The organism is Streptomyces sp. NPDC051211 (genome assembly GCF_040689505.1).
GTDB lineage: Bacteria > Actinomycetota > Actinomycetes > Streptomycetales > Streptomycetaceae > Streptomyces.
Genome location: NZ_JBFBAV010000033.1, coordinates 1 through 56,347, shown reverse-complemented (window position 1 = coordinate 56,347; position 56,347 = coordinate 1). Strand labels below are relative to the sequence as shown.

The following is a 56,347-nucleotide window of genomic DNA, read 5'->3' as shown; positions in this document are numbered from 1 at the left end:
AACCGGGCCAGAAGAGAAATTCAGCGAGGAGCGAACTGCGTGACCGCCGACACGTCCGTGCCTTCCAGCGCGCTGCTGACCGGAGCAGACCGGGACGGCTCCAACTACACCGCGCGGCACCTGCTCGTCCTCGAAGGTCTTGAGGCCGTCCGCAAGCGCCCCGGCATGTATATCGGCTCCACCGACAGCCGTGGTCTCATGCACTGCCTCTGGGAGATCATCGACAATTCCGTCGACGAGGCCCTGGGCGGGTACTGCGACCACATCGAGGTCATCCTGCACGACGACGGCTCGGTCGAGGTCCGTGACAACGGCCGCGGCATTCCGGTCGACGTGGAGCCCAAGACCGGCCTGTCCGGCATCGAGGTCGTCATGACCAAGCTGCACGCCGGCGGCAAGTTCGGCGGCGGGTCGTACGCGGCCTCCGGCGGCCTGCACGGCGTCGGCGCCTCCGTGGTGAACGCGCTCTCCGCCCGACTCGACGTCGAGGTCGACCGGAACAGCGCCACCCACTCGATCAGCTTCCGCCGCGGCGTCCCCGGCATCTTCACCGAGCAGGGCCCCGACAGCCCCTTCGATCCGGCCAACGGACTGCACAAGGGCAAGCGGGTCCCCAAGGGCCGCACCGGCACCCGGGTGCGGTACTGGGCGGACCGGCAGATCTTCCTCAAGGACGCCCGGCTCTCGCTGGAGAACCTCTACCAGCGCGCCCGGCAGACCGCCTTCCTCGTCCCCGGCCTGAGCATCCTGGTCCGTGACGAGCGCGGCATCGACGGGGCCGGCAAGACCGAGGAGCTCTTCCGCTTCGACGGGGGCATCAGCGAGTTCTGCGAGTACCTGGCTCAGGACAAGGCCGTCTGCGACGTGCTGCGGCTGACCGGCCAGGGCACCTTCAAGGAGACCGTCCCGGTCCTCGACGAGCGCGGCCACATGACCCCCACCGAGGTCACCCGCGAGCTCGGCGTGGACATCGCCCTGCGCTGGGGCACCGGGTACGACGCCCAGCTGAAGTCCTTCGTGAACATCATCGCCACCCCCAAGGGCGGCACCCACGTGTCCGGATTCGAGCGCTCGGTCACCAAGACGGTGAACGAGGTGCTCCGCTCCGCGAAGCTGCTCCGGGTCGCCGAGGACGACGTGGTCAAGGACGACGCGATGGAGGGCCTGACGGCGGTGGTGACCGTCCGGCTGGCCGAACCGCAGTTCGAAGGTCAGACCAAGGAGGTGCTCGGCACCTCGGCGGCCACCAGGATCGTCGCGGCCGTGGTCGCCAAGGAGCTCAAGGCCTTCCTGACCTCCACCAAGCGGGACGACAAGCAGCAGGCCCGCGCCGTCATGGAGAAGATCGTCGCGGCCGCCCGCACCCGGATCGCGGCCCGCCAGCACAAGGAGGCCCAGCGCCGGAAGACCGCGCTGGAGTCCTCCTCCCTGCCCGCCAAGCTCGCCGACTGCCGCAGCGACGACGTGGAGCGGAGCGAGCTCTTCATCGTCGAGGGCGACTCCGCCCTCGGCACCGCCAAGCTCGCCCGGAACTCGGAATTCCAGGCGCTGCTGCCGATTCGCGGCAAGATCCTCAACGTCCAGAAGTCCTCCGTTTCGGACATGCTCAAGAACGCCGAATGCGGAGCGATCATCCAGGTCATAGGAGCCGGCTCGGGCCGGACCTTCGACATCGACGCGGCGCGGTACGGGAAGATCGTCCTGCTGGTCGACGCCGACGTCGACGGCGCCCACATCCGCTGCCTGCTGCTGACCCTCTTCCAGCGCTACATGCGTCCGATGGTCGAGGCCGGCCGGGTGTTCGCCGCCGTACCGCCGCTGCACCGGATCGAGCTGGTCCAGCCCAAGAAGGGCCAGGACAAGTACGTGTACACGTACTCGGACAACGAGCTGCGGCAGACCCTGCTCGAGTACCAGCGCAAGGGCATCCGCTACAAGGACTCGATCCAGCGCTACAAGGGTCTCGGCGAGATGGACGCGGACCAGCTGGCGGAGACCACCATGGACCCCCGCTTCCGGACCCTGCGCCGGATCAACATCGGCGATCTGGACTCCGCGGAGCAGGTGTTCGACCTGCTCATGGGCAACGAGGTGGCGCCCCGCAAGGAGTTCATCACCGGTTCCGCGGCCACCCTGGACCGCTCGCGCATCGACGCCTGACCGGCGGCACCCGGTGACGTCTGCCGGTGTGCTTCACCCCATCACCTGATGGGGTGAAGCACACCGGTACACCAGTCCGGAAACCGTCCCTCCGCACATCCTTGGGGACACGCGGCCACTGCGGCTGCGGACAAGGAGAGTTCGGTGGACAAGCACGATGGTCGCGAAGCCGGAACGATCCGGCTCGACGACCCCTGGTACGACGCGCTCGCCGCCGGCTGGGGCGAAGGCGGGGGCAGCGCGGCCGAAAGCGAACGGTCCGAGGCCGACCCGGCCTGCCCGGGCCGGGCTCCCGACGCGGCCGCGATCTATCTGGAAGTGCAGCGCAGCGCCGCCTTCCAGGAAGTGCGCCGCCGCTACCGCCGCTTCGTCGTCCCCGCGACCCTGGCCTTCCTGCTCTGGTACCTCGCCTACGTGGTCACCGCCACCGTAGCCCCCGGCCTGATGGCCCGCCCCGTGCTGGGGGCCGTCAACGTGGCGCTGCTGGCCGGTATCGCCCAGTTCCTCAGCACCTTCCTGCTGACCTGGGCCTACGCCCGGCACGCCCGGCTGCGCCGGGACCGGGCGGCGCTGGAGCTGCGCTGGACGGTCTTCGACCAGGAACGCACCCGGGGGGCCGGCCGGTGACCACCGAACACCAGACGCTCGCCCTCGTCCTGTTCAGCGCCTTCATCGCGGTCACCCTCGGCATCACCACCTGGGTCAGCCGCAACCGGCACGGTTCGGCCGAGGAGTTCTACGCCGGCGGAAGGCTGTTCTCCCCACTGGAGAACGGTTTCGCCATCGCGGGCGACTACATGTCCGCCGCCTCCTTCCTCGGCATCTCCGGCCTGATCGCCCTCTTCGGCTACGACGGCATGCTCTACTCGGTCGGATTCCTCGTCGCCTGGCTGGTGGTGCTCTTCCTGGTCGCCGAACTGGTCCGCAACTGCGGCCGGTTCACCCTCGCCGACGTGGTCGCGGCGCGGATGAGCGAGCGCCCGGTGCGGATCGCCGCCGGAACCTCCTCGGTCACCGTCTCCGTGCTCTACCTGGTCGCCCAGATGGTCGGCGCGGGCAGTCTGGTCGGCCTGCTGCTGGGCAGCAGCAGTACCGCAGCCCGGACCTGGACCGTGATCGGAGTCGGGGCGCTGATGGTGATCTACGTGTCCTTCGGCGGGATGCGGGCCACCACCTGGATCCAGATCGTCAAGGCCGTCCTGCTGATGGGCGGCGCGATCACGCTCACCGCACTGGTCCTGATCCGCTTCCACGGCGACTTCAACCAGCTGCTGACCAGCGCCGCCGAACGCAGCGGCCACGGCTCCGACTTCCTCGGCCCCGGCCTCCGCTACGGCGGCGACTGGACTTCGCGCTTCGACTTCATCAGCCTCGGTCTCGCGCTGGTGCTCGGCACCGCCGGCCTGCCGCACATCCTGTCCCGCTTCTACACCGTGCCGACGGCGCGGGCGGCCCGCCGCTCGGTGGTGTGGGCCATCGCGCTCATCGGCGGCTTCTACCTGATGACCATCGTGCTGGGCTTCGGGGCGGCCGCGCTGGTGGGGCCGGAGGCCGTACGAGCCTCCAACGCCTCGGGGAACACCGCGGTCCCACTGCTCGCGGCCTTCCTCGGCGGCGGTGCGGGCAGCACCGGGGGTGCGGTGCTGTTCGCGATCGTGGCCGCAATCGCGTTCGCCACGATCCTGGCGGTGGTCGCCGGGATCACCCTGGCCTCCTCGGCCTCGGTGGCCCACGACCTGTACGCCTCCTTCCGGCGCAAGCACGCCAGGCAGCGCAGTGAGGTGGCGGTGGCCCGGGTGGCGGCCGTGGGCATCGGTGCGGTGGCGATCGCGCTGGGGTTGCTCGCCCAGGACCTCAATGTGGCCTTCCTGGTGGGTCTGGCCTTCGCGGTGGCCGCCTCGGCCAACCTTCCGGTGCTGCTGTACTCGCTGTTCTGGCGCGGGTTCACCACCCGGGGCGCCGTCTGGTCGGTGTACGGCGGACTGGTTCCGGCCGTCCTGCTGGTGGTGTTTTCGCCGGTGGTCTCCGGCAGCCCGGACGCGCTGTTCCCCGGCGTGGACTTCCACCTCTTCCCGTTGCAGAACCCGGGGATCGTGTCGATCCCGCTCGGGTTCCTGGCCGGTTGGCTGGGCACCGTCACCTCGGGGGAGCTGCCGGACGCAGCGAAGCACGCCGAGACGGAGGTCCGCTCGCTGACGGGGGCCGGGGCGGTCTGACCCTGCGGCGGCGCGGGCGCCCGAGGACGGCGCGGGCGTGCGGTTTCAGGGGGCCGGTGGCTCCGGCTCGGCGCCGGCCGCCGGGACCCAGGTGTAGCGGTGTTCCGGACGGCCCGTCTCCCCGTAGCGCAGGCTGAGCCGGACCCGGCCGCCGCGCTCCAGGAGCTTCAGGTACCGCTGGGCGGTCTGCCGGCTGATGCCGCCGCGGTCGGCGATCTGCTGGGTGGAGAGCGGGCCGTCGGCCGCGCGCAGCACCTGCCGGACCAGGTCGGCGGTGGTGGGGGAGTGGCCCTTGGGCAGTTCCACCGGGGCGGTTGCGCTGGCAAGAGCGCCGAAGATCCGGTCCACTTCGGCCTGTTCGGCCTCGCCCCCCAGGTCGAGGGTGCGGCGGAGGGCGCCGTACGCCTCCAGCTTGGCGCGCAGGCCCGTGAAGGTGAACGGCTTCACCAGGTACTGAAGGGCGCCGAGCCGCATGGCCGACTGGACGGTGGCCAGGTCCCGGGCAGCCGTCACCATGATCACGTCGGTGTGCCTGCCGAGTTGACGGAGCCGGCGGACCAGGTCGAGGCCGTTCTCGTCGGGGAGGTAGTGGTCGAGCAGGACCAGGTCCACCGGGTGGGTGCGGAGGAACTCCATTGCCTCGGCGGCGGAATGGGCCTGGGCGACGACGGTGAAGCCGGGAACCTTCGCCACGTACGCCGCGTTGATCCTGGCAACACGCATGTCGTCGTCGACGACCAATACGTGGATCACCCCGCCGGACGGCTGGTGCACCGGTCCCTGCATCGGCTCGTTCACCGCAGGGCCTCCGGAAGTACGACGGAGAACTCCGCCCCTCCGTCCGCTGCTTCGCCGGCTCGGGCGCTGCCTCCCTGCCGCTCCGCCAGGCGGCGGACCAGCGCGAGCCCCAGCCCGCGCTCGCGATGAGCCCTGGGCTGCTTGGTGGACCAGCCCTCGGTGAAGATCTCCTCGCGGCGGGTGGCGGGGACTCCGGGGCCGCTGTCGCGCACCCGCAGCACGGCGGTGTGCCCCTCGGCGTGCAGTTCCACCTCGACGCGGGCGTCGGCCGAGCCCGCGGAGGCGTCGAGCGCGTTGTCCACGAGGTTGCCGAGGATCGTGACCAGGCCGCCGGGGTCCACCAGTCGGTCGGGCAGGAGGGTGGAGGGGGCCAGCCGGAGCGATACGCCGCGCTCGGCGGCCACCGTGGCCTTGCCGACGAGCAGGGCGGCGAGGAGCGGGTCGTGCACCTTCTCGGTGATCTGTTCCGCGGTGGTGCGGTGCACGCCCACGACCTCGGTGACGAAATCCACCGCCTCCTCGTGCAGGCCGAGCTCCATCAGGCCGAGGAGGGTGTGCAGCCGGTTGGCGTGTTCGTGGTCCTGGGCCCGGAGGGCGTCGATGAGGCCCCGGGTGGAGTCGAGCTCGCGGCCCAGGCGCTCCAGCTCGGTGCGGTCGCGCAGGGTGGCGACGGCGCCGCCGTCCTCGGTGGGCATCCGGTTCGCGACCAGGACCCGTGGGCCCTGGACGGTGAGCAGGTCGCGGCCGGAGACCCGGCCGGTGAGGACGTCGGTGGTGCGTCCGGCGCCCAGGACCTCGTCCAGCGGGCGGCCGGTGAGGGTGGCAGCGTCGCCGGTGGCGACGCCGAGCAGCCGGGCGGCCTCGTCGTTGACGAGCCGGATGCGGCCGTGGCGGTCGAGGGCGACGACGCCCTCGCGGATGGAGTGCAGCATCGCCTCGCGCTCGGCGAGCAGGCCCGCGATATCGGAGAAGGCCAGGTCGCGGGTCTGGCGCTGGATCCTGCGCGAAATCAGAAAGGCGGCGAGTGCGCCGACGGCGAGGGCCCCGCCGGCGTAGGCGAGCAGGCCGGGGATGGCGCCGAGCAGCCGGTCGCGGACGCTGTCGTACTCGATGCCGACGGAGACGGCGCCGACGAGCTCGCCGTCGGCGGCGAGCAGTGGGACCTTGCCGCGGGCGGAGCGGCCCAGGGTGCCCTCGTCGATCTCCATCACCTCGTGTCCGGCCAGTACGTCCCGGGGGTCGGTGGAGACCGGCAGGCCGATGCGCTCGGGGCTGGGGTGGGAGCGGCGGAGGCCGTTCCGGTCGAGGACGACCACGTATTCGGCCCCGGTGGCGCGGCGGACGCGCTCGGCGGCGGCCTGCACTGGGCTGTCCTCGGTGGCGGGGGTGGTCAGCAGGGCGGCTGGGATGGCCGGGTCGGCGGCCGTGCTCTGGGCGATGGCGAGGGCCCGCCGCATCGCCTGGTCGTCGAGCTGGGAGCCGAGCGGGGCCAGGAACAGCCCGGTGGCCAGCACTGCGACCCCGGCGGCGATGGCCAGCTGGGTCAGCAGGATCTGGGAGACCGCCCGCCGGGGGAGTCGGAAGGCGCGCCGGGTGCTCATGACCAGCAACCGTAGAACGACCTCGGCCCTGAGGGAATCCGCGGCGGAATCTGAGCTTCCGGCATTCAGTGTTCCCTGGCCCTGTTGCCTGCCGGCCTCGGCCGCCCCCGGCCGGACCCGGCCGGGGCCGCCCCCGGCCGTCACGGCATCGGCTGCGGCGGGCGGGGGCCCGTGTACTGCCCGCTGGGGCGCATGCGCAGCGGCCGCTCCCCGTACTCCTCCAAGGCGTGCGCGATCCAGCCCGCCGTACGGGCCACCGCGAACACCGTCTCGCCGGCCTCCGCCGGCATCCCGCAGGACACCGTCAGCACGGCCAGCGCCAGGTCGACATTGGCGTGCAGCCCGCGGCCCTGGCGGGCCGTCACCGCGACCACGTCCCGTGCCGCGGCCAGCGCCGGAGCGGCCGCCTCCAGCTCTGCCAGCCGGGCGAACAGCGCCGTGGCGCGCGGGTCCTCACCCGCGTACAGCCGGTGCCCCAGGCCCGGCACCCGGCGGCCCGCGCGCAGATGATCCGCTACCACCGGCGCTGCCCCGCCCTGCTCCAGCACCTCCTGCAGCATGCGGTGGGCCAGCCGCCCGGCCGCGCCGTGCAGCGGCCCTTCGAGCGCGCCGAGCCCGGCCGAGACGGCTGCGTACGGGTGGGCGCGGGCCGAGGCGGCGACCCGTACGGCGAGGGTGGAGGCGGCCAGGTCGTGGTCGACCAGCAGGCCGAGTGCGAGGTCGAGTACGGCGACCGCGGCGGGGTCGGCGGGGCGGGCCGTCAGTCGCGGCCACAACTGCCCGGCCAGCGGGCCCGCGCCGCCGCCGGTGTCCCCGCCGCCGGTGTCGGGGCCGCCGCCGGTGTCCCCGCCGCCGGTGTCCGGCCCGTCGCCGGTGGCCGGGCCGTCGACCGACCCGCCGTCGCCCTCCGGTCTGCCGCCGGTGCCCGGCCCGTGCACCGGCGGCAGCGCGCCCACCAGCGTCGGGATCAGGGACCGCGCCGAGCCCAGTACGGCCTCCTCCGACAGGTCGTAGCGCAGGGGATCCGCCACCGCCGCGGCGGCCGCAGCCACCCGCAGCCGGTCCACCGGGCCGCTGTGCTCCGGCAGTGCGGCCACCGCCCGCCGGGCGGCGGCCAGCAGCTCCGGCGGCGCGGTGAAACGCGCCCCGTGCGGCAGCCGCCCGGTCCAGAGCCACTCGGCGACCTCCTCGTACGCGTACCGTCCGGCCAGCTCGACGGCATCCACGCCGCGGAACCAGTACCGGTCGGGCTCGATGAGCGTCAGCGCGGTGCGTACGGAGAGCTCCCCGGACGGGGCGGCCGCCTCCCGGCGGTTGCGCCGGGCCAGGGCGGCGACCTCGGCGGCATCGAAGGTGCTGCCCCGGCCCACCGGGTCGCGGCGGCTGCTCAGCTGTCCGCGGCTGACGTACGCGTACACCGTCGAGGGCTTGACGCCGAGCAGTTCGGCGGCCTCGCGGGTGGTGAGCCGGTCGTTCATGCACCCACCCTACATATATTGATTCAATCAATATTGACAGTGACTGAGTCATGGATGGATGGTCGGTGCATGAACACAACCGTCGAAGTGCCCCGCGGACTCGCGGGTGTCGTGGTCACCGAGACCGAGCTCGGCGACGTCCGAGGCCGCGAGGGCTTCTACCACTACCGCCAGTACTCCGCCGTCGACCTTGCGGCCCACCGCTCCTTCGAGGACGTCTGGCACCTGATGTTCCGCGGCACCCTGCCCGGCCCCGCCGAACGGGACGCGTTCGCCGCCGAACTGGCCCCGCTGCGCCGGCTGCCCGCGGACGTCGCCGACGCGCTGCCCGCCCTGGCCAGGGCCACCTCCCTCTCCGGCCCCCTCGCCGGCCTGCGCACCGCGCTCTCCCTGCTCGGCGCCTCGGCCGGCTTCCGCCCCGTCTACGACCTCGACCCCGCGCGCCGGGCCGCCGATGCGCTGGCGGCCTGCGCGGCCGTGCCGACCCTGCTCACCGCGCTGTACCGGCTCGGGCAGGGGCTCGACCCCGTGGCGCCGCGCGACGACCTGCCCTACGCCGCCAACTACCTCTACATGCTCAGCGGCGAGGAGCCCGACCCGGTCCGGGCCCGGGCCGTCGAGCGCTACCTGATCTCGACCGTCGACCACGGCTTCAACGCCTCCACCTTCACCGCCCGCGTCATCGCCTCCACCGGCGCCGATGTGGCCGCCTGCCTGACCGGTGCGGTCGGCGCGCTCTCCGGGCCGCTGCACGGCGGCGCGCCCAGCCGGGCGCTGGACACCCTCGACGCGATCGGCTCCGCCGACCGGATCGACCCGTGGATCCGGCAGCGGGTGCTGGCCGGAGAGCGGATCATGGGCTTCGGCCACCCGGTGTACCGGACCGAGGACCCCCGCTCCCGCATGCTCCGCGAGATCGCGCAGCAGCTCGGCGGGCCGCTGGTGGACTTCGCCGTGCAGGTCGAGGCGCAGGTCGAGGCGATCCTGGCCGAGCTCAAGCCGGGCCGCGAGCTACACACCAACGTCGAGTTCTACGCGGGCGTGGTCATGGAGCGGTGCGGGCTGCCCCGCGAGATGTTCACCCCGACCTTCTGCGCGGCGCGCGTGGTCGGCTGGAGCGCGAACGTCCTGGAGCAGGCAGCGGACACCAAGATCATCCGTCCTGCCGCCCGGTATGTCGGCCCCATCCCGCCCCAGCCCGTCCCGCCGGCGGCCTGACCGCTCCGGCAATCCGGCCGCCCCGGCGGCCTGACCGCTCCGGGGCCCTGACTGCGCCGGCGGCCTGACCGCTCCGGCTACCCGGCCGCCCCGGCGGTCTGGCTACGATCGGCCGGGTGAACAGCAGGCAGCCCATCCCCGTCGTCGTCCTCGCCGGATTCCTCGGATCCGGCAAGACCACCCTCCTCAACCACCTGCTCAAGAGCAGCCGGGGGACCCGGATCGGGGTGGTGGTCAACGACTTCGGCTCGATCGAGATCGACGCCATGAAGGTCGCGGGCCAGGTCGGGGACTCGATGGTGTCGCTCGGCAGCGGCTGCCTGTGCTGCGCGGTCGACGGCAGCGAGCTCGACGTCTACCTGGAGAAGCTCTCGCGTCCGGCACACCGGATCGACGTCATCGTCATCGAGGCGAGCGGACTGGCCGAGCCGCAGGAACTCATCAGGATGCTGATGGCCAGCGAGAACCCCGCCATCCGCTACGGCGGCATGGTCGAGGTCGTCGACGCGGCGGAGTTCGACGCGACGCGGCAGAAGCATCCGGAGACCGACCGCCACCTCGGCGTCGCCGACCTGGTCGTACTGAACAAGGCCGACCGGGTCGACGCCGCCGGGCTGGCCCGCATCCAGGGCGTGATCGCGGAGCTCGCACCGGGCATCCCGCTCGTCACGGCCGACCACGGCCGGATCGACCCCGAGCTGCTCTTCGACCGCAGGCCCTGGACACAGACCCGGGGCCAGCTGTCCTTCGAAGACCTCCTCGCCGAGGAGCAGGACGACCACACGGACCGTGCAGACGACGCGGACCACACCGGCCACGCCCACACCGGCCACGCCCACACCGCGTACGAGAGCACCGAGTTCGTCTCCGACCAGGCCCTCAGCCCGCGCCACCTCATCGACTTCCTCGACCGCCGCCCGGCCGGCCTCTACCGCATCAAAGGCTGGGTGTACTTCGGCGTCCCCGGCCACGAGGAGAAGTACGAACTTCACGCCGTCGGCCGCTTCCTCCGCTTCGCCCCCCAGCCCTGGGCCCGCACCGAACCCCGCCTCACCCAGCTGGTCCTGATCGGCTCCGGCACCGACGGCGCAGCCCTCACCACCGCCCTGCAGGCCTGCCGCGAACCCGCCCCGCAGCACACCGACCCCTCCGCCATGTGGGGCGTCCTGCGCTACTTGGCACGCGACCCGGAACCGGCCCCGCCGGCCGGCTAAGCGGCCTCGGGGACGCGCCCCACTTCCCCGAGGCCGCTTAGTCCGTGTCCGTCAGCGCCAGCACGGCGATCCGGGTGCGCCCCGGATCGAGGACCGCGAAACCGATGTCCGTGAAGTCGCCGCAGAACCAGTCGCCGTGGGCGGGCGGCGGGACGAAGCGCAGCCAGTGGTATGCGGCCGCGGCCCGTACGGCCTCGGTGTGCGGGACGCCGGGGTCGAGGTCCATCAGGGCGTACAGCCCCTGCCAGGCCCGCAGCCTCGCGTACGCGCCCATGTACCCCTGACCCCAGACCCCGCCCGTGAACGCACTGGTGAAGAGGTCGCCGAGGACGTCGTCGGCCGTGGTGAAGGCGGTGAGGACGGTCTCGGCGGTGAGACCGGCCAGGCAGTCGGCCGGCAGTTCGGCCAGCAGCGCCCCGTTGAAGTCGTCCGGGTCCAGCGGCCGGGGCAGCGTGTAGAAGGCGGCGTCCCACGCCCCGTGTTCGGCGTACGGCGCGCCCGCCGCCTCGATGCGGACCGGGTTGGGGACCGGCACGGCGGTTCGGCCGGCCCGCGCCCCCGCCCCGGTCGCCGGGACCTCCGGATAGGCGGCCCGGAGTTGGCCGGGGCTGAGCCGGCCGAGGATGGAGCCCGGGCTCACCACTCCCCGCTGCATCCCGTGCTCGAACCGCAGTGAGCCGAGCGGGAGACCGCCCAGGGGATGGCCGAGTTCGCGCAGCCGTTCCGCGTACGCGAAGTACGGCGCGTCCTGCTCCGGGTCGGTGAACCCCCAGCGCAGCGCCATCTCCTGGAGCAGGCAGGCCCGGAACTCGGTCCCCGGCTCGTCCGGGGCGGCGGGTGGCCGGTCGTAGTGCGGCTTGATGTGGAACCTCGTCGTCCGCTGGGCGGCGTGCCAGGCCAGCTGCCGGATCAGTATGCGGCGGCCGTCCGGTTCCTCCGGATCCTCCGGGGCGTCCGGCACCGTCAGGCGCTCGGCCAGCCGGAAGGTCCATGCGGTGGCCGGCGTGCTTTCCCGCCCGACCAGGTGGCGGGCCACCCGCAGCAGGTCGCCGTCGCTCAGCGCCGGATCGTCGGCCAGCCCGTACAGGCGGTCCGGTTCGGTGGTGGCCCAGATCCTGAGCTGTGAGTCGTCGAGGGGTGCCGGCATGGACGACACCGTACGCAGGGGCCCCCGTCCGCCCGGACGGGGACCCCTGCGCCGGTACGTCCTACAGCGGGCCCCCCGACACCACCGACACCGGGTGCGGCAGGGCCGTGCCCGAGCCGTCACGGCGGGGGTCCGGGGACGGGAGGTCCGCCGGGGTGCCGTTGGCGGTGGCGGCGCGGGCCGGGGCGTGGCCCGCCCAGGCCAGGGTCAGGACGTCCTCGCCCTTGAGGAAGCGCTGGCAGCGGACACCGCCGGTGGCCCGGCCCTTGCGCGGGTACTGGTCGAACGGGGTGAGCTTGGCGGTGGCCACCGAGTCGTCCAGGGTGCCGTGCGAGCCGGCCACGCTGAACACGTACGCCTCGGCGGCCGGGTCCACCGCCGAGAAGTGGATCACCTTGGCGTTCTCGGCGAGCTTGATGCCCGCCATACCGCCGGCCGGCCGGCCCTGCGGCCGGACCTGTCCGGCGGGGAAGCGCAGCAGCTGGGCGTCGTCGGTGATGAAGACCAGGTCCTCCTCGCCCGTGCGCAGCTCCACCGCGCCGACGATCCGGTCGCCGTCCTTGAGGGTGATGACCTCCAGCTCGTCCTTGTTCGCCGGATAGTCCGGCACCACCCGCTTCACCACGCCCTGCTCGGTGCCCAGCGCCAGGCCCTGCGAGTTGTCCTCGTCCAGCGAGGTCAGGCAGACCACCTTCTCGTCCGGCTCCAGCGCCGACAGGAACTCCGTGACCGGGGCGCCGCCCGCCAGGTTCGGCGCGGCCGCCGTGTCCGGGAGCTGCGGGAGGTCGATGACCGACAACCGCAGCAGCCGGCCGGCCGAGGTGACCGCGCCGACCTCGCCGCGGGCGGTCGACAGGACCTGCGAGACGATCAGGTCGTGCCGGGCCCGACGGCCGTCGGCCTCGGCCAGCGGCTCGGCCGTGACCGTACGGGCCAGCAGGCCGGTGGAGGACATCAGCACCCGGCACGGGTCGTCCGCCACCTCCAGCGGGACCGCCGCCACCGGCGCGCCCGCCGACTCCAGCAGCACCGTGCGCCGCGCGGTGCCGAACTTCTTCGCCACCGCCGCCAGTTCCGTGGAGACCAGCTTGCGCAGCTCGTTGTCGGACTCCAGGATGCCGGTCAGCTCGTCGATCTCGCCGGTGAGGCGGTCGCGCTCCGACTCCAGCTCCAGCCGGTCGAACTTGGTGAGCCGGCGCAGCGGGGTGTCCAGGATGTACTGGGTCTGGACCTCGCTCAGCGAGAAGCGCTCCATCAGGCGCTCCTTCGCCTGCGCCGAGTTCTCGCTCTCCCGGATCAGCGCGATGACCTCGTCGATGTCGAGCAGCGCCACCAGCAGGCCCTCGACCAGGTGCAGCCGGTCCCGCCGCTTGCCCCGGCGGAACTCGCTGCGCCGCCGCACGACCTCGAAGCGGTGGTCGAGGTAGACCTCCAGCAGCTCCTTCAGGCCCAGCGTCAGCGGCTGCCCGTCCACCAGCGCCACGTTGTTGATGCCGAAGGACTCCTCCATCGGCGTCAGCTTGTAGAGCTGCTCCAGCACGGCCTCCGGGTGGAAGCCGTTCTTGATCTCGATGACCAGCTGCAGGCCGTGCGTACGGTCGGTGAGGTCCTTGACGTCCGCGATGCCCTGCAGCTTCTTCGAGCCGACCAGGTCCTTGATCTTCGCGATGACCTTCTCGGGGCCCACCGTGAAGGGCAGTTCCGTGACGACCAGGCCCTTGCGGCGGGCGGTCACGTTCTCCACGGCCACCGTGGCGCGGATCCGGAACGTGCCCCGGCCGTTCTCGTAGGCGTCCTTGATGCCGGAGAGTCCGACGATCCGGCCGCCCGTGGGCAGGTCCGGACCCGGTACGAAGCGCATCAGCGCCTCCAGGTCGGCCTGCGGATGGCGGATCAGGTGCCGGGCCGCGGCGATGACCTCGCCCAGGTTGTGCGGGGGCATGTTGGTGGCCATGCCCACCGCGATTCCGGAAGCCCCGTTGACCAGAAGGTTCGGGTACGCCGCCGGCAGCGCGACCGGCTCCCGCTCCTGGCCGTCGTAGTTGGCGGTGAAGTCGACGGTGTCCTCGTCGATCGATTCCGTCATCAGTGACGTGGCGTCGGCCATCTTGCACTCGGTGTAACGCATGGCGGCCGGCGGGTCGTCATTGCCGAGGGAACCGAAGTTGCCGTGGCCGTCGACCAGCGGCAGCCGCATGGAGAAGGGCTGCGCCATGCGCACCAGGGCGTCGTAGATCGAGGCGTCGCCGTGCGGGTGCAGCTTGCCCATGACCTCGCCCACGACGCGGGCGCACTTGACATAGCCGCGGTCGGGCCGCAGGCCCATCTCGTTCATCTGGTACACGATCCGGCGGTGCACCGGCTTCATGCCGTCCCGGGCGTCCGGCAGGGCCCGGGAGTAGATCACCGAGTACGCGTACTCGAGGAAGGAGCCCTGCATTTCGTCGACGACGTCGATGTCGAGGATCTTCTCCTCGAAATCCTCCGGCGGCGGGGTCTTCGTGCTGCGGCGGGCCATCGCTGCGGCGCTCCTTAACCAAGTGATCGGGCAAGTGATCGGGCGGATCGGGCTGGGTCTGACGCGGACCATTGTGGCCCGACGCTCTGACAACGCCGACTCCGACCCAGGAGTGACCCGGGAACTTCTCCGGGGACCGACGCGCTTGCATACAGTGACAGGTCTGACAGAAATCTCTGCATCGCGATCGAAGGGACCACATGCCCATGGGTCACACGGCCACCGAGCAGACCGCCTCCGGCGGCCTGACAGCGACCGAGCACCGGCTGGCCAACGGCCTGCGCGTGGTGCTTTCCGAGGACCACCTCACCCCGGTCGCCGCTGTCTGCCTCTGGTACGACGTCGGCTCGCGCCACGAAGTCAAGGGGCGTACCGGCCTGGCTCACCTCTTCGAGCACCTGATGTTCCAGGGCTCCGCGAGCGTGCCGGGCAACGGGCACTTCGAGCTGGTCCAGGGCGCCGGCGGCTCCCTCAACGGCACCACAAGCTTCGAGCGCACCAACTACTTCGAGACGATGCCCGCCCACCAGGTGGAGCTCGCGCTGTGGCTGGAGGCGGACCGGATGGGCTCGCTGCTGGCCGCCCTGGACGACGAGTCCATGGAGAACCAGCGCGACGTCGTCAAGAACGAGCGCCGCCAGCGGTACGACAACGTCCCGTACGGCACTGCCTTCGAGCGGCTGACCGCCCTGGTCTACCCGGAGGGCCACCCGTACCACCACACGCCGATCGGCTCCATGGCCGACCTGGACGCCGCCTCCCTGGAGGACGCGCGTGCCTTCTTCCGTACGTACTACGCGCCCAACAACGCGGTGATCTCGGTGGTCGGCGACATCGACTCCCAGCAGACCCTCACCTGGATCGAGAAGTACTTCGGCAGCATCCCCGGCCACGACGGCAAGCAGCCGCCGCGCGACGGCACCCTGCCCGACACCATCGGCGAGGAGCTCCGCGAGGAGATCGTGGAGAAGGTCCCGGCGCGCGCCCTGATGGCGGCCTACCGGCTGCCGCACGACGGCACCCGCGAGTGCGACGCCGCCGACGTGGCCCTGACCATCCTGGGCGGCGGCGAGTCCTCCCGCCTGCACAACCGCCTGGTACGCCGCGACCAGACGGCCGTCGCGGCCGGCTTCGGCATGCTGCGGCTGGCCGGCGCGCCCTCCATGGGCTGGCTGGACGTGAAGACCTCCGGCGGCGTGGACGTGCCGGACATCGAGACCGCCGTGGACGAGGAGCTCGCCCGGTTCGCCGCCGAGGGCCCCACGGCCGAGGAGATGGAGCGCGCCCAGGCCCAGCTGGAGCGCGAATGGCTGGACCGGCTGGGCACGGTGGCCGGCCGCGCCGACGAACTGTGCCGCTTCGCGGTGCTGTTCGGCGACCCGCAGCTGGCGCTGACCGCCGTCGGGCGGGTGCTCGACATCACCGCCGAGGAGGTGCAGGCCGTGGCCGCCGCCCGACTGCGCCCCGACAACCGCGCGGTGCTGGTCTACGAGCCGCTGCCCGAGGACGCCGCGGAGCCCGGGACCGAGGAGGAGGTCGAGGCGGAGATCGACACCGACGCCCGGGCCGCCCGCGCCGAAGCCCGTGACGCCGGAACCGAATCCGCCGCCCAGAACGGCGAGAACGACGAGAGCAAGGGGGCGGAGCAGTGAGCGACACCGCAGCCGTCACGATGACCTTCCACCCGCAGCCGCAGGCCGGCGAGGCCCGCCCGTGGGCCTTCCCGGCCCCCGCGCGCAGCGCCCTGGACAACGGCCTGACCGTGCTCCGCTGCCACCGGCCCGGACAGCAGGTGGTGGCCGTCGAGATCATCCTCGAGGCCCCGCTGGACGCCGAGCCGGCCGGCCTCGACGGAGTGGCCACGATCATGGCCCGGGCGCTGTCCGAGGGCACCGACAAGCACTCGGCCGAGGAGTTCGCGGCTGCCCTGGAGCGCTGCGGCGCCACCCTCGACGCGCATGCCGACCACCCCGGCGTCCGGGTCTCCCTGGAGGTCCCCGCCTCCCGGCTACCCAAGGGCCTCGCCCTGCTCGCCGAGGCGCTGCGCGCCCCCGCGTTCGCCGATGCCGAGGTGGACCGGCTGGTCCGCAACCGGCTCGACGAGATCCCGCACGAGCTGGCCAACCCGCAGCGCCGGGCCGCCATGCAGCTGTCCAAGGAGCTCTTCCCGGCCGGCCTGCGAATGTCCCGGCCGCGCCAGGGCACCGCGGAGACCGTCGCCCGGATCGACTCCGCGGCCGTACGCGCCTTCTACGAGGCCCACGTACGCCCCTCCGCCGCCACCGCGGTGATCGTCGGCGACTACACCGGCACCGACCTGGACGCCGTCCTGGCGGACACCCTGGGCGCGTGGACCGGCGGCACCGCCCCCGCGCTCAAGGCGACCCCGGTGACCGCCGACGACACCGGCCGGGTCGTCATCGTGGACCGTCCCGACGCGGTCCAGACGCAGCTGCTGATCGGCCGGATCGGCCCGGACCGGCACGACCGCGTCTGGGCGGCCCAGGTGCTGGGCACGTACTGCCTGGGCGGCACCCTCACCTCCCGGCTGGACCGGGTGCTGCGCGAGGAGAAGGGCTACACCTACGGCGTGCGCGCCTTCGGCCAGGTGCTGCGCTCCACCGCCCCGACGGCCCCGGAGGGTGCCACCGGCGCGTGCATGCTCGCCATCAGCGGCTCGGTCGACACCCCCAACACCGGACCGGCGCTGGACGACCTGTGGAAGGTGCTCCGCACGCTGGCGGAGGGCGGCCTGACCGACGCCGAACGGGACGTGGCGGTACAGAACTTGGTGGGGGTCGCCCCGCTGAAGTTCGAGACGGCCGCGTCCGTCGCAGGCACCCTCGCCGACCAGGTCGAGCAGCAGCTTCCGGACGACTACCAGGCGCAGTTGTACGCGCGGCTGGCCGAAACCGGCACCGTGGAGGCGACTTCGGCGGTGGTCAGCGCCTTCCCGGCGGACCGTCTCGTCACGATCCTGGTGGGCGATGCGGCGCAGATCGAGGAGCCGGTGCGGGCGCTGGGCATCGGTGAAGTGACCGTGGTCGCCAACTGACCTCCGGGGACTGCAGGAACAGAGGACCTTGGTGGATTGCCCGCCAAGGTCCTCTTTGCGTGCCGTATGTCCGGTTAAGGGGAGTGCCTGCCTGTATGCCGTGTGGCGTACGCAACAAAAAGGCGTGTCTGTTTGGCGATTGACTGATGATCCGCCTAGCGTCGGTCCCGCTGTCCGTCAGCTGTAACTGCCGCACCCGCGGCACCGGACAGCGATCGCCGAGTCCCCGTCAGGCGCGAGCCTGGGGAGCCGGGGACCCACATCAGTCCCTGGGGTGAATCGGGCCGCCTCCGCCAGGAGGGGGACCGTAGGAGACCTTCCTGCTCCGAACCCGTCAGCTAACCCGGTAGGCGAGAGGGAAGGAAAGGACCAGCCTTTTCATGGGCACTCGTGCCGCCGGTAAGCACCGTGGTTCCAGCCGTCTGAGCAAGAAGACCGCCGGCATCGCCGGGATCGCCGCCCTTGCCACCACCGGTGTCATCGGCTCCTTCGCAGCTCCGGCCTTCGCCGCGGACAACGACAACGCGATCCAGGACACCGGCCTCAACGCCGTCGTGGTCGGCGACGACCTGGCCGGCGACATCGAGGCCCAGGCCGCGGCCCAGCAGCACGCCGCCGAGGCCGCCGCCGCCAAGGCGCAGGCCGAGGCCGAGGCGAAGCAGAAGGCCGCCGAGGCCAAGCGCATCGCCGAGGTCAAGGCGAAGGCCGAGCGCGAGGCCAAGGAGCGCGCCGCCCGCGAGGCCGAGCGCAAGCGCCTGAACACCTTCGTCTCCCCGCTCGCCGACTCGTACGTCTCCACCCAGTACAAGGCCGGCGGCGGCATGTGGTCCTCCGGCAGCCACACCGGCATCGACTTCCACGCGGCCTCCGGCACCGTGGTCCGCGCGGTGGGCCTCGGCACCGTCGTCGAGGCCGGCTGGGGCGGCGCGTACGGCAACAACGTCGTCATCAAGCACGCCGACGGCACCTACACCCAGTACGGCCACCTGGCTTCGCTGAGCGTCTCCAAGGGCCAGCAGGTCACCCCCGGCCAGCAGATCGGCCTGTCCGGCTCCACCGGCAACTCCAGCGGCCCGCACCTCCACTTCGAGGCCCGGACCGGCTCGGACTACGGCTCGGACATCAACCCGATCACCTACCTGCGCTCGCACGGCGTCAGCCTCTGAGTGCGGCTGCCCGCAGCATCGAAGAAGACCCCGGCTCACCGAGCCGGGGTCTTCTTCATTTGTTTCCCGTCCGCGCTCGGAAATCACCGCGTGCTGCAATAGAGTCGAGGCATTGACGCCAATGACGACAGCATTAAGCGGAGGTCCGGTCTTGCGTATTCCTGCGCACGCGGTGTGTACGGCAATCCGCGACGACATCGTCACCGGAGTTTTCCAGCCCGGAGCCAGGCTCACCGAGGAACTCCTCGCCCGCCGGTACGGGGTGTCCCGGGTCCCGGTCCGCGAGGCGCTGCGCACCCTGGAGTCCGAGGGCTTCGTCACCACGCGGCGGCACGCGGGCGCGTGCGTGGCCGAGCCGACCCAGCAGGAGGCGGCCGACCTGCTGGAGCTGCGGATGCTGGTGGAACCCCTCGCGGCCGCCCGGGCGGCCCGCCGCCGCACCGACGCACACCTCAAGGTGCTGCGCGGCCTGGTCCGGCTGGGCCAGGAGCGGGCCCGCCAGGGCCAGGGCGAGGACCTGCGGGCCCTGGGCGGCTGGTTCCACGAGACCCTGTCCCAGGCCTCCGGCAGCCCCGGCCTGATCTCCCTGCTCACCCAGCTGCGCCACAAGGTCGCCTGGATGTACGCGGTCCAGGCACCGGCCCGGCCGGCGGAGTCCTGGGCGGAACACGGGGCGATCGTGGACGCGGTGGCCCGGGGCGACGCGGAACGGGCGCGGGCGCTGACGGCCGCGCATGCGGAGCGGGCCGGCGAGGCGCACCGGATGCGGCTGCGGAGCGGGGGGCCGGTGAGGACTTCGCAACCTGCCGTAAACATGTCGAGCGGCCTGCATTAACAGGAGCCGTATACAAAGGGTGGGTATATCGCCGAGCGGCCTGAATTCACTGCCGTGCGGAATTCATTGCTGCGTGGGAAAAGAATCGCCGGTCCCTTGAAAAGGCCGTGGCGTAAATCGGCCGGGTTCGGAACGGCCGGTGGCGCGAAACGGCCGGGGCGCGGGAACAGCCGGACCGCGGGAACAGCAGGGGTCGCGGAACGGCCGGGGTGCAAAACGGCGGAGCCGCGGCTCCCGGTGGCCGGGGGCCGCGGCTCCGCCGCGGATGCAAGGGGTGAACCCGAAGGATCAGACGGTCTCGGGGAGCTCCTCGAGGCCCTCCGCGACCAGCTTCGCCAGGCGGTCGAGGGCGGCGTCCGCACCCTCCGCGTCCGACGCGAGCACGATCTCCTCGCCGCCCTGGGCGCCCAGGCCCAGCACCGCGAGCATGGACCCGGCGTTGACCGGGTTGCCGCCGGCCTTCGCGATGGTCACCGGGACGCCGGAAGCGGTCGCCGCACGGACGAAGATCGAGGCGGGACGAGCGTGCAGGCCCTCGGCCCAGCCGACGTTGACGCGGCGCTCTGCCATGGTGATGCCCTTCAGGTTCTTACGGTTGTCTAGACCAGTCTCTCATGACGTCCGGAATGCTCCTACCGGCCTCGGCCCGTCTCCCGAGCCGTTGGACCTTCCCCAGCTTGCACTGGTTTGCCCCGAGTTGCCTAATGCGCCGCGCGAGCGCTTCCCGGCCCGTTCCGGCCCTTTCCGGCCTTAGGATCAGGCCATGACCACCGCGTCGGACCCTTCGTACCCGGCCCACTGGGAAGCGGACGTCGTGCTGCGCGACGGCGGCACCGCCCGGATCAGGCCCATCACCACCGAGGACGCCGGCCGCCTGGTCAGCTTCTACGAGCAGGTGTCGGACGAGTCGAAGTACTACCGGTTCTTCGCGCCCTACCCCCGGCTCTCCGACCGCGACGTGCACCGCTTCACGCACCACGACTACGTGGACCGGGTCGGCCTCGCCGCCACCGTCGGCGGGGAGTTCATCGCCACCGTCCGCTACGACCGCATCGGCCCCGACGGCCGCCCCGCCTCCGGCACCGCCGACCGGGCCGAGGTCGCCTTCCTGGTCCAGGACGCGCACCAGGGCCGCGGAGTCGCCTCCGCGCTCCTGGAACACATCGGCGCGGTGGCCCGGGAACGCGGCATCCGCCGCTTCGTCGCCGAGGTGCTGCCCGCCAACAACAAGATGATCAAGGTGTTCAAGGACGTCGGCTACCAGCAGCGGCGCAGCTTCGAGGACGGCTCCGTCCACCTCACCCTCGACCTCGAACCCACCGCCGAATCCCTCGCCGTCCAGCGCGCCCGCGAGCTGCGCGCCGAGGCCCGCTCCGTGCAGCGGCTGCTCGCCCCCGGCTCGGTCGCGGTGATCGGAGTCAGCCGGTCCGGTTCCGGCGTCGGCGCCGCCACCCTGCGCAACCTGCGCGACAGCGGCTTCCGCGGCCACCTCTACGCCGTGAACGACGCGCTCGCCCCCGGCATAGCCGGTGACCTCCTCGAAGGGGTCCGCGCCTACCGCACCCTCGCCGACATCGGCGCCCCGGTCGACCTCGCCGTCGTCGCGGTCCCCGCCGAGCGGGTCCCGGAGGCGGTCGCCGCCTGCGGCGAGCACGGCGTCCAGGGCCTGGTGGTCCTCTCCGCCGGATACGGCGAGAGCGGACCCGAGGGGCAGGACCGGCAGCGCGAACTCGTCCGCCAGGCCCGCTCGTACGGGATGCGGATCATCGGCCCCAACGCGTACGGAGTGATCAACACCTCGCCGGAGGTGAGCCTCAACGCCTCTCTGACGCCCGCCCCCGCGCCCGCCCGCGGCCGCATCGGCCTGTTCACCCAGTCCGGGGCCATCGGGATCGCCCTGCTGTCCGGCCTGCTGCGGCGCGGCGAAGGCCTGTCCTCGTTCGTCTCGGCCGGCAACCGGGCCGACGTCTCGGGCAACGACATCCTCCAGTACTGGTACGAGGACCCGGACACGGACGTGGCCCTGCTGTACCTCGAAACCCTCGGCAACCCGCGGAAGTTCACCCGCCTCGCCCGCCGCACCTCCGCCGTGAAGCCGGTGGTCGTCGCCAAGGGCGGCCGCCACAGCGGGGCCACCCCCGCCGGCCACGCGGTCCCCGGCACCCGGCTGCCCGACGCCACCGTCTCCGCCCTGCTCCGCCAGGCCGGCGTGATCCGCGTGGACACGGTCACCGAACTGGTCGACGCGGGCCTGCTGCTGGCCTCCCAGCCACTGCCCGCCGGCCCCCGCGTCGGCATCCTCGGCAACTCCGAATCCCTCGGCGTGCTCACGTACGACGCCTGCCTGTGGGAGCGGCTGCGCCCGCACGCCCCGCTCGACCTGACCACCGACGCCACCCCCGCCGACTTCCACGACGCGCTCGCGCGGGCACTCGCCGACGAGGCCAACGACGCGGTCGTCGTCACCGCGATTCCCTCGGTGGGGGAGCCGGAGCTGGCCGACGAGCTCGCGGACGCCCTGCGCGCGGCCGTCGAGGCGGGGCCGGCCAAGCCGGTGCTCGTGGTCCACGTGGAGCTGGGCGAGCTGGCGGACGCCCTGTCCGCCGCGCGGAACCCGGCCCCCGCCGCACCCCGGACCCCGCCGGCGGCGGTCCCGCCCCCGGAGCGCCCCGCTCCCGCGGCGCAGCTCCCGGGGTCCGGAGCGGACGGCGCGGACGGGGCGGACGGGGCGGACGAGGCGGGGGAGCGGCCCGCCCCCGGGAAGCCGGCGAGGATCCCCGCCTACCCCGCCGCCGAGCGGGCCGTCCGGGCCCTCGCCCAGGCCGTCCGGTACGCCGACTGGCGCCGCGCCAACGCAGAGGCCGGCAACGTGCCCGAGTACGAGGACATCGACGAGAGCGGGGCGGCCGCCCAGCTGGCGGCCCTGCTCGCCCCCGTCGCCGAGACCGAAACCGTCACCCTGGGCGACACCGACGCCCGCGAGCTGCTGGCCCGCTACGGGATCCGCGTGCTGCCCACCCTGCCCGCACCGACCTCCGACGCGGCCGTGGAAGGGGCCCGGCGGCTCGGCTACCCGGTCGCCCTGAAGACCACCGCCCCGCACCTGCGACACCGCGCCGACCTGGGCGGCGTACGCCTGGACCTGACCACCGAAGCCGAGCTGCGCCGCTCGTACGAGGAGCTCACCGACTCCCTCGGGAAGCCGGCCGAGCTGCTGCCCGTGGTCCAGGCCATGGTCCCGCGCGGCGTGGACACCGTCATCCGCTCCGTGATCGACCCGGCCGCCGGCGCCGTCCTCTCGTTCGGCCTCGCCGGGGTCGCCTCCGAACTCCTCGGCGACACCGCCCACCGGCTCGTCCCCGCCACCGCCCGGGACGCGGCCGAGCTGATCCGCTCCATCCGGACCGCGCCGCTGCTGTTCGGCTGGCGGGGCAGCGACCCGGTCGACACACCGGCCCTGGAAGAACTCCTGCTGCGGCTGTCCCGGCTGGTCGACGACCACCCGGAGGTGGTCGGAGTCACCCTGGAACCGGTCGTCGTCGCCACCGAGGGCCTCTCCGTGCTGAGCGCCACCGTCCGCATCGCCCATCCGCCCGCCCGCACCGACCTGGGCCCGCGGACCCTGCCGAGTTACTAGAGGGCGGTGCGAGGGCGGGGGAGGCACCCCGCACGGGCCTTAGGATGGACCTCATGGCGAAATCCGGTACGACGACCCAGGGGCTGCGCGCGGCGATCGAGCGCAGCGGCTACTACCCGGCCCTCGTGGCCGAGGCCGTGGAGGCCGCGGTGGGCGGCGAGCCGATCTCGTCGTACCTGGTCCACCAGGAGACCACCTTCGACTCCAACGAGGTGCGCCGGCACGTCACCGTGCTGGTCCTGACCGGCAACCGGTTCATCGTCAGCCACACCGACGAGCAGGCCGCGGACGCCGGATCCCCCTCCCCGTACGCGACCACCTCGACCGAGTCGGTCAAGCTCGCCAGCATCTCCTCGGTGGTGCTCAGCCGGGTCGTCGCCAACCCGGAGTCGTACACCCCCGGCACCCTGCCCCGTGAGGTCGTCCTCACCATCGGCTGGGGAGCCGTCTCCCGCATCGACCTGGAGCCCGCCGCCTGCGGCGACCCGAACTGCGACTCCGACCACGGCTACACCGGCAACTCCACCGCCGACGACCTGAGCCTGCGGGTCAGCGAAGCCGGTGACGGCCCGGAGGCGGTCCGCCAGACCCTGGTCTTCGCCCAGGCGCTCAGCGAAGCCACCGCGGCCACCGCGACCGCATCGGGTTCCGCCCGCTGATGACGTACTCGCCCGCGCAGGACTGGCACGACCCGGAGCTGCTGGACCTCGGCAGCGCCCCCGTCCCGGAGTACGGCACCGGCTCGCTCGCCGATCTGCTGCCCACGCTCGCGGCCGGCCAGGGCGTGCCGGGCCTCTCCGCCACTCTCGCGGAGCTCACCCCGGCCGACCGGAACTGCGTGTTCCTGATCGACGGGCTCGGCTGGGAGCAGATCGTCGCGCACCCGGAGTGGGCGCCGTACCTGACCTCCCTGCTGCCCACCTCGCGCGGCGGCACCGGACGGCCGATCACCTCCGGCTTCCCGGCGACCACCGCCACCTCGCTGGCCTCGGTCGGCACCGGCCTGCCTCCGGCCCGGCACGGCCTGCCCGGCTACGCCGTCCGCAACCCGGCGAGCGGCGAGCTGATGAACCAGCTCCGCTGGCAGCCGTGGACCTCGCCGCAGGTCTGGCAGCCGTACCCGACGGTCTTCCAGCTCGCCGACGCGGCCGGCATCGCCACGGCCCAGGTGTCCTCCCCGGCCTTCCAGACCACTCCGCTCACCAAGATCGCGCTCAGCGGCGGCACCTTCCTCGGCCGGATGACCGGCGAGGAGCGGATGGACCTGGCCGCCGACCGGCTGGCCGCCGGGGACCGCTCGCTCGTGTACACGTACTACAGCGAGCTCGACGGCGCCGGCCACCGGCACGGGGTGGACTCCGACGCCTGGCGCGGCCAGCTGATGCACGTGGACCGCCTCGTGCAGCGGCTCGCCGAGCAACTCCCGCCGCGCACCGCGCTGTACGTCACCGCCGACCACGGCATGGTGGACATCCCGTTCGACGAGGACTCCCGGATCGACTTCGACGAGGACTGGGAACTCGGCGCGGGCGTCGCCCTGCTGGGCGGCGAGGGCCGGGCCCGGCACGTGTACGCCGTACCCGGCGCGGAGTCCGACGTCCTGGCCGTCTGGCGGGAGGTCCTGGGCGACCGCTTCTGGATCGCGAGCCGCGAAGAGGCCCTGGACCGCGGCTGGTTCGGGCCGCCCGGGGAGTGCGACGAGCGGGTGCTCGGCCGGATCGGCGACGTGGTCGCCGCCGCCCACGCCGACGTTGCGATCACCGCCTCCGTCAACGAGCCGAACGAGTCCGGCCTCACCGGCATGCACGGCTCGATGACCCCGGCCGAGCAGCTGGTCCCGCTGCTCGAAATCCGCTCCTCCTGACGCCCGCCCGCCCCCGGCCGTCCGTCCCCCCACTCCGCCGAAAGGTCCCGTACTTCCCATGCCCGAGCTGGTGTTCTTCTCCGGAACGATGGACTGCGGAAAGAGCACTCTGGCGCTCCAGATCGGCCACAACCGCTCTGCCCGCGGACTCCAGGGTGTGATCTTCACCCGCGACGACCGGGCGGGCGAGGGCAAGATCTCCTCCCGCCTCGGCCTGGTGACGGAGGCGGTCGAGGCGGGCGAGGGCATGGACCTGTACGCCTACCTGGTCGCGCAGCTCTCCAAGGGCGGCAAGGCCGACTACGTGATCGTCGACGAGGCGCAGTTCCTCGCCCCCGAGCAGATCGACCAGCTCGCCCGCATCGTCGACGACCTCGACATGGACGTCTTCGCCTTCGGCATCACCACCGACTTCCGCACCAAGCTCTTCCCGGGCTCGCAGCGGCTGATCGAGCTGGCCGACCGGATCGAGCAGCTCCAGGTCGAGGCCCTGTGCTGGTGCGGGGCCCGCGCCACCCACAACGCCCGCACGGTGGGCGGCCGGATGGTCGTGGAGGGCGCCCAGGTCGTCGTCGGCGACGTGAACCGCCCCGCCGAGGAGATCGGCTACGAGGTCCTCTGCCGCCGCCACCACCGCCGCCGCATGACCTCGGCCTCGGCCCACGCCGGCGCCCTCTCCCCGGACGTCCTCCCGGTCAACCACGCCTGACCGTCCTGCTCGGCAAGACACCCCGCGGGCCCTGCCGGCCTCGTTGATAGCTTGCTCCCCTACCTGTCTTCGTTCAACGGGGGATCATGAGCCAGCACCAGCCGCCGCAGCACAACCCGTACACCCAACCTGCCGTATCCCAGCAGCCCTTGGGGTACGGTGCCCCGCCGCCCATGCCGGGGCAGGCACCGGTGCAGCCGGGTTGGCCGATGCAGCCGCCCGGCCACCCGTACCCCCACCCCGCGCCCCCCGGTCGGCGGCCGAACACCGGCCACCCGGTAGGGGCGTTCTTCCTCGGGCTGCTCGCCTCGGTGATCGTCGCGATGCTCTACAGCGGCATCATCCTGGCCACCTACGAAGACCAGACGGAACACCAGGCGCACACCCTCTACGTACTCCACGCCCTGCTCAACGGAGTTGCCGTCGGCGCCCTGGTCGGCCTGGTGGGCCGCCGCAGCAACGGCGCCCGGATCGGCGCGGCCGTCGTGGCCCCGCTCGGCGCCTTCTTCGGCTACACCAACGCGATACCGCTCGTCATCGCCGCACGCGAAACGCCCGCAGCCGTCGGCGACATGATGGAGATCGACCCCTTCTTCCCGGCCAAGGCGTGGTGGGGCAGCCAGAGCGATACGGAATGGCTCTCCCTGTCGGGCCTCGTGGTCGCCGCGGCAGCAGCCTGGGGCCTCGCCTACGCCATCGGCAGGAGGCGGGCCTGACCCCAACGGGCGGCGCGGTGCCGGGGACATCGGTATGACGACCTGCCCGACACCGCACCCCGGGGCACCGAGGTCCCGCCGCTGCTCGACGACCCGCTGCTCGGGTCAGGCGTCGGGGTCGTGGGCGGCGCCGACCAGTTCTTCCAGGACGTCTTCCATGGTGACGAAGCCGAGGACGGTGCCCTTGTTGCCGGTGACGGCGGCGAGGTGCGTGCCGGCCGCGCGCATGGCGGTCATGGTGTCGTCCAGGGGGGTGTCGAGGGCCACCTTGGTGATCGGGTGCAGGGACGCGCGGGGGAAGGGCGCGGTGCGGTCGGGGGCGGCCAGGGCGTCCTTGATGTGGAGGTAGCCGAGGATCTCGTCGCCGGGGCCGGTGACCGGCAGACGGGAGTAGCCGTGGCTGGCGGCGGTCCGTTCCAGGCCGCGGGGGGTGATGTCGTGGGCGACGGTGACCACCCGGTCGAGGGAGACCATGACGTCGCCGACGGGGCGGGTGCCGAGCTCCAGGGCGTCCTGGAGGCGTTCGCCGTCCTCGGGCGCGAGGAGGCCGGCGGCGCTGGAGTCCTTGACCAGGCGGGCGAGTTCGTCGTCGGTGAAGACGGACCCGACCTCGTCCTTGGGCTCGACCTTCATCAGCCGCAGCAGGGCGTTGGCGAAGGCGTTGATGCCGAAGACGAAGGGACGCAGGGTGCGGGTGAGCGCCACCAGGGGCGGGCCCAGGAGCAGGGCGGTGGGTGCCGGGGCGGCGAGCGCGATGTTCTTGGGCACCATCTCGCCGACCAGCATGTGCAGGTACGTCGCCAGGGCGAGCGCGATGACGAACGCGATCGGGTGGATCAGCGCCTCGGGGACGCCGATGCTGTGGAACGGGGGTTCCAGCAGGTGGGCGATGGCGGGCTCGGCGACCGCGCCCAGGACCAGGGAGGAGACGGTGATGCCGAGCTGGGCGGTGGCCATCATCGCCGAGAGGTGCTCCAGCCCCCACAGGGTGGCCTTCGCCCGCCGGTCGCCCTTGAGGGCCGCCGGTTCGACCTGGCTGCGCCGTACGGAGATCAGCGCGAACTCGGCGCCGACGAAGAAGGCGTTGGTGATCAGCGTGAACGCACCGATCAGCAGCTGGATCGCGGTCATCGGCCCTGCTCCTCGGTGGTGGTGGGACCGGCCGGTGCGGTGATCGACACCCGGTCGGCGCGGTGGTGCTCTATGTCGAGTACGGACAGCTCCCAGCCGTCCACGACCACCGTGTCGCCCTCGACGGGGATGCGCGCCAGGCGGGTCGCGATCAGGCCGGCGAGGGTCTCGTACGGGCCTTCGGGCGCGGCCAGGCCGATCTCCGCGAGCTCGTCGACGCGGACGCTGCCGTCCGCCTCCCACACGCGGCGTCCGTCCTCCTCGGGCGCTTCGACGAGGTCGGGGACCTCCATCGGGTCGTGCTCGTCGCGGACCTCGCCGACGACCTCTTCCACGATGTCCTCGACGGTCGCCACGCCGGCGGTGCCGCCGTATTCGTCGATGATCACGGCCATGGTGCGGGCCTTGCGCAGCCGGCCCAGCAGCCGGTCCACGGGAAGGGAGTGCGGCACCAGCAGCGCCGAGGTCATCAGGTCCGCGACCGGGGTGGCGGCGCGCTCGTCCTCGTCCAGGGCGAGGACGTCCCGGATGTGGAGGGTGCCGATCACCTCGTCCAGGGTGTCGCGGTAGACCGGGAAGCGGGAGATGCCGGTGGCCAGGGTCAGGTTCGCGGCGTCGGCGGCGGTGGCGTGGGCCGCCAGGGCCTGGACGTCGACGCGCGGGGTCATCACGTTCTCCGCGGTCAGCTCCGCCAGGTGCAGGGTCTTCACGAACAGCTCGGCCGAGTCCGCCTCGATCGCGCCCTCACGGGCGGAGTGCTGGACGAGTGCGACCAGTTCCTCCGGGGTGCGGGCGGAGGCCAGCTCCTCGGCGGGCTCCAGCCCGAAGCGGCGCACCAGGCGGTTCGCCGTGTTGTTCAGGTGCCGGATCAGCGGGGCGAACGCGGCGGTGAAGCCGCGCTGCGGGCCCGCGACGACCTTCGCCACGCCCAGCGGGTGCGAGATCGCCCAGTTCTTCGGGACCAGCTCCCCGACCACCATCAGGACGACCGTCGACAGGGCCACGCCCAGCAGGGTCGCGGTGGTCGAGACCGCGCCGGCCGGGAGCCCGGCGGCTTCCAGCGGCCCCCGCAGCAGGGCGGCCACGGACGGCTCGGCGAGCATGCCGATCACCAGTGAGGTCACGGTGATGCCGAGCTGGGCGCCGGACAGCTGGAAGGTGAGCCGCTTGGCGGCCTTCAGGGCGCTTTCGGCACCCCGCTCACCCGCGGTGACGGCGCGCTCGAGCTCACTGCGCTCGACCGTGGTGAGGGAGAACTCGGCGGCGACGAACACCGCACACGCCAGCGTCAGAGCCAGCGCGAGAAGCAGCAGCAGGACTTCGGTCACCGTGCCACCCCCGCTCCCCGGCTCGGAATCTGCGGGCAGGGCGTGGCACGGCTGGGACTGGGAGGTTCACCCATTGCGGGTCTGCTGCTCCTTCTTCACTCGGCGGACTCGGGTGGGCCGGTCCGGTTGCTGCCTGTGGCGGGACATTATCCGCTGGACAATGGTAATGGGTAAGTAAAGCCCCTGGCCGTCCAGGGACTCTCCGTCCTGAGCGGAGCGGGGTGGCGCACCCGGGTGGAGGCGGTGTCCGGCAGTAGATTTCGGGCTCGACGGCACAAGTCCGACAACACGAGAGGGATGCGACATGGGTGTGAGCCTTTCCAAGGGCGGCAACGTCTCGCTGAGCAAGGAGGCCCCCGGCCTGACCGCCGTACTGGTCGGCCTGGGCTGGGACGTCCGCACGACCACCGGCACCGATTACGACCTCGATGCCAGCGCGCTGCTGGTGGGGGAGTCCGGCAAGGTCGCCTCCAGCGGCAACTTCGTCTTCTACAACAACCTGAAGAGCCCGGACGGTTCGGTCGAGCACACCGGTGACAACCTCACCGGTGAGGGCGAGGGCGACGACGAGGTCATCAAGGTCGACCTGGCCGCGGTGCCCGCCGATGTCGCGAAGATCGTCTTTCCCGTCTCGATCCACGAGGCCGACAGCCGCGGCCACAGCTTCGGCCAGGTCCGCAACGCCTTCATCCGGGTCGTCAACCAGGCGGGCGGCGCCGAACTCGCCCGCTACGACCTCTCCGAGGACGCCGCGACCGAAACCGCGATGATCTTCGGTGAGCTCTACCGCAGCGGCGAAGAGTGGAAGTTCCGCGCCGTCGGCCAGGGGTACGCCTCCGGCCTGGCCGGCATCACCGCCGACTTCGGCGTCTGACGCGACGGGCACGTCCGACGCGACGGGTACCCCTGACGCGACGGGCACCGCGGGCGGGCCGGAACCATCCCCGGCCCGCCCGCGGCCGAGCGGTGCGCGGGCCGCTCCGGCCGACCGGGCCCGGGGCCGGTCGCGCGGCTACCCTGGAAAGTGGCCGGTCCGGTCGTGGTCGGCACGGGAGGCGGACCATGAGACGACGCCATCACTTCCACATCGATCACGCCGGGCACTCGGTCAGCGCCACCGTGCAGACGGGCCACACCGTCATCGTGGAGGTGCTCGTCGACGGCAAGGAGACCGGTCACGGCACGACGCACGACGACCACCCGGTCACCGTGCCCGTCGAGCTGCCCGCCGAGCCGCCCATGCCCGTGTCCGTCCGCGCCGTACCCGGGCCCGGTGTGCCGCGGTGCTTCCTGGAGGTGGCCGGGGCGGAGCCCCAGGTGATGTCGCCCCGACCGTACTGACCTCAGGCGTACCGACTTCAGTGCGTACCGACCTCAGGCGTACTGGCCTCAGGCGGGCGGTGCCCCGCGGTGGCGTTCCAAGGGGGTCGCGGTGGCGGAGTTGGTCACGCTGAAGGTGACGCTGCCGGGCCGGTAGCGGTCGTCGCTCCATTCGATGGGGCGGCCCGACTGGTCGCAGGTGACGTGGCGCTGGCGCAGCAGCGGGCTGCCCCGGCGGACCTGCAGCAGGCCGGCGTCCTCGGTGCCCGCCGGCACGGCGTCGATGAGGTGCTCGCCGTACTGGGCGACGATGCCCGCGTCCCGCGCGATGCTGTCCATGATCGACACGCAGTCCTCGGGCAGCGCCTCGACCGCCGGCGCGGCCCAGTCCGCGTAGGCGGTGCGCTCCACCATCGCCGGCTCGCCGTCCAGCGAGCGCAGGCGCAGGACGTGCAGGACCTCGCCGTCCGCGGGCAGGGCCAGCCTGCGGGCCTCCTCGGCCGTGGCCGGCCGCCTCGACCGTACGAGGATCCGGCTGCCGGCGCTCAGGCCCATGCCCCGGGCCCATTGGGCGAAGCTGTTCAGCTCGGCGAAGCTGTGGCGCCGCTCCTGGCGGAGCACGATGCGGCGCGCACCCTGGCGGGAGCCGATCAGCCCCTCGGAGGTCAGCAGGGCGACGGCCTGGCGGACGGTCCCGCGCGATGCCGACCAGCGGGCCACCAGCTCGCTCTCGGACGGGAGCCGGGCCCCGACGGGGTGGTCGCCTTCGAGTATCGCCCGGCGGATGCCGTCCGCGATCTCCAGATAGCGCGCCGTCCCCACCTGCCGGCCCCCCTTCGCTGCTGCGCGGTTGTGTGCAGCCGGTCACCCTGGGTGCCGACCTGACGCCCACTCTAACCCTGACCGCAATCGATCCGTACCCGTCCTGAGATCTTCAACACGACTGCGTTCACCTGGACTTCATGCGCGCCGTGTCTTCGTTCGGCGCTCCCGGACCGGCCATGCCCCGTTCATCTCGGCGTCGGTCGGCACGGGCGAAGTAGGGCTCGACTTGTTCAGACAAGTAACCCCCTCTCGCTTCAGGAGTCTCCTGTGCCAAGACCTTCCGGCCGCCGCGTGGCCGTCCTGCTCGGCGCCGCCGCGCTCACCGCCCTCAGCGCCGCGTGCGGGGCCAAGCCCGACGCCCCGGCCGCGGGAGCCACCGGTGCCGCCGGCGCCACGGCGGATGCGAAGACCGCCGCCTCGGCCACCGCGTTCGGCGGCATGAAGAACCTCGTCGCGGCCGCCGAGAAGGAGGGCGAGCTCAACGTGATCGCCCTGCCGCCGGACTGGGCGAACTACGGCGAGATCATCAAGGCCTTCGAGGCCAAGTACAAGATCAAGGTCAAGAGCGAGAACCCGGACGCCTCCAGCGCCGACGAGATCGCCGCGGTGAAGTCCCGCAAGGGCCAGGACCGCGCCCCCGACGTCCTCGACCTGGGCATCGCCTTCGCCCGCAGCGGCGCCGCCGAGGGCCTGTTCGCCCCGTACAAGGTCGAGGCGTGGGACAAGATCCCGGCAGGCCAGAAGGACGCGGACGGCCGCTGGTACAACGACTACGGCGGCTACGTCTCCATCGGCTGCGACGCCGAGCGCATCACGGTCTGCCCGCAGACCTTCGCCGACCTCCTCAAGCCCGAGTACAAGGGCAAGGTCGCCCTCAACGGCAACCCCACCAAGTCCGGTTCGGCCTTCGGCGGCGTCTACGCGGCCGCGCTCGCCAACAAGGGCTCCTTCGCCGACATCCAGCCGGGCATCGACTTCTTCGGGAAGCTGAAGAAGAGCGGGAACTTCATCCCGGTCGAGTCCACCCCGGCCACCGTCGAGAAGGGCGAGACGCCCATCAGCATCGACTGGGACTACCTGAACGCCGGCTACGCCGACCAGTTCAAGGGCAAGGGCGTCGACTGGAAGGTCGCCGTCCCCACCGACGGCGTCTACGCCCAGTTCTACTCCCAGGCCATCAACAAGGAGGCCCCGCACCCGGCCGCCGCCCGCCTGTGGATGGAGTTCCTCTACAGCACCGAGGGCCAGAACCTGTGGCTCAAGGGCTACGCCCGCCCCGTGCTGCTGCCCGCCATGACCACCGCGGGCACCGCCGACCAGGGCTCCGTCGCCAAGCTCCCCAAGGTGGAGGGCACGCCGAACTTCCCCGCCTCCGCCGAGCTCGACAAGGCCAAGGCCACCCTCGCCGAGAAGTGGGACAAGGCCCTCTCCTGATGTCTGCCCCCACCCCTCAAACGGGCCCCTCCGTTTCCACACCCGCCGGCGGCGCCCGCCGCCGGCGGCGCGGCCCCCGCACCTGGCTCGCGGCGCTCCCGCTCCTCGTCTTCGCCGGCCTGTGCTTCGGCATCCCGCTCGGTGCCCTGGTCTTCGGCGCGGTCACCCGCACCGCCCCCGGAACGGGCACCACCTCCCTGACCGGTGAGCACCTGGCCCGCTCCCTGCAAGGCCCCTACCTCGGCTCCCTCATCGGCAGCGTCGAACTGTCCGCGCTCACCGCGCTCATCGGCGCCGTCCTCGGGATCCTGATCGGGCAGGCCGTCGTCACCTCCCGCTCCCGCGCCCTGCGCAACGCGACGCTGACCGCCTCGGGCGTGCTGGCCAACTTCGGCGGCGTCCCCCTGGCCTTCGCGTTCATCGCCACCCTCGGCATCTCCGGAGTGGTCACCCAGCTCGCCGACCTCGGCAGTCTGGGCTGGGACCTGTACTCCTTCACCGGCCTGGCCGTGGTCTACCTCTTCTTCCTGATCCCGCTCATGGTCCTGGTCACCGTGCCCGCGCTGGACGGGCTGCGACCCCAGTGGCGGGAGGCGGCCCGCAACGCGGGCGCCACCCCCTGGCAGTTCTGGCGCCACGTCGGCCTGCCCGTGCTCGCCCCCTCCCTGCTCGGCGGTTTCGTACTCCTCTTCGGTACGGCCTTCGCCGCGCACGCCACGGCCGCCGCCCTGGTCGGCGGCTCGGTGCCGCTGGTCACCCTGAAGATCGCGGACGCGCTCTCCGGGAACGTCCTGGTCGGCCAGGAGAACGTGGCACTCGCCCTCGGGCTCGACATGATCCTGATCGCCGGCCTGGTCATGGCGGTCTACCTGCCCCTGACGCGACGGAGCGCCCGATGGCTGCGATGACCCCCACCGCCCCGGACGCGTCCCCGGAGCCCGCGCCGGAGCCTGCGCCGGAGAGCGCGCCGGAGCCTGCGCCGGAGAGCGTCCCGGAGAGCGCGCCGGTCGAGGCGGAAGCCCCGGCGCCGCGCGTCCGCCCCGGCCGGGCACCCGCCCGGCGGCGCCCGCGGATCTGGCGCGGGCTCGTCCTCGCCCTCGCCGGTGCGTACTTCCTCGTCCCGCTCGTCGCCTCGTTCGTCTTCACCGTGCACATCCCGGGCCGGGGCCTCTCCTTCGACGCCTACACGGAGCTGCTGGCCGCCGACGGGTTCACCGAGAGCCTGCTGCTCTCCCTGGGCCTCGCCGCCGCCACCATCGCGCTCTCCCTGGTGCTCACCGTGCCCGCCCTGATCGCCGTACGGCTCGGCTCGCCCCGGCTGCGTCCGGTGATCGAGGTGATGTGCATGCTGCCGCTGGTCGTGCCGCCGATCGCCCTGGTCACCGGCATCAGCACGGTGCTGCGCTGGGGGCCGGAACACCTGTCGCACACCCCCCTCTACCAGACCTTCATCGCCGTGCAGAACGAGTCGTTCCCGCTCGTGCTGGTCCTGGCCTACACCGTCCTGGCCCTGCCCTTCGTGTACCGCTCACTGGACGCCGGACTGCGGGCCGTCGACGTGCCGACCCTGGTGGAGGCCGCCCGCAGCTGCGGTGCGTCCTGGCCGTACACGGTCGTCCGGGTGCTGCTGCCGAACCTCCGGTCCTCGCTGGCGGGCGCCGCCTTCCTCACGCTGGCGCTGGTCCTGGGCGAGTTCACCATCGCCTCCCTGCTCGGCTTCCAGCCGTTCGCCGTGTGGATCGTGTCGATCTCCGGCGCCCAGGCCCGGATGTCCGTGGCCGTCTCCATCCTCAGCCTCGTCCTCACCTGGGTGCTGCTGCTGGTCCTTTCCCGCACTGGAACGGCCTCATCCGCTTCGGCGCCCTCCCCCAAGGAGTCCTGACCCATGTCCTCAGCCACCGCGGAACGGCCCCGGCCGGCCGCCACCACCGGAGCCCGGGTCGAATTCCGCTCCCTGCGACGGACCTTCGGCTCCACCGTCGCCCTCGACGGCCTCGACCTGACCGTCGAGCCCGGCGAACTGCTCGCCCTGCTCGGCCCCTCGGGCTGCGGCAAGACCACCGCCCTGCGCATGGTTGCCGGCTTCGAACAGCCCGACTCGGGCGAAGTCCTCGTCGACGGCCGGGACATCACCGGCGTACCGGCCAACCGGCGCGACGCCGGCATGGTCTTCCAGTCGTACAGCCTCTTCCCCCACCTCACCGCCCGCGACAACGTCGCCTTCGGCCTGCGCGTGCGCAAGGTGCCCGCCGCCCGCCGGCAGGCGCGGGCCGCCGAACTCCTCGAGCTCGTCGGGCTGCCCCGGCACGGCGACCGCTACCCCCACCAGCTCTCCGGCGGGCAGCAGCAGCGCGTGGCCCTCGCCCGCGCCCTGGCCCTGGAACCGCGGGTCCTGCTGCTGGACGAGCCGCTGTCGGCGCTCGACGCGAAGGTACGGCTGAGCCTGCGCGAGGAGATCCGGAGGCTCCAGCTCTCCCTGGGCGTCACCACCGTCTTCGTCACGCACGACCAGGAGGAAGCCCTGTCGATGGCCGACCGGGTCGCGGTCCTCAACGCGGGCCGGCTGGAGCAGTGCGCGCCGCCGGCCGAGCTGTACGCGCGCCCCGCCACCACCTTCGTCGCCGAGTTCGTCGGCACCATGAACCGGCTGGCGGGCCGGCTGGCCGACCGCGGCGCCGGCGGCGACAGCGGCGGCAACGGGGGCAGCGCTCTGGTCGAGGTCGCCGGGCGCACGCTTCCGGTGGACGGCCCGGCCCCGGACGGGCCCGAGGTCGACGTCCTGGTCCGCCCGGAGAACGTGGCGGTGACCGCCGACTCGGACGGCACCGCCACCGTGGTCTCCACCTCCTTCTTCGGTGCCGTCACCCGGGTGCTGCTCGACCTCCCGGAAGGCGGCACCGTCAAGGCCGACCTCCCCTCGCGGGACGCGGACGACCTGCTGCCCGGCGTCCGTGCGGCCATCGCGCTCGCCGACCGGCCGGTGCTCGTCGTACCGCGGGCGACTGCGTGACCGCCCTGGCCGCCGTCCTGTTCGACATGGACGGCACGCTGGTGGACACCGAAGGGCTGTGGTGGGACGTGACCTCCGAGGTGGCGGCCGGACTCGGCCACCGGCTCGGCCCGACCGACGCCCCGGAGGTCGTCGGCCGCGCCGTCGAGGACACCGCCGCCCACCTCGTACGGATCACCGGCCGCGGCGGGGCGGAGCGCGTCGCGGCGGAACTCGGCGCGGAGTTCTTCCGCCGGGTGGAGGCCGGTGCGCCCATGCGGCCGGGCGCCGCGCGGCTGCTCTCCGAACTCGAGCGGGAGGGCGTCCCGTTCGCCCTGGTGAGCGCCTCCCCGAGGGCCGTGGTCGACTCGGTCACCCGGGGAGCGCTGGCCCGCGTGCCGTTCGCCTTCACCCTCTCCGCCGACGACACCGCACGGACCAAGCCCCACCCCGACCCGTACCGGGCCGCGGCCGAACGCCTCGGGGTGCCGGCGGGCGGCTGCGTCGCCGTCGAGGACTCCCCGGACGGGGCCGCCTCGGCCGACGCGGCGGGCTGCGCGGTCCTCGTGGTGCCGTCCCTGCTGCCCGTACCGCCGTCGCCGCGGCGCGTCTTCGCCGACGGCCTCGACCGGATCGGCCCGGCGGACCTGCGGCGCTGTCTGGAGCAGACGCGCTGACGGTCACCGGTCCGGTTCCGAGGCCGTGCCGTTCCGTCCCGGTCAGGGCATGGACTGGACGATCGTGAAGACCGCGCCCTCCGGGTCGGCGACCGTGGCCAGGCGGCCGAGGGCGCCCTCGCGGGGCGCCTTGACGACGCGCCCGCCGAGGTCGAGGACCTGGTCGGCGGCCCGGTCGGTGTCCGCCACCTCGAAGTACGTCATCCAGTGCGCGCCCCGGTCGTGCGGCAGCGCGCGGCCCACGCCGTGGACCGAGGCGACCGGCAGGCCGCCCAGGTGCAGGGTCAGGTAGTCGAGCTCGGCGGAGTCCACGGCCTGGGCCTCGTGGCCGAACACCGACTGGTAGAACTTGCCGACCATCGTGGTGTCCTGGGTGACCAGCTCGTTCCAGACAGGGGTGCCCGGCGTCCCGCTCAGCCGGGTGCCGATGTGGGCCGAGGCCTGCCAGATCCCGAAGACCGCGCCGGCCGGGTCGGAGCAGATGGCCATCCGCCCGGCCTGGCCCGCATCCAGCGGGCCCACCGCCACCGTGCCGCCGCAGCAGCGGATGGCCTCCGCCGTCTCGTCCGCGTCGTCGGTGGCCAGGTAGGTGGTCCAGGCGACCGGCAGGTGGCGGTCCGGCGGCATCTGGCCGATGCCCGCCACCTCCTTGCCGTCCAGCAGGGCCCGGACGTACGGGCCGAGCGAATCGGGGCCCGGGGCGTACTCCCAGCCGAACAGTGCGCTGTAGAAGTCCTCGGTGGTCCCGAGGCTGTGCACCATCAGGCTCACCCAGCACGGTGTGCCGGGGATGCGCCGCATTGCTGCCTCGGTCATCGCCGAATCTCCTCCGCCGTCTCGCGTGTCCGCTTGCCGCTGCTGATGCTTCCACTCCGCGGGCCCGGGCGCGCCCCGGCCCGCCGCATTTCCGGTGGGCTCGCAGAGATGACCGAATCCCTGCGGCACGTCGATGTCGGTCGTGTTACGCGGGGTGTCGGAAGGGGGAGAGGATGGAGTCATGACTGCGATCCTCTCCGCATCCGAACTGATGACCGAGCTGGCGGGTCCGCGGCCGCCGGTGCTGCTCGACATCCGCTGGCAGCTGGGCGGCCCCGATCTGCGGCCCGAGTACGAGGCCGGGCATCTCCCCGGTGCGGTGTACGTCGACCTCGACCGCGAACTCGCAGGTCCGCCGGGGTCCGGCGGCCGCCATCCGCTGCCGGACCCGGAGGCGTTCGGGGCGGTGATGCGCCGGGCCGGCGTCTCCGCCGAGCACCCCGTGGTCGTGTACGACGGCGGGCTGGGCTGGGCCGCGGCCCGCGCCTGGTGGCTGTTGCGCTGGACGGGGCACACCGGGGTGCGGGTCCTCGACGGGGGCCTGGCCGCATGGATCTCGGCGGGGGGTGGACTGACGGTCGAGGAGCCCTCGCCCACGGAGGGCGATTTCAAGCCAAGTCCAGGGGCCGTGGAGCTGATCGACGCGGACGGCGCGGCCGCGCTGGCCCGGACCGGCTTGTTGCTGGATGCGCGGGCGGGGGAGCGGTACCGGGGCGAAATCGAGCCGATCGACCGGGTCGGAGGCCACATTCCGGGCGCGGTTTCGGCCCCGACGGCCGAAAACGTTCGATCCGACGGCGGGCTGCTCCCGGCGGCGGAGCTCCGGGCCCGTTTCGAGGGGCTGGGAGCCTCCGGCGAGACCCCGGTGGGCGTGTACTGCGGCTCCGGTGTTTCGGGAGCGCACCAGGTGCTGGCCCTCGAGGTCGCGGGCATCCCGGCGGCCCTCTACGCGGGCAGCTGGTCGGAGTGGTCCTCGGACCCGGCCCGCCCGGTGGCCACCGGACCGGACCCGCAGTAGAGCCCGGCAGCCGGGCGCGCGGGAAGCGCCGTGCAACACGGAGCGGCCGCACCGGAGTTCCGGTGCGGCCGCTCCGCCGCGTCGTGCCGCGCGCACCGTGGCCCCGGTGCGTGCGTCGTGCCCCGGTGCGCGTACCGGGCGGGGTTGCTGCTGTTCGGAGTTACTCCTGCTTCTTGCGGCGGGTGCCGAAGACGATCTCGTCCCAGCTGGGTACCGCCGCGCGGCGGCCCGGACGGACGCCGTCCGCCTCGGCCTGACGGTCCGTGGTGCCGGTCAGCCGGTCGCGGTGGCCGGCCACCGTCCGCGGCATCAGGACGTCCGCGTATGCCGATCCGGCTCCTGCCGAGGCGGCCGGCGGGGCCTCCTCGGCCTCTTCCGGCTCGGACTCCGGCGCGGTGGCGGGCCGTTCCGGAACCACCAGGTCGCCCCGGAAGCTCGGTACCGCCTCCAGCAGGCTGGTCAGCGTGTCCCGTTCCTCCTCCGGTTCCGGCGGGGGCGCCGCGGAGGCGATGGCCGGGAGCTGGCGGTCCAGCGCGCGGTCGAGCGGCCGGTCGCGCGGCAGCCTGGCGATCCGCGGTACGAACGGGAAGGTCGGCTCCGGGGCGGCCGGGATGTCGTCCGACTCGCCGATCAGCGAGCGGGCCTCGTCGTCCACGGCCACGACCAGCCGCCGCGGCGGATCGTACGTCCAGCTCGCCGAGTGTGGTTCACCGGCCACCCGGTAGACCAGCAGGACCTCCCAGGTGCCGTCGTCGCGGCGCCACGAGTCCCACTGCACGGTCTCCTTCTCGGCCCCGCGCAGCGTGAGCCGCTCCTGCACGGCCTCGCCGAGCTGGGGTCCGGTGTTCTCGCCGGGACGGCGCACGGGGGTCTTCCGGGCCCGCTCCGCCATGAACGCGCGCTCCGCGAGCACCGGGCCCTCGAAGCGGCGTACCCGGTCGACGGGGATGCCGGCGAGCTGCGCGACCTCCTCCGCGGAGGCACCGGCACGTATCCGGGCCTGGATGTCCCGCGGGCGGAGGTGGCTCTCCACCTCGATCTCGATCTGGTTCAGGCGTGCGCGGTCGTTGCGCACGGCAGCCCGCAGCCGTTCGTCGATCGGAAGCGTGTACTCCGTGCTGTCCGCAGCCTTGAGCACCAGTCGTGTGCCGTCATTGGAGACGGCCACGACACGCAGTTCGGGCATGGGGACCTCCCGGGTGGTGCCTGCCGACGTCACGTGCGTCGCTGCTTCCGCTAGTCGAGTGTGGCCTGCCCGGGTGCAGCCTGCCACAACCTTGCCGAGTTCAACCGGCGTGTCGGGCATGCGCCCTTGATCGCCGTTATGGCACGGTTACCTGTTGGCGACAGACAGTGACCGACCGGTCACTCTGTGCAGCAGAAACCCGTGCGATAGCGCGTCCTCGCCGGTTTCGAGCGCCGTTTCTCCATCAACCGGCCCCCTCTCCCGGGTCCGGACATCCGTAAGGACGGACGGCCCCAGGGCTCGCCACAGTACTCCATTCGGGCCACCTGGGTGGACCGCCGCGCCGCCGAACTTGTCCCGCCCGAGGGGAGTTGGCGGCCCGGCCGGCCTGGCCTGCCTGCGCCCCGGGTCGGTTTGGGGTGTCTTGCTTCACAGAATCCGCAGAAATGGAACTATCCGTTTCGCTCGGCTGTCAGTAACTGCTGTAGCCGGTGAAGCAGAGGTTGAGGATGGGTCAGAAGGCGACGCAGGGCACCAGGCTGATAGAGGAGGCGGAGGAGGACGGGAAGAAGAAGCTCGATCTGAGCGTGGCTCAGGTCGCGGGCTCCTCCCTGGCCACGGTCGCGGCCGCTCTGCTCGCCTCGAAGCTCGGCGTCTACGGGACGATCCTCGGCGCCGGCGTGGTCAGCGTGGTGGCCACCGCCGGCGGGCCCGTCATCCAGCACTTCTTCCGCCGTACCGGCGGCCGGCTGCGCGAGGCGGCGGCCCCGAAGGGCCGCCGGGTGCCGACCCCCGCCGAGGAGTTGGCGGTGCTGCCCGCCGGAGGCGCCCCGGCCGCGGCGCCTCCCGCCGGCGAGTTCGGCCGGGCCACCACCTACGGCTCCCGGGGGCGCGGCTGGAAGCGCACCACGGTGGCCGCGGGCGCTGCCTTCGCCCTCTCCATGGGCGGCATAGGCGCGTACGAGGCCCTCGCCGGCTCCCCGGTCAGCAGCGACGGGCGCGCCCTGCTGCCCGGTGGCCCCGGCAAGGCGAAGCAGGAGCGGCCCCGTACGCCGGAGAGCGGGACCGACGACAAGGACGGGACCGGCGAGAAGGACGGGACCGGCGGGCGGACCGGCACGTCCCCCACGCCCGGCCGCTCCACGGACTCCGCCCCGCCGGACCCGGACCCGGACCCGTCCCGGAAGCCGGCGCCGACTCCCCCGCCGACGCCCACCCCGACACCGCCGGCGCCCACCCCCACGCCGACCCCCGACCGGTCGACGCCGGGCACCGACAGCACCGACAGCACCCCCGGCACCGGCCGGGGCCGGGAGAGCGCCTCCTGACCCCGGGGCACTCGGCCGGCCGGATCAGTCCCCGAGCACCCGCCGCAGGTAGTCGTTGCCGAACACCCGCTCCGGGTCCAGCCGGTCGCGGAGCGAGATGAACTCCCCGAACCGCGGGTAGACCCCGGCCAGGTACTCCGCGTCCCGGGTGTGCACCTTGCCCCAGTGCGGACGCCCGCCGTGCTCGGTGAAGATCCGCTCGGCAGCGGTGAAGTACGCCTGGTAGGGCGTCCCCTTGTACATGTGCACGGCGATGTACGCGGTGTCCCGGCCGGAGGCGGTGGACAGCGCGATGTCGTCCGCCGGAGCGGTCCGCACCTCCACCGGGAAGCTGATCCGCAGGTCCGAGCGGTCCACCACGGCCTTCAGCTCGCGCAGCGCCCCGACCACCCGCTCGCGCGGCAGGGCGTACTCCATCTCCACGAACCGGACCCGGCGCGGGCTGGTGAACACCTTGTACGGGATGTCCGTGTAGGTGCGCGCGGAGAGCGCCCGGCTGGCGACCCGGGCGATCCCCGGGATGGCCGCGGGGACCGCCCGGCCCACCGAGTTGACGGCCTGGAAGAGGCCGTTCGACAGCAGCTCGTCCTCCACCCAGGCGCTGACCGCGCCGGGCGGGGCGGCCGGGCCCGCGCTGCGGTTGTTCCGCTTGGTGTTGCAGTTGCCGGTGTGCGGGAACCAGTAGAACTCGAAGTGCTCGTTCTCCGCGTGGTGCTGCTCGAACTCGGCCGTCACCCGGTCGAAGCCCATCGGCTCCTCGCGGGCGGTGAGGAAGAACAGCGGCTCCACGGCAAAGGTGAGGGAAGTGACCACGCCCAGTGCGCCGATGCCGATCCGGGCGGCCGCGTAGACCTCCGGATTCTCCTTCTCCGAGCAGCTCAGCAGCCGCCCGTCCGCGGTGACCAGCTCCAGGCCGCGTATCTGGGCGGCTATGGAGCCGGAGTCGCGGCCGGTCCCGTGCGTGCCCGTGCCGACGGCGCCGGAGACCGTCTGCTCCATGATGTCGCCCATGTTGGTGAGTGACAGGCCCTCCAGGGCCAGTGCCCGGTTGAGATCCTTCAGGATGGTGCCGGCCGCCACCGTGACGGTGCCCGCGGCCCGGTCGATCTCCTGGATCCCGGCGAGCGCCTGGGGCCTGATCAGTACGCCGTCGGTGGCGGCCGCCGCGGTGAAGGAGTGGCCGGTGCCGACCGCCTTCACCCTCAGCCCGTCCTCGGCGGCCCGCCGGACCGCCTCCTGCAGTTCCCCGACCGACGCCGGTGCCACCACGCGGGCCGGCGTGGCGGACACGTTGCCCGCCCAGTTACGCCACGTGCTCCCGGACTTCCCTGCTGTCGCCGTCCCCATCGCTTGAGGGCTCCTCCCCTTGCGCCGGCCTCGTCAGCCGGCGGTAACCCGCGAACGCGACCGCCGCCGCGGCGATCCCCGCCGAGATGGAGACGACGTACCCCGTCCTCGCCCCGGAGGCGTCGATGACCCAGCCGGTCACCGACGATCCGAGCGCGACGCCGACCGCGAGCCCGGTGCTGGTCCAGGTCATGCCTTCGGTCAGCTTTTCGCGTGGTACGTGCGTCTCGATCAGGGCCATCGTGGTCACCATCGTGGGAGCGATGGCCAGGCCCGAGACGAAGAGCGCCACAGCCAGAAACGGAAGGTTCCCGGCCAGTAGGAGGGGGATCATACTCACGGCCATGGCCACCACGCCCAGTACCCAACGGCGTTCGGTCCGTCCCTTGAGATGGAGCAGGCCGAAGACGAGGCCGGCCAGGCAGGAGCCGAGCGCCCAAATGGCCAGGACGAAGCCGGTGGCGGACTTGTGCCCCTGCTCCTCGGCGAAGGCCAGGGTGGACACGTCGATGGAGCCGAAGATCGCGCCGGTGGCCACGAAGGTCGCGACCAGGACCTGCAGGCCGGGCGAGCGCAGCGCCGAGGAGCGGTCGTGGTGTTCGCCGCGCGGGTGCGGCTGCGGCTCGGTGGAGCGCAGCGCGGTCAGCCACCACACGCCCACCAGCAGGAAGACGATCGCGACCAGCGGGCCGGCCTCCGGGAACCAGCCGGCCGACAGCGTGATGGCCACGGGCGGGCCGAAGATGAAGCAGACCTCGTCCAGGACGGATTCGAGGGAGTACGCGGTGTGCAGCTGCGGGGTGTCCCGGTAGATCACGGTCCAGCGGGCCCGGACCATCGAGCCGACGCTGGGCACGCAGCCGGCGACGACCGCGAAGGCGAACAGCGTCCAGTCCGGCCAGCCGTTGGCGGCGGCGGCCAGCAGCCCGGCGATGGCGGCCACCGCGACCAGGGTCACCGGGCGCAGCACCCGCCGCTGCCCGTACTGGTCGACCAGCCGGGAGACCAGCGGGCCCTGCGCGGCCGCGGAGAGGGCCAGGGCGGCGGTGAGCGCTCCCGCCAGCGAGTACCGGCCGGTCAGCTCGGAGATCATCGTCAGGATGCCCACGCCGGCCATGGACAGCGGCATGCGCCCGATGAGCCCGGCGGCGGCGAACCCCTTGGTGCCGGGAGCGGCGAATATCGCGCGGTAGGGACTGGGCAAGGGGAGCCCTCCGTAAGGGACGTCATTGGCCCGTACAGGTTACGGCCGGGAGCGAGCGGGCCGCACGGGGAAAAAGGGTGGGCCGCGGCGAGTGTGACTTTGTGTTCGGCCGGATTACCGGCGGTCGGCGGCGGGTGGCAGGATTCGAGACATGTCTGACCAGCTCCCGAATCCCGCAGGCGGCCCGGCCCGCCCTTATGACGCCCTCCTGCTGCTGTCCTTCGGCGGCCCGGAGGGACCCGACGACGTCGTGCCCTTCCTGGAGAACGTCACCCGCGGCCGGGGCATCCCGCGCGAACGCCTCAAGGAGGTCGGGCAGCACTACTTCGGCTTCGGCGGCGTCAGCCCGATCAACGCCCAGAACCGGGAGCTGCTGGCCGCCCTGCGGAAGGACTTCGCCGAGCACGGCCTGGACCTCCCGGTGTACTGGGGCAACCGGAACTGGGCGCCGTACCTGACCGACGTCATGCGGGAGATGGCCGCGGACGGGCGGCGCCGCATCGCCGTGCTGGCGACCAGCGCCTACGCCTCGTACTCGGGCTGCCGCCAGTACCGCGAGAACCTCGCGGACGCCCTGGCCACGCTCGCCGAGGAGGGTTTCGAGCTCCCGCGGGTGGACAAGCTGCGGCACTACTTCAACCACCCCGGCTTCATCGAGCCGATGGTCGACGGGGTGATCGCCTCGCTCGGGGAGCTGCCCGAGGCGGTCCGGGCGGGCGCCAACCTGGTCTTCACCACCCACTCGATCCCCACGGCCGCCGCGGACGCCTCCGGTCCGGTGGAGGACCACACCGAGGGCGGGGAGGGCGGCGCGTACGTCAGGCAGCACCTCGACGTGGCCCGGGTGATCGCGGACGAGGTGGCCGAGCGGACCGGGACCGAGCGCCCCTGGCAGCTCGTCTACCAGTCCCGCAGCGGCGCCCCGCACATCCCGTGGCTGGAACCGGACATCTGCGACCACCTGGAGGCCCTGCACGGGGCCGGGACGCCCGCGGTGGTGATGGTGCCCATCGGCTTCGTCTCGGACCACATGGAGGTCCTGTACGACCTCGACACCGAGGCCACCGCCAAGGCCGCCGAGCTCGGCCTGCCGATCCGGCGGTCCGCCACCGTGGGCGCCGACTCCCGGTTCGCCGAGGCGGTGCGCGAGCTGGTGCTGGAGCGGGCCGCGGCGGAGCGCGGGGAACCGGTGGAGCGGTGCGCGCTCGGCCTGCTCGGGCCCAGCCACGACCTGTGCGCGGTGGGCTGCTGCCCCGCCCGCCAGGCCCGCCCGGCCGCCGCCGGCGCGGACAGCCCGTACTCATGAGGAGCGCAGCCGTGCCCACGGAGGACCTGAAGACCGAACTGCTGGAGCTGGCCCTGGAGGCGGCCCGGCGGGCCGGGGAGCTGCTGCGCGACGGCCGGCCGGCCGATCTGGGGGTGGCCGCCACCAAGACCAGCTCGATCGACGTGGTGACCGAGATGGACATCGCCGCGGAGAAGCTGATCACCGGCTTCCTGGCGGAGCACCGCCCGCAGGACGGGCTGCTCGGCGAGGAGGGCTCCGACACCGAGGGCACGAGCGGTGTGCGGTGGGTCGTGGACCCGCTGGACGGCACCGTGAACTACCTGTACGGGCTGCCCGCCTGGTCGGTGTCGATCGCGGCCGAGTACCGGGGCGAGACGGTGGCCGGGGTGGTGGCGGCGCCGCTGCGCGGGGAGACGTACCACGCGGTGGCGGGGCGCGGGGCCTGGCTGGACGGCGTACGGCTGGCCTGCCGGCCGGCGGCGCCGCTGGACCAGGCGCTGCTGGCGACCGGCTTCGGATACCTCCAGGAGCGGCGGGCCCACCAGGCGGACGTGGCCCAGGCGATCATCCCGCGGGTGCGGGACATCCGGCGGGGCGGCTCGGCGGCCATCGACCTGTGCGATGTGGCCTGCGGCCGGCTGGACGGGTACTACGAGCGCGGGCTCAACCCGTGGGACCTGGCGGCCGGCGAGCTGATCGCCCGCGAGGCCGGTGCCCTGACGGGCGGCCGGCCGGGCGAGCCCGCCTCCGGTGAGCTGGCGATCGCCGCGACCCCGGCGGTCTTCGGCGCCCTGCAGCCCCTGCTGGAGGACGCCGGGGCCTGGCACGACTGACTGCCTGCGGGCCTTCTGCGGCCCGCTGCGGGCCCGGGCCGTCTGGGGCCTGCACGGGCCTGAGAACGCCGACGAGGCCGGGACCCGCCCCCGAGGGCGGTCCCGGCCTCGCAGCGTCAGGAAGGGCGGCCTACGCCGCCCGCACCCGTACGCCGTGTTCCGCGGCCAGGCGGTGGAGGTCCTCCAGTTCCGCCTGCTCGACCTCCGCGAGGAAGTCGTCGCCCGTTTGCTGGGCCCGGTTGAGGTCCGACTCGGTGGTGCGAATGCGCTGCAGGAGTCCTGCGGTGAATGCGTCCATGGCGGTTGCGCCCCCTCTTCGTGGCACGGAGGTGTCCGGGAGGTAGGTGATCGGTGATCGGGGTGTGGTGTCGTCCTCCCCGGCCCCCTGGGCCCAGAAACCTCGGAAGGCGAGGGAATCCTCACTTCCGCCTTGCCCGGGGCCTCCCGGGAGGCCCTGCTGTGGCGCCTTACAGCCGGTTTACGGCCGAAAGCGGCAGGATGGTTGGCGCAATGGACCGTGCCCGCCCTGGGCCCAGAGGAAGGAAATCGACGTGCGCGTACTCGTCGTCGAGGACGAGCAGCTGCTCGCCGATGCGGTGGCCACCGGACTGCGCCGGGAGGCCATGGCCGTCGACGTCGTGTACGACGGCGCGGCCGCCCTGGAACGGGTGGGCGTCAACGACTACGACGTGGTCGTGCTCGACCGGGACCTCCCCCTCGTGCACGGAGACGACGTCTGCCGCAAGATCGTCGAGCTGGGCATGCCGACCCGGGTGCTGATGCTGACCGCCTCCGGTGATGTGAGCGACCGGGTCGAGGGCCTGGAGCTCGGGGCCGACGACTACCTGCCCAAGCCCTTCGCCTTCAGCGAGCTGACCGCCCGGGTGCGCGCCCTCGGCCGGCGGACCACCGTCGCCCTGCCGCCCGTACTGGAGCGGGCCGGCATCAAGCTGGACCCGAACCGGCGCGAGGTGTTCCGGGACGGCAAGGAGGTCCAGCTGGCGCCGAAGGAGTTCGCGGTGCTGGAGGTCCTCATGCGCAGCGAGGGCACGGTCGTCTCCGCCGAGCAGCTGCTGGAGAAGGCGTGGGACGAGAACACCGACCCGTTCACCAATGTGGTCCGGGTGACCGTGATGACCCTGCGCCGCAAGCTCGGCGAGCCCCCGGTCATCGTGACGGTGCCCGGCTCCGGATACCGGATCTGACGCGGATGGCCGCTACCCCGGTGCCCTCCGCGGCACCACCGAAGCAGCAGACCTGGGACCCCGGCCCGCCCGAGGGTCCCTTCCCTTGGCTGCGGCCGACCATCCGGATACGGCTCACGCTGCTGTACGGCGGCATGTTCCTGATCGCCGGGATCCTGCTGCTGTCGATCATCTACCTGCTGGCCGCGCAGACCATGCGGGCCGGCCTGCCGCCGCCGTTCAAGATCGTCGGCGGTCAGGACGTCCAGGTCACCAGCGAGACCTGCCCGGCGGTGAGCCTGGTCAAGAACGCCGGGGAGCTCAACAACGCCGTCGTCGCCTGCATGGACATCCAGCGCAAGCACGCCCTGGACGACCTGCTCAGCCGCTCCCTGATGGCCCTGCTGGGCCTGTCGATCATCGCCTTCGCCTTCGGCTACGCGATGGCCGGCCGGGTGCTCTCGCCGTTGGGCAAGATCACCCGGACCGCCCGCCGGGTGGTCGGCTCCGACCTGACCCGGCGGATCGAGCTGGACGGCCCGGACGACGAGCTCAAGGAGCTCGCCGACACCTTCGACGAGATGCTGGACCGGCTGGAGCGGGCCTTCACGGCCCAGCAGCGGTTCGTGGCCAACGCCTCGCACGAGCTGCGGACCCCGCTGGCCATCAACCGGACCCTGCTCGAAGTCCACCTGTCCGACCCCGGAGCCCCGGTGGAGCTCCAGCAGCTGGGCAAGACGCTGCTGGCCACCAACGAGCGCAGCGAACAGCTCGTCGAGGGCCTGCTGCTGCTCGCCCGCAGCGAGAACCAGATCGTCGAGCGCAAACCCGTGGACCTGGCCGAGGTCGCCTCGCGCGCCATCGACCAGGCGCGCGGCGAGGCCGAGGCGAAGGGCGTGGAGATCCGCGGCGAGCGCGCGCTGGCCGTGGTCCAGGGCAACGGCGTGCTGCTGGAGCGGATCGCCCTCAACCTGGTGCAGAACGCCGTCCGGTACAACGTGCCGAACGGCGGCTGGGTGGAGGTCGTCACCGAGCTCAGCCACGGCCAGGCGGTGCTCGTGGTCTCGAACACAGGTCCCGTGGTTCCCGCGTACGAGATCGACAACCTCTTCGAGCCCTTCAGACGCCTCCGTACGGAGCGAACGGGCAGCGACAAGGGTGTGGGCCTCGGCCTGTCCATCGCGCGCTCTGTGGCGCGCGCACACGGCGGCCGGATCCACGCGGAGCCCCGCGAGGGGGGTGGCCTGGTGATGCGCGTCACCCTGCCCATCTGACGAACACCCTGCCTGTTCGCTCTCGGCTGAACCCGTGGGCGGCGGGCGTGGGCACGGGCTGTGTGATCGATCACAGTGCCGAGTGCCCGCCCCTGTACGGTCCGTGACCCCTGGGGTCCCGGAAAGCCCGGGAAAGTCCGGGTTTCCGGCACCCCGAACGGCGGAAAATACACGGGGTGGCGCTCGTGCACGACGGCCTCCCGACCGTGTACGGTCCCGCTCGACATACCGGCCCATCGCCCTTCAGGCGTGCAGCTGGGTGTCGATTGAGTAACAGACCTTGATGTGAGGCAAAATCTCCGCCTCAGGTCGGGCACAAGTCCGGCCTCTCGCGCGTTACGTGCGCTGAGACACCGCTAAATACCCAGAGGGGGAGAGCGAACAATGGCAACGGACTACGACACCCCACGCAAGACTGACGACGACGTCGACAGCGACAGCATTGAAGAGCTGAAGGCCCGGCGCAACGACAAGTCCACCTCGGCCGTGGACGTCGACGACTTCGACGCGGTCGAAGGCCTGGAGCTGCCCGGCGCGGACCTGTCCAACGAGGAACTGGCCGTCCGGGTGCTGCCCAAGCAGGCGGACGAGTTCACCTGCATGAGCTGCTTCCTGGTGCACCACCGCAGCCAGCTGGCCCGCGAGAAGAACGGCCAGCCCATCTGCCGCGACTGCGACTGAGGCAGCCGGCCGTGACAGGGTCGACACCGTCCCGCAGGCGTTTCTTCCGCAGGCAGGGTGGTGACGCGGTGGAGGCGTACGCCGAAGCGAAGGGCCCGGCAACGGGCCGCGGTGGCTCCGGCGTGCCCACTGTCCCCGCCGTGCCCGAGGCGGGCGGAGGGCCGGTGCCGGCGGTCGTGGACACCGGCGGAGAAGCCCGGCGGAAACCCGCCGGGCGCCGGATGGAAGCCGTCAAGAACGGCGTGCGCAAGAGCAGCGAAGGCGCACGGGCGGTCGTCCTGTACATCAGCGACCGGATCATCGAGAACGCCCCGCGCGTTCCCGTACGGGACCTGGCGACGCTGCGCGCCCAGTTCCCGGGCCTCGGTCCCGATCAGCTGGCCGACAAGCTGATCGCCGGTGCCGCCAACGGCGCCTCGACCGTGGGCGCGGGCATCGGCGCGGTGGCGATGCTGCCCGTGCCGCCGGCGCTGCCGGCCGAGCTGGCCGCCGAGATCACCGGCGTCGCGGCGATCGAGCTCAAGCTCATCGCCGAACTCCACGAGGTGTACGGGCAGCGCCCGCCCGGCAACCTCAAGGAACGCAGCTTCGCCTACCTGACCGCGTGGACGGAGGAGCGGGGCGTCGACCTGACCAAACCGACCACCCTCAACGCGGCCCTCGGCGGGCAGATGAAACGCGAACTGCGCCAGCAGATCACGAAGCGGCTGCTCCGCAACCTGCCGAACGTGATGCCGTTCATGGTGGGGGCGGCCGTCGGCGCGGTCATGAACCGCCGCGACACCAAGAAGCTGGCCGAGAAGGTCCGCGGGGACCTGCGCAGCCGAGCCGTGCCGTGGCACGCGCTGCCGGCGCAGCCGCCGCTCGACCAGCCGCCCCTCGAGCCGGGCAGCCCCAAATCCCTCCAGGGCCCGGCCGAACCCTGACGGGCCGGCCACCCCTGACGAACGGGACCGGCTACTCGGCGGCGGACCGGGACCGCGCCGAGCGCAGGGCGGCCGCCAGGGCCTCCGGCTCGCGCGTCGAGACGTACACGTACGGGGTCGGGTCCGACGGATCGGTGACCTCGACGCGCACCGCCGTCGGCACGTAGCTGCGCATCAGCATGAAGGCCCGGGGGTCCGCCTTGTACGTGCGCCAGGCGCGCGCCTGCTCCGCGTCCAGGACCTCCGGCTCGCCCAGGGCCGCCACCGGGATCCGCGCGTCCCCGGCCGCCAGCGCGCCGTTCACCACCCGCACGCGAGCGCTCCCGTACGAGCTCACCAGCAGCCCCGTCAGGGCCGTCCCGCCGACCAGCCCGGCCAGCAGCGCCATCGTCCCCAGCGGCACCATCATCAGCGCACACGCCAGGCCCATCAGCACGGTGATGCCCCACCAGGCGCGGGGGGCGGTCAGGCGTTCGTCATGGTGCGCGGGGGAGAGCTGCATGACTCCAAGCTTGGCACGAGGCGACCGGCGGGTAGCCGCGCGGGTAAGGTCTGCGGCTGTGAGTGGACGAAACCCAAGCCTGACGCCCCCGGCCGACGCCACGGCGCCGGTCAGGCACCCCGACGCCCCGGCGCCCGGCGAGCTCCTCGGTGCGCACTACGAGCACTGTTTCGGCTGCGGCAACGGTCAGCCGCACGGTCTGCACCTGGCCGCCCGGGCCGGCGAGGGTGTCCGCGTCACCGCCGAGTTCACCGTCAAGCCCGCGCACCAGGGAGCACCCGGCCTCGCCCACGGCGGGGTCCTGGCCACCGCGCTCGACGAGACCCTCGGCTCGCTGAACTGGCTGCTGCGGGTCATCGCGGTCACCGGCCGGCTGGAGACCGACTTCGTACGGCCGGTGCCCGTGGACACGGTGCTGTACCTGGAGGCCGAGGTCACCGCGGTCGCCGGGCGGAAGATCTACTCCAGTGCCGTCGGCCGCATAGGCGGCCCCGAGGGGCCCGTCGCGGTGCGCGCCGAGGCCCTGTTCATAGAAGTCAAGGTCGACCACTTCATCGAGAACGGCCGGCCCGAGGAGATCCGGGCGGCGATGGCCGACCCGGACCAGGTCAGGCGCGCCCGCGCCTTCGAGGTGAACCCCTGATGGCCCTGAGCAATCACGCCCCCGTCGACGTGCTGATCAAGCTGGTCGACCCGGAGGTGCCCATTCCGGCGTACGGCCACCCCGGCGACGCCGGCTGCGACCTGGTGACCACCCAGGCCGCCGAGCTCGCCCCCGGCGAGCGGACCGTACTCCCCACCGGGGTGTCCATCGCCCTGCCCGACGGGTACGCGGCCTTCGTGCACCCGCGGTCCGGCCTGGCCGCCCGCTGCGGGCTCGCGCTCGTGAATGCCCCGGGGACGGTGGATGCCGGGTACCGTGGGGAGATCAAGGTGATCGTGGTCAATCTCGACCCGCGCGAGAGCGTCCGGTTCGAGCGCTTCGACCGCATTGCCCAGCTGGTTGTCCAGCGGGTCGAGAAGGTGCGCTTCCATGAGGTGGCGGAACTTCCCGGCTCGGCCCGGGCCGAGGGGGGTTTCGGCTCCACCGGCGGTCATGCGGCTGTGGCCGGAAACGGCGCTGGTCAGCAGGGTGGGAATGGCTACGCTTCGGTCGTATCCGACCGGGAAGGACAGTGACGTGTTCGGACGTCGCAAGAAGAACAGCTCCGTCAAGGACGGTGGCGCGGCCGAGCAGGTCGTCGACGGCGTCGAGGCGGAGGAGAGCGAATACGCCGACGAGCGCGCCGAGTTTGCCACCGGCGAGCAGCGCCGGGTGAACCTGCCGCCGGCCCCGCGGCCGGACGGCCCCTGGGACGTCTCCGAGGTGCCCGGCGATCCGGCCGAGGGCCGGGTCGACCTCGGCGGCATCTTCGTACCGGGTGTCGAGGGCATGGAGCTGCGCGTCGAGGTCGCCGGGGACGCGATCGTCGCCGCGACCGTGGTGCTGCGCGACAGCGCCGTGCAGCTGCAGGCCTTCGCGGCGCCCAAGAAGGAAGGGATCTGGGGCGAGGTCCGAGAGGAGATCGCCTCGGGCATCACCCAGCAGGGCGGAATCATCGACGAGGTCCAGGGTCCGCTGGGCTGGGAGCTGCGCGCGCAGGTCCCGGTCCCGCTGCCGGACGGCACCCGGGGCGCCCAGCTGGTGCGCTTCGTGGGCGTCGACGGCCCCCGCTGGTTCCTCCGCGGGGTGATCTCCGGCCAGGGTGCGGTGCAGCCCGAGTCGGCCGGTCTGCTGGAGCAGATCTTCCGTGACACCGTCGTGGTGCGGGGCGAGGGCCCGATGGCCCCGCGCGACCCGATCGTCCTGAAGCTGCCGAACGACGCCCAGATGGTGCCGGACGGCGTGCAGACGGAGGACCAGGAGGGCTCCCGCTTCTCCGGCGGCATGGGCCAGCTGGAGCGCGGCCCGGAGATCACCGAGGTCCGCTGACGCTCGGCCGTTGACCGTTGACCACAGCCGGTCGTCCCGACGGGCCGTGCTCCCCTGCCCGGGAGCACGGCCCGTCGTCGTACGTGATCGTCGTACGTGATCGCCGTGCGTGATCGTCGTACGTGAGAATGGGACACATGGGACGCGGCAAGCTTCGGATCTACCTCGGTGCGGCTCCGGGCGTGGGCAAGACGTACGCGATGCTGGCCGAGGGGCACCGGCGGGTGGAGCGGGGCACCGACTGCGTGGTCGGGTTCGTGGAGCACCACGGGCGGACGCGCACCGAGGTGCTGCTGCACGGCCTGGAGCTGGTGCCGCGCCGCGAGCTGGAGTACCGGGGCTCCTCGTTCACCGAGGTGGACGTGGACGCGTTGCTGGCCCGCAGCCCCGCCGTCGCGCTGGTGGACGAGCTCGCCCACACCAATGTGCCGGGCTCGCGCAACGCCAAGCGCTGGCAGGACGTCGAGGAGCTGCTGCAGGCCGGCATCGACGTCGTCTCCACCGTCAACATCCAGCACCTGGAATCGCTCGGTGACGTGGTCGAGACCATCACCGGGGTGCGGCAGCGCGAGACGGTGCCCGACGAGGTGGTGCGGCGGGCCGACCAGATCGAACTGGTCGACATGTCCCCGCAGGCGCTGCGCCGGCGCATGGCCCACGGCAACGTCTACCAGCCCGACAAGGTCGACGCGGCCCTCTCCCACTACTTCCGGCCGGGGAACCTGACCGCGCTGCGCGAGCTCGCGCTGCTGTGGACCGCGGACCGGGTCGACGAATACCTCCAGCAGTACCGCGGCGAACACGGCATCCGCTCCACCTGGCAGGCCCGGGAGCGAATCGTCGTCGGCCTCACCGGCGGCCCCGAAGGCCGTACGCTCATCCGCCGGGCCGCGCGGCTGGCGGAGAAGGGCGCGGGCGGGGAGGTGCTCGCCGTCTACATCGCGCGCAGCGACGGACTGACCGCGGCCTCCCCGAAGGAGCTCGCGGTCCAGCGGACCCTGGTCGAGGACCTGGGTGGAACGTTTCACCATGTGGTCGGCGACAACATCCCCGACGCCCTGCTGGAGTTCGCCCGGGGCGTGAACGCCTCCCAGATCGTGCTCGGCTCCAGCCGCCGCAAGCCCTGGCAGTACCTGTTCGGGCCGGGTGTCGGGGCGACCGTCGCCCGCGAATCCGGCCCCGACCTCGACGTGCACATCGTCACCCACGAGGAAGCCGCCAAGGGGCGCGCGCGGGGGCTGCCGGCCGTCTACCCCGGAGCCCGGCTGGGCCGGACCCGGATCCTGGCCGGCTGGGTGGTCGGCGTGGTCTTGCCGGCCCTGCTGGCCCTGCTGCTCACGCACATCGACGCAGATCCCGGCCTGGCCAACGAGATGCTGCTGTTCCTGGCGCTGACCGTGGCGGCCGCGATGCTCGGCGGGCTGCTGCCCGCCCTCGCCTCGGCGGCCTTCGGCTCCCTGCTGCTGAACTACTTCTTCGCCCCGCCGGTGCACCGGCTGACCATCGCCGACCCGAAGAACATCGTCGCCATCGTGGTGTTCTTCTCCGTGGCCGTCGCGGTGGCCTCGGTGGTGGACCTGGCCGCCCGCCGCACCCAGCAGGCCGCCCGGCTGCGGGCCGAGTCGGAGATCCTCTCCTTCCTCGCCGGCAGCGTGCTGCGCGGGGAGACCACCCTGTCCGCCCTGCTGGAACGGGTCCGCGAGACCTTCGCCATGGAGTCGGTGACCCTGCTGGAGCGGCGGAGCGAGACCGACCCCTGGACCTCGGCCGGCAGCATCGGCCCGGGGCCGGTCACCCGGCCGGAGGACGCCGATGTGGACATGCCGGTCGGCGACCACATGGCGCTGGCCCTGTCGGGCCGGGTGCTGCCCGCCGAGGACCGGCGGGTGCTCGGCGCCTTCGCCGCCCAGGCCGCCGTGGTCCTGGACCGGCAGCGGCTCGTCGGCGAGGCCGAGGAGGCCCGCCGGCTGGCCGAGGGCAACAAGATCCGCACCGCCCTGCTGGCTGCCGTCAGTCACGACCTGCGCACCCCCCTCGCCTCCATCAAGGCCTCCGTCACCTCGCTCCGCTCCGGTGACGTGGAGTGGTCCGAGGAGGACCGGGCCGAGCTCCTCGCCGGCATCGAGGAGGGCGCCGACCGGCTCGACCACGTGGTGGGCAACCTGCTCGACATGTCCCGGCTGCAGACCGGCACCGTCACCCCGCTGATCCGCGCCGCCGACCTCGACGAGGTGGTCCCGATGGCGCTGCTCGGCGTACCGGAGGACAGCGTGCAGCTGGACATTCCGGAGACACTGCCGATGGTGGCGGTGGACCCCGGGCTGCTGGAGCGTACGGTCGCCAACGTGGTCGAGAACGCCGTCAAGTACAGCCCCGCCGGGCAGGTCGTCACCGTGGCCGCCAGCGCGTTGGGGGACCGGGTGGAGGTCCGGGTCGTCGACCGCGGACCCGGCGTCCCCGACGAGGCCAAGGAGCGGATCTTCGCGCCCTTCCAGCGGCACGGCGACTCCCCGCGCGGCGCCGGGGTGGGCCTCGGCCTGGCCGTGGCCCGCGGATTCGCCGAGGCCATCGGCGGCACCCTGACCGCGGAGGACACCCCCGGCGGCGGCATGACCATGGTGCTCACGCTGCGCGCCGCGGCCGCGGGGGACGCCGGGCACGCGACGCACGGCGCCGGGCCGCATCACGCCGCCCCGCAGGACGGCGTACGCATACGAGAGAAAGCAGGACCTCAATGACCCGGGTGCTCGTGGTCGAGGACGAGCCGCAGATCGTCCGCGCCCTCGTGATCAACCTGAAGGCCCGCAAGTACGAGGTCGACGCGGCCCCCGACGGCGCGACCGCCCTGGAACTGGCCGCCGCCCGCCACCCCGACGTGGTGGTCCTCGACCTCGGCCTCCCCGACATGGACGGCGTCGAGGTGATCAAGGGGCTGCGCGGCTGGACCCGGGTCCCCATCCTGGTGCTCTCCGCCCGCCACAGCTCCGACGAGAAGGTCGAGGCGCTGGACGCGGGCGCCGACGACTACGTCACCAAGCCCTTCGGCATGGACGAGCTGCTGGCCCGGCTGCGCGCCGCAGTCCGCCGCGCCGAGCCGGCCGTCGGCTCCGGCGAGGGCGAGGTGGTCGTCGAGACCGCCGGCTTCACCGTGGACCTGGCCGCCAAGAAGGCGGTCCGCGAGGGACGCGACGTACGGCTAACCCCGACCGAATGGCACCTGCTGGAGGTACTGGTCCGCAACGGCGGCAAGCTGGTCAGCCAGAAGCAGCTGCTCCAGGAGGTCTGGGGCCCCTCCTACGGGACCGAGACGAACTATCTGCGGGTGTACATGGCGCAGCTGCGCCGCAAACTGGAGGCGGACCCCTCGCACCCCGTGCACTTCATCACCGAACCCGGGATGGGCTACCGCTTCGAGAGGTAGGGGCCCGCCGGTACGCTTCCTGTTATGAGTGCTGAACCGCGTCCCGAGAAGCCCGCGAAACCGGCCCGGCCGGCGGGCCGGTTCCGCCGGATGATCGAGAGGCTGTCCTCCACCCAGGAGGAGCTGCATTCGGCGGAGCTGCAGGAGGACGCAGAAGCCGCGGGATGCACGCGGATCTGCGACTGTCACGACCGCCAGATAGTGAAGGTGACCGGTACGCTGCGCACCGTCACCCTGCGGCCGCGCGCGGGCGTCCCGGCACTGGAGGCGGAGCTGTTCGACGGCTCGGCCGCGCTGGACGTGGTCTGGCTGGGCCGTCGCTCGATCGCGGGAATCGAACCGGGCCGGCGCATGATCGCCTCCGGACGGATCTCGATGAGCCACGGCCGCAGGGTCCTCTTCAACCCGAAGTACGAACTCCGCCCCGTCGGACAGGAGCAGTAGCCGGTGACGTCAGTGGACAAGCCGACCCCCCAGGCGGGGGCACAGGCCGAGGCGGACCAGAAGGCCGTCACGCAGGCAGCGCTCTTCGATGCCTTCGGCGGGATCCGCGGGACCCTGGAGACGATGCTCCCCGGGCTGCTCTTCGTGATGATCTACACGGTCAACAAGGACGTGAAGATGTCCGCGATCGCGGCGGGCGCGGTCGCCGTCCTGCTGGTGATCGTGCGGCTCGTGCGAAAGGACACCGTCAAGCACGCCTTCAGCGGGGTCTTCGGGGTCGGCGTCGGTGTCGCCTTCGCCCTGTTCACCGGCAGCGCCAAGGGCTTCTACCTGCCGGGCATGATCTACGGCGCCGGCCTCGGCGTCGCCTTCACCCTCTCCGCGCTGGTGGGCTTCCCGCTGCTCGGGGTCGTGCTGGGCCCGGTGTTCAAGGAGAACCTCTCCTGGCGCACCCGCAACCCGGGACGCAAGAAGGCCTACACCAAGGCGAGCCTGGCCTGGGGCCTGATCTTCCTCGCCAAGTACGCGATCCTCTTCCCGCTGTACTGGTGGGGCGACGCCACCCAGCTGGGCTGGCTGCTGGTGGCCCTGAAACTCCCGCCGATGGTGCTGGCCGTGTACTTCACCTGGCTCTTCCTGGCGAAGGCGCCGCCGCCGATCGACGTGTTCGCGGAGATGGAGGCGGAGGAGGAAGCCGAACGGCAGCGCAAGGCCGGGGCCGCCGGGGCGGCCGGGCACCGCGAGGTCTAAGGCACGAAAAAGGGGGGCGGGCGACCGATCGGTCGCCCGCCCCCCCCTTAAGCTGGGAGAACGGAAGATGGTGGACGAGGGAAAGCGGGGGCCGGTAGCTAGGTAGAGGGCGGATGGGGGAGGAGCACAAACAACAG

Annotated in this window: 51 protein-coding genes and 1 riboswitch; of the genes, 36 read left to right on the top strand and 15 right to left on the bottom strand. The window is 72.5% G+C overall.

Translation table 11 applies throughout. From position 1 onward, the window contains the following. The first annotated feature begins 39 nt into the window (after positions 1-39). The 3 genes from AB0447_RS26680 to AB0447_RS26670 all read left to right on the top strand — a co-directional run bounded on the left by AB0447_RS26680 (position 40) and on the right by AB0447_RS26670 (position 4,376). Positions 40-2,160 carry a DNA topoisomerase IV subunit B gene (locus AB0447_RS26680; RefSeq protein WP_366479320.1) on the top strand — a complete coding sequence of 707 codons (2,121 nt, stop codon included), beginning with the start codon at positions 40-42 and terminating at the stop codon, positions 2,158-2,160. Positions 2,161-2,304: 144 nt separating this feature from the next. Next, positions 2,305-2,787, top strand: coding sequence for a DUF485 domain-containing protein (locus AB0447_RS26675; protein ID WP_366479319.1), 483 nt, complete (start codon positions 2,305-2,307; stop codon positions 2,785-2,787). After that, positions 2,784-4,376 carry a cation acetate symporter gene (locus AB0447_RS26670; RefSeq protein ID WP_366479318.1) on the top strand — a complete coding sequence of 531 codons (1,593 nt, stop codon included), beginning with the start codon at positions 2,784-2,786 and terminating at the stop codon, positions 4,374-4,376. Before AB0447_RS26675 ends, AB0447_RS26670 begins: the two co-directional genes overlap by 4 nt. 45 nt (positions 4,377-4,421) lie before the next feature. On the opposite strand, the gene AB0447_RS26665 is transcribed toward AB0447_RS26670, so the two are convergent. From AB0447_RS26665 to AB0447_RS26655, 3 genes are all read right to left on the bottom strand, one after another. After that, positions 4,422-5,129, bottom strand: a complete 708-nt coding sequence (locus tag AB0447_RS26665) for a response regulator (RefSeq protein WP_366479343.1) — start codon at positions 5,127-5,129, stop codon at positions 4,422-4,424. A gap of 41 nt (positions 5,130-5,170) precedes the next feature. Continuing rightward, positions 5,171-6,775 carry a sensor histidine kinase gene (locus AB0447_RS26660; RefSeq protein WP_366479317.1) on the bottom strand — a complete coding sequence of 535 codons (1,605 nt, stop codon included), beginning with the start codon at positions 6,773-6,775 and terminating at the stop codon, positions 5,171-5,173. A 140-nt stretch (positions 6,776-6,915) separates the two neighbouring features. Beyond that, positions 6,916-8,253: a citrate synthase gene (locus AB0447_RS26655; protein ID WP_366479316.1), complete on the bottom strand. Its 1,338-nt coding sequence runs from the start codon at positions 8,251-8,253 to the stop codon at positions 6,916-6,918. Between the two features lie 54 nt (positions 8,254-8,307). Between AB0447_RS26655 and AB0447_RS26650 the strand changes: the two genes are divergently transcribed. Next, positions 8,308-9,471 carry a citrate synthase/methylcitrate synthase gene (locus AB0447_RS26650; RefSeq protein WP_366479315.1) on the top strand — a complete coding sequence of 388 codons (1,164 nt, stop codon included), beginning with the start codon at positions 8,308-8,310 and terminating at the stop codon, positions 9,469-9,471. A gap of 116 nt (positions 9,472-9,587) precedes the next feature. Then, the gene (locus AB0447_RS26645; RefSeq protein WP_366479314.1) at positions 9,588-10,685 is read left to right on the top strand and encodes a CobW family GTP-binding protein; all 1,098 of its coding nucleotides are present in this window, start codon (positions 9,588-9,590) and stop codon (positions 10,683-10,685) included. Between the two features lie 37 nt (positions 10,686-10,722). Here the strand turns inward: AB0447_RS26645 and AB0447_RS26640 are convergent, their stop codons facing one another. Both AB0447_RS26640 and AB0447_RS26635 read right to left on the bottom strand, forming a co-directional pair. After that, on the bottom strand, positions 10,723-11,832 hold the full coding sequence (locus AB0447_RS26640) for a DUF6183 family protein (RefSeq protein ID WP_366479313.1): 1,110 nt from the start codon (positions 11,830-11,832) through the stop codon (positions 10,723-10,725). Between the two features lie 61 nt (positions 11,833-11,893). Continuing rightward, a complete protein-coding gene (locus AB0447_RS26635) occupies positions 11,894-14,350 on the bottom strand; it encodes a DNA topoisomerase IV subunit A (RefSeq protein WP_366479312.1) in 2,457 nt (818 codons plus the stop codon). A 206-nt stretch (positions 14,351-14,556) separates the two neighbouring features. Between AB0447_RS26635 and AB0447_RS26630 the strand changes: the two genes are divergently transcribed. The 4 genes from AB0447_RS26630 (at position 14,557) to AB0447_RS26615 (ending at position 19,406) form a co-directional block, all read left to right on the top strand. After that, entirely contained in the window at positions 14,557-16,002 is a 1,446-nt protein-coding gene (locus tag AB0447_RS26630) for a pitrilysin family protein (RefSeq protein WP_366479311.1), read from the top strand. Positions 16,003-16,022: 20 nt separating this feature from the next. Next, a complete protein-coding gene (locus AB0447_RS26625; RefSeq protein ID WP_366479342.1) occupies positions 16,023-17,405 on the top strand; it encodes a pitrilysin family protein in 1,383 nt (460 codons plus the stop codon). 206 nt (positions 17,406-17,611) lie between these two features. After that, a riboswitch (cyclic di-AMP (ydaO/yuaA leader) is annotated at positions 17,612-17,773 on the top strand. A 12-nt stretch (positions 17,774-17,785) separates the two neighbouring features. Next, complete coding sequence (locus AB0447_RS26620; protein WP_366479310.1) at positions 17,786-18,571, top strand: M23 family metallopeptidase; 786 nt, start codon at positions 17,786-17,788, stop codon at positions 18,569-18,571. A gap of 151 nt (positions 18,572-18,722) precedes the next feature. Next, on the top strand, positions 18,723-19,406 hold the full coding sequence (locus AB0447_RS26615; protein WP_366479309.1) for a GntR family transcriptional regulator: 684 nt from the start codon (positions 18,723-18,725) through the stop codon (positions 19,404-19,406). A gap of 288 nt (positions 19,407-19,694) precedes the next feature. On the opposite strand, the gene AB0447_RS26610 is transcribed toward AB0447_RS26615, so the two are convergent. Continuing rightward, entirely contained in the window at positions 19,695-19,976 is a 282-nt protein-coding gene (locus AB0447_RS26610) for an HPr family phosphocarrier protein (RefSeq protein ID WP_366479307.1), read from the bottom strand. Positions 19,977-20,169: 193 nt separating this feature from the next. On the opposite strand from AB0447_RS26610, the gene AB0447_RS26605 reads away from it, so the two are divergent. From AB0447_RS26605 to AB0447_RS26585, 5 genes are all read left to right on the top strand, one after another. Next, a complete protein-coding gene (locus AB0447_RS26605; RefSeq protein WP_366479306.1) occupies positions 20,170-23,043 on the top strand; it encodes a GNAT family N-acetyltransferase in 2,874 nt (957 codons plus the stop codon). Positions 23,044-23,096: 53 nt separating this feature from the next. Next, positions 23,097-23,702, top strand: a complete 606-nt coding sequence (locus AB0447_RS26600; protein WP_366479305.1) for a DUF5998 family protein — start codon at positions 23,097-23,099, stop codon at positions 23,700-23,702. Then, positions 23,702-24,907: a nucleotide pyrophosphatase/phosphodiesterase family protein gene (locus tag AB0447_RS26595; RefSeq protein WP_366479304.1), complete on the top strand. Its 1,206-nt coding sequence runs from the start codon at positions 23,702-23,704 to the stop codon at positions 24,905-24,907. The genes AB0447_RS26600 and AB0447_RS26595 overlap by 1 nt, the downstream gene beginning before the upstream one ends. A 58-nt stretch (positions 24,908-24,965) precedes the next feature. Then, the gene (locus AB0447_RS26590; RefSeq protein WP_366479303.1) at positions 24,966-25,616 is read left to right on the top strand and encodes a thymidine kinase; all 651 of its coding nucleotides are present in this window, start codon (positions 24,966-24,968) and stop codon (positions 25,614-25,616) included. 86 nt (positions 25,617-25,702) lie between these two features. Beyond that, positions 25,703-26,332, top strand: a complete 630-nt coding sequence (locus AB0447_RS26585) for a hypothetical protein (protein WP_366479302.1) — start codon at positions 25,703-25,705, stop codon at positions 26,330-26,332. A gap of 105 nt (positions 26,333-26,437) precedes the next feature. On the opposite strand, the gene AB0447_RS26580 is transcribed toward AB0447_RS26585, so the two are convergent. Together AB0447_RS26580 and AB0447_RS26575 are read right to left on the bottom strand one after the other, a co-directional pair. After that, the gene (locus AB0447_RS26580; protein ID WP_366479301.1) at positions 26,438-27,463 is read right to left on the bottom strand and encodes a hemolysin family protein; all 1,026 of its coding nucleotides are present in this window, start codon (positions 27,461-27,463) and stop codon (positions 26,438-26,440) included. Next, positions 27,460-28,791, bottom strand: coding sequence for a hemolysin family protein (locus AB0447_RS26575; RefSeq protein ID WP_366479300.1), 1,332 nt, complete (start codon positions 28,789-28,791; stop codon positions 27,460-27,462). Before AB0447_RS26575 ends, AB0447_RS26580 begins: the two co-directional genes overlap by 4 nt. A gap of 304 nt (positions 28,792-29,095) precedes the next feature. On the opposite strand from AB0447_RS26575, the gene AB0447_RS26570 reads away from it, so the two are divergent. Together AB0447_RS26570 and AB0447_RS26565 are read left to right on the top strand one after the other, a co-directional pair. Further along, positions 29,096-29,665, top strand: coding sequence for a TerD family protein (locus AB0447_RS26570; RefSeq protein ID WP_366479298.1), 570 nt, complete (start codon positions 29,096-29,098; stop codon positions 29,663-29,665). Positions 29,666-29,853: 188 nt separating this feature from the next. Beyond that, positions 29,854-30,132, top strand: coding sequence for a hypothetical protein (locus AB0447_RS26565; protein ID WP_366479297.1), 279 nt, complete (start codon positions 29,854-29,856; stop codon positions 30,130-30,132). A gap of 48 nt (positions 30,133-30,180) precedes the next feature. On the opposite strand, the gene AB0447_RS26560 is transcribed toward AB0447_RS26565, so the two are convergent. Next, positions 30,181-30,933 carry a GntR family transcriptional regulator gene (locus AB0447_RS26560; protein WP_366479296.1) on the bottom strand — a complete coding sequence of 251 codons (753 nt, stop codon included), beginning with the start codon at positions 30,931-30,933 and terminating at the stop codon, positions 30,181-30,183. Positions 30,934-31,203: 270 nt separating this feature from the next. On the opposite strand from AB0447_RS26560, the gene AB0447_RS26555 reads away from it, so the two are divergent. The 5 genes from AB0447_RS26555 to AB0447_RS26535 are packed head-to-tail and all read left to right on the top strand — an operon-like array spanning position 31,204 to position 36,036. Beyond that, positions 31,204-32,370, top strand: a complete 1,167-nt coding sequence (locus AB0447_RS26555) for an ABC transporter substrate-binding protein (protein WP_366479295.1) — start codon at positions 31,204-31,206, stop codon at positions 32,368-32,370. Next, a complete protein-coding gene (locus AB0447_RS26550; RefSeq protein WP_366479294.1) occupies positions 32,370-33,278 on the top strand; it encodes an ABC transporter permease subunit in 909 nt (302 codons plus the stop codon). Before AB0447_RS26555 ends, AB0447_RS26550 begins: the two co-directional genes overlap by 1 nt. Then, positions 33,266-34,252 (top strand): ABC transporter permease subunit, encoded by a 987-nt coding sequence (locus AB0447_RS26545; RefSeq protein WP_366479293.1) that lies wholly within the window; start codon positions 33,266-33,268, stop codon positions 34,250-34,252. The genes AB0447_RS26550 and AB0447_RS26545 overlap by 13 nt, the downstream gene beginning before the upstream one ends. 3 nt (positions 34,253-34,255) lie before the next feature. Continuing rightward, positions 34,256-35,380 carry an ABC transporter ATP-binding protein gene (locus AB0447_RS26540; RefSeq protein ID WP_366479291.1) on the top strand — a complete coding sequence of 375 codons (1,125 nt, stop codon included), beginning with the start codon at positions 34,256-34,258 and terminating at the stop codon, positions 35,378-35,380. A gap of 26 nt (positions 35,381-35,406) precedes the next feature. Further along, on the top strand, positions 35,407-36,036 hold the full coding sequence (locus AB0447_RS26535) for an HAD family phosphatase (RefSeq protein ID WP_366479341.1): 630 nt from the start codon (positions 35,407-35,409) through the stop codon (positions 36,034-36,036). A 42-nt stretch (positions 36,037-36,078) separates the two neighbouring features. Here AB0447_RS26535 and AB0447_RS26530 read toward each other — a convergent pair whose 3' ends face one another. Beyond that, positions 36,079-36,852, bottom strand: coding sequence for a VOC family protein (locus AB0447_RS26530; protein WP_366479290.1), 774 nt, complete (start codon positions 36,850-36,852; stop codon positions 36,079-36,081). Between the two features lie 181 nt (positions 36,853-37,033). Here AB0447_RS26530 and AB0447_RS26525 point away from each other — a divergent pair, with 181 nt between their 5' ends. Then, positions 37,034-37,870 (top strand): sulfurtransferase, encoded by an 837-nt coding sequence (locus tag AB0447_RS26525; RefSeq protein WP_366479289.1) that lies wholly within the window; start codon positions 37,034-37,036, stop codon positions 37,868-37,870. Positions 37,871-38,030: 160 nt separating this feature from the next. Here AB0447_RS26525 and sepH read toward each other — a convergent pair whose 3' ends face one another. Continuing rightward, complete coding sequence (sepH, locus tag AB0447_RS26520; RefSeq protein WP_366479288.1) at positions 38,031-39,056, bottom strand: septation protein SepH; 1,026 nt, start codon at positions 39,054-39,056, stop codon at positions 38,031-38,033. 509 nt (positions 39,057-39,565) lie between these two features. Between sepH and AB0447_RS26515 the strand changes: the two genes are divergently transcribed. Further along, positions 39,566-40,384, top strand: a complete 819-nt coding sequence (locus tag AB0447_RS26515) for a hypothetical protein (protein ID WP_366479287.1) — start codon at positions 39,566-39,568, stop codon at positions 40,382-40,384. A 24-nt stretch (positions 40,385-40,408) separates the two neighbouring features. On the opposite strand, the gene AB0447_RS26510 is transcribed toward AB0447_RS26515, so the two are convergent. Then, the gene (locus AB0447_RS26510) at positions 40,409-41,731 is read right to left on the bottom strand and encodes a D-arabinono-1,4-lactone oxidase (protein ID WP_366479285.1); all 1,323 of its coding nucleotides are present in this window, start codon (positions 41,729-41,731) and stop codon (positions 40,409-40,411) included. Continuing rightward, positions 41,688-42,935: an MFS transporter gene (locus AB0447_RS26505; protein WP_366479284.1), complete on the bottom strand. Its 1,248-nt coding sequence runs from the start codon at positions 42,933-42,935 to the stop codon at positions 41,688-41,690. The genes AB0447_RS26510 and AB0447_RS26505 overlap by 44 nt, the downstream gene beginning before the upstream one ends. A gap of 151 nt (positions 42,936-43,086) precedes the next feature. Between AB0447_RS26505 and AB0447_RS26500 the strand changes: the two genes are divergently transcribed. Both AB0447_RS26500 and AB0447_RS26495 read left to right on the top strand, forming a co-directional pair. Beyond that, complete coding sequence (locus AB0447_RS26500) at positions 43,087-44,241, top strand: ferrochelatase (RefSeq protein WP_366479283.1); 1,155 nt, start codon at positions 43,087-43,089, stop codon at positions 44,239-44,241. Continuing rightward, on the top strand, positions 44,238-45,056 hold the full coding sequence (locus AB0447_RS26495) for an inositol monophosphatase family protein (protein ID WP_366479282.1): 819 nt from the start codon (positions 44,238-44,240) through the stop codon (positions 45,054-45,056). Before AB0447_RS26500 ends, AB0447_RS26495 begins: the two co-directional genes overlap by 4 nt. 130 nt (positions 45,057-45,186) lie before the next feature. On the opposite strand, the gene AB0447_RS26490 is transcribed toward AB0447_RS26495, so the two are convergent. Then, positions 45,187-45,354, bottom strand: a complete 168-nt coding sequence (locus tag AB0447_RS26490) for a hypothetical protein (protein WP_366479281.1) — start codon at positions 45,352-45,354, stop codon at positions 45,187-45,189. A gap of 253 nt (positions 45,355-45,607) precedes the next feature. On the opposite strand from AB0447_RS26490, the gene AB0447_RS26485 reads away from it, so the two are divergent. The 4 genes from AB0447_RS26485 (at position 45,608) to AB0447_RS26470 (ending at position 49,121) form a co-directional block, all read left to right on the top strand. Next, positions 45,608-46,261 carry a response regulator transcription factor gene (locus AB0447_RS26485; protein WP_150206941.1) on the top strand — a complete coding sequence of 218 codons (654 nt, stop codon included), beginning with the start codon at positions 45,608-45,610 and terminating at the stop codon, positions 46,259-46,261. A gap of 5 nt (positions 46,262-46,266) precedes the next feature. Next, complete coding sequence (locus tag AB0447_RS26480; protein ID WP_366479279.1) at positions 46,267-47,514, top strand: HAMP domain-containing sensor histidine kinase; 1,248 nt, start codon at positions 46,267-46,269, stop codon at positions 47,512-47,514. A gap of 384 nt (positions 47,515-47,898) precedes the next feature. After that, positions 47,899-48,195 (top strand): DUF4193 domain-containing protein, encoded by a 297-nt coding sequence (locus AB0447_RS26475; protein WP_366479278.1) that lies wholly within the window; start codon positions 47,899-47,901, stop codon positions 48,193-48,195. Between the two features lie 11 nt (positions 48,196-48,206). Further along, positions 48,207-49,121 (top strand): hypothetical protein, encoded by a 915-nt coding sequence (locus AB0447_RS26470; protein WP_366479277.1) that lies wholly within the window; start codon positions 48,207-48,209, stop codon positions 49,119-49,121. 31 nt (positions 49,122-49,152) lie between these two features. Here AB0447_RS26470 and AB0447_RS26465 read toward each other — a convergent pair whose 3' ends face one another. Beyond that, complete coding sequence (locus AB0447_RS26465) at positions 49,153-49,623, bottom strand: DUF3093 domain-containing protein (protein ID WP_366479276.1); 471 nt, start codon at positions 49,621-49,623, stop codon at positions 49,153-49,155. Positions 49,624-49,681: 58 nt separating this feature from the next. Between AB0447_RS26465 and AB0447_RS26460 the strand changes: the two genes are divergently transcribed. The 7 genes from AB0447_RS26460 to AB0447_RS26430 all read left to right on the top strand — a co-directional run bounded on the left by AB0447_RS26460 (position 49,682) and on the right by AB0447_RS26430 (position 56,210). Further along, positions 49,682-50,266, top strand: coding sequence for a PaaI family thioesterase (locus AB0447_RS26460; RefSeq protein WP_366479275.1), 585 nt, complete (start codon positions 49,682-49,684; stop codon positions 50,264-50,266). Next, the gene (gene dut, locus AB0447_RS26455) at positions 50,266-50,802 is read left to right on the top strand and encodes a dUTP diphosphatase (protein ID WP_366479274.1); all 537 of its coding nucleotides are present in this window, start codon (positions 50,266-50,268) and stop codon (positions 50,800-50,802) included. Before AB0447_RS26460 ends, dut begins: the two co-directional genes overlap by 1 nt. 1 nt (position 50,803) lies before the next feature. Continuing rightward, positions 50,804-51,595, top strand: coding sequence for a DUF3710 domain-containing protein (locus AB0447_RS26450; protein ID WP_366479272.1), 792 nt, complete (start codon positions 50,804-50,806; stop codon positions 51,593-51,595). 137 nt (positions 51,596-51,732) lie between these two features. Beyond that, on the top strand, positions 51,733-54,333 hold the full coding sequence (locus AB0447_RS26445; RefSeq protein WP_366479271.1) for a sensor histidine kinase KdpD: 2,601 nt from the start codon (positions 51,733-51,735) through the stop codon (positions 54,331-54,333). Continuing rightward, positions 54,330-55,016 carry a response regulator gene (locus AB0447_RS26440; RefSeq protein ID WP_366479270.1) on the top strand — a complete coding sequence of 229 codons (687 nt, stop codon included), beginning with the start codon at positions 54,330-54,332 and terminating at the stop codon, positions 55,014-55,016. Before AB0447_RS26445 ends, AB0447_RS26440 begins: the two co-directional genes overlap by 4 nt. Before the next feature lie 24 nt (positions 55,017-55,040). Continuing rightward, positions 55,041-55,460, top strand: coding sequence for an OB-fold nucleic acid binding domain-containing protein (locus tag AB0447_RS26435; protein WP_366479269.1), 420 nt, complete (start codon positions 55,041-55,043; stop codon positions 55,458-55,460). A gap of 3 nt (positions 55,461-55,463) precedes the next feature. Then, on the top strand, positions 55,464-56,210 hold the full coding sequence (locus tag AB0447_RS26430; RefSeq protein WP_366479268.1) for a DUF3159 domain-containing protein: 747 nt from the start codon (positions 55,464-55,466) through the stop codon (positions 56,208-56,210). The last annotated feature ends 137 nt before the right edge of the window (positions 56,211-56,347 follow it).

Coding starts and splice junctions, on each gene's coding strand:
- AB0447_RS26490 (WP_366479281.1), bottom strand. CDS start 45,354: ATGGACGCATTCACCGCAGGACTCCTGCAGCGCATTCGCACCACCGAG.
- AB0447_RS26530 (WP_366479290.1), bottom strand. CDS start 36,852: ATGACCGAGGCAGCAATGCGGCGCATCCCCGGCACACCGTGCTGGGTG.
- AB0447_RS26595 (WP_366479304.1), top strand. CDS start 23,702: ATGACGTACTCGCCCGCGCAGGACTGGCACGACCCGGAGCTGCTGGAC.
- AB0447_RS26630 (WP_366479311.1), top strand. CDS start 14,557: ATGGGTCACACGGCCACCGAGCAGACCGCCTCCGGCGGCCTGACAGCG.
- AB0447_RS26550 (WP_366479294.1), top strand. CDS start 32,370: ATGTCTGCCCCCACCCCTCAAACGGGCCCCTCCGTTTCCACACCCGCC.
- AB0447_RS26570 (WP_366479298.1), top strand. CDS start 29,096: ATGGGTGTGAGCCTTTCCAAGGGCGGCAACGTCTCGCTGAGCAAGGAG.
- AB0447_RS26655 (WP_366479316.1), bottom strand. CDS start 8,253: ATGAACGACCGGCTCACCACCCGCGAGGCCGCCGAACTGCTCGGCGTC.
- AB0447_RS26585 (WP_366479302.1), top strand. CDS start 25,703: ATGAGCCAGCACCAGCCGCCGCAGCACAACCCGTACACCCAACCTGCC.
- AB0447_RS26525 (WP_366479289.1), top strand. CDS start 37,034: ATGACTGCGATCCTCTCCGCATCCGAACTGATGACCGAGCTGGCGGGT.
- AB0447_RS26515 (WP_366479287.1), top strand. CDS start 39,566: ATGGGTCAGAAGGCGACGCAGGGCACCAGGCTGATAGAGGAGGCGGAG.
- AB0447_RS26580 (WP_366479301.1), bottom strand. CDS start 27,463: ATGACCGCGATCCAGCTGCTGATCGGTGCGTTCACGCTGATCACCAAC.
- AB0447_RS26635 (WP_366479312.1), bottom strand. CDS start 14,350: ATGGCCCGCCGCAGCACGAAGACCCCGCCGCCGGAGGATTTCGAGGAG.
- AB0447_RS26475 (WP_366479278.1), top strand. CDS start 47,899: ATGGCAACGGACTACGACACCCCACGCAAGACTGACGACGACGTCGAC.
- AB0447_RS26435 (WP_366479269.1), top strand. CDS start 55,041: ATGAGTGCTGAACCGCGTCCCGAGAAGCCCGCGAAACCGGCCCGGCCG.
- AB0447_RS26495 (WP_366479282.1), top strand. CDS start 44,238: ATGAGGAGCGCAGCCGTGCCCACGGAGGACCTGAAGACCGAACTGCTG.
- AB0447_RS26565 (WP_366479297.1), top strand. CDS start 29,854: ATGAGACGACGCCATCACTTCCACATCGATCACGCCGGGCACTCGGTC.
- AB0447_RS26510 (WP_366479285.1), bottom strand. CDS start 41,731: ATGGGGACGGCGACAGCAGGGAAGTCCGGGAGCACGTGGCGTAACTGG.
- AB0447_RS26500 (WP_366479283.1), top strand. CDS start 43,087: ATGTCTGACCAGCTCCCGAATCCCGCAGGCGGCCCGGCCCGCCCTTAT.
- AB0447_RS26625 (WP_366479342.1), top strand. CDS start 16,023: ATGACCTTCCACCCGCAGCCGCAGGCCGGCGAGGCCCGCCCGTGGGCC.
- AB0447_RS26535 (WP_366479341.1), top strand. CDS start 35,407: ATGGACGGCACGCTGGTGGACACCGAAGGGCTGTGGTGGGACGTGACC.
- AB0447_RS26600 (WP_366479305.1), top strand. CDS start 23,097: ATGGCGAAATCCGGTACGACGACCCAGGGGCTGCGCGCGGCGATCGAG.
- AB0447_RS26605 (WP_366479306.1), top strand. CDS start 20,170: ATGACCACCGCGTCGGACCCTTCGTACCCGGCCCACTGGGAAGCGGAC.
- AB0447_RS26610 (WP_366479307.1), bottom strand. CDS start 19,976: ATGGCAGAGCGCCGCGTCAACGTCGGCTGGGCCGAGGGCCTGCACGCT.
- AB0447_RS26640 (WP_366479313.1), bottom strand. CDS start 11,832: ATGCCGGCACCCCTCGACGACTCACAGCTCAGGATCTGGGCCACCACC.
- AB0447_RS26465 (WP_366479276.1), bottom strand. CDS start 49,623: ATGCAGCTCTCCCCCGCGCACCATGACGAACGCCTGACCGCCCCCCGC.
- AB0447_RS26480 (WP_366479279.1), top strand. CDS start 46,267: ATGGCCGCTACCCCGGTGCCCTCCGCGGCACCACCGAAGCAGCAGACC.
- AB0447_RS26545 (WP_366479293.1), top strand. CDS start 33,266: ATGGCTGCGATGACCCCCACCGCCCCGGACGCGTCCCCGGAGCCCGCG.
- AB0447_RS26660 (WP_366479317.1), bottom strand. CDS start 6,775: ATGAGCACCCGGCGCGCCTTCCGACTCCCCCGGCGGGCGGTCTCCCAG.
- AB0447_RS26590 (WP_366479303.1), top strand. CDS start 24,966: ATGCCCGAGCTGGTGTTCTTCTCCGGAACGATGGACTGCGGAAAGAGC.
- sepH (WP_366479288.1), bottom strand. CDS start 39,056: ATGCCCGAACTGCGTGTCGTGGCCGTCTCCAATGACGGCACACGACTG.
- AB0447_RS26650 (WP_366479315.1), top strand. CDS start 8,308: ATGGATGGTCGGTGCATGAACACAACCGTCGAAGTGCCCCGCGGACTC.
- AB0447_RS26440 (WP_366479270.1), top strand. CDS start 54,330: ATGACCCGGGTGCTCGTGGTCGAGGACGAGCCGCAGATCGTCCGCGCC.
- AB0447_RS26540 (WP_366479291.1), top strand. CDS start 34,256: ATGTCCTCAGCCACCGCGGAACGGCCCCGGCCGGCCGCCACCACCGGA.
- AB0447_RS26445 (WP_366479271.1), top strand. CDS start 51,733: ATGGGACGCGGCAAGCTTCGGATCTACCTCGGTGCGGCTCCGGGCGTG.
- dut (WP_366479274.1), top strand. CDS start 50,266: ATGGCCCTGAGCAATCACGCCCCCGTCGACGTGCTGATCAAGCTGGTC.
- AB0447_RS26620 (WP_366479310.1), top strand. CDS start 17,786: ATGGGCACTCGTGCCGCCGGTAAGCACCGTGGTTCCAGCCGTCTGAGC.